40 protein-coding genes and 6 pseudogenes are annotated in these 50,115 nt (G+C 68.5%); 25 read left to right on the top strand and 21 right to left on the bottom strand.

Features of this window, described 5'->3' with window-relative positions:
* The 6 genes and pseudogenes from ACWCQK_RS35765 to ACWCQK_RS35740 all read left to right on the top strand — a co-directional run.
* Positions 1-94: pseudogene (locus ACWCQK_RS35765) on the top strand (transposase); the annotation flags it as partial.
* A 108-nt stretch (positions 95-202) separates the two neighbouring features.
* A pseudogene (locus tag ACWCQK_RS35760) lies at positions 203-409 on the top strand (transposase); the annotation flags it as partial.
* A 207-nt stretch (positions 410-616) separates the two neighbouring features.
* Positions 617-1,162 carry a DUF4142 domain-containing protein gene (locus ACWCQK_RS35755; RefSeq protein ID WP_451162336.1) on the top strand — a complete coding sequence of 182 codons (546 nt, stop codon included), beginning with the start codon at positions 617-619 and terminating at the stop codon, positions 1,160-1,162.
* 164 nt (positions 1,163-1,326) lie between these two features.
* Positions 1,327-1,649 (top strand): annotated as a pseudogene (locus ACWCQK_RS35750) (tetratricopeptide repeat protein); the annotation flags it as partial.
* A gap of 324 nt (positions 1,650-1,973) precedes the next feature.
* Positions 1,974-2,345 (top strand): hypothetical protein, encoded by a 372-nt coding sequence (locus ACWCQK_RS35745; RefSeq protein WP_451162334.1) that lies wholly within the window; start codon positions 1,974-1,976, stop codon positions 2,343-2,345.
* A 440-nt stretch (positions 2,346-2,785) separates the two neighbouring features.
* A complete protein-coding gene (locus tag ACWCQK_RS35740; protein ID WP_451162332.1) occupies positions 2,786-3,085 on the top strand; it encodes an STAS domain-containing protein in 300 nt (99 codons plus the stop codon).
* A gap of 164 nt (positions 3,086-3,249) precedes the next feature.
* Here the strand turns inward: ACWCQK_RS35740 and ACWCQK_RS35735 are convergent, their stop codons facing one another.
* From ACWCQK_RS35735 to ACWCQK_RS35720, 4 genes are all read right to left on the bottom strand, one after another.
* Complete coding sequence (locus ACWCQK_RS35735) at positions 3,250-3,579, bottom strand: hypothetical protein (protein ID WP_451162330.1); 330 nt, start codon at positions 3,577-3,579, stop codon at positions 3,250-3,252.
* 43 nt (positions 3,580-3,622) lie between these two features.
* Complete coding sequence (locus tag ACWCQK_RS35730; protein ID WP_451162328.1) at positions 3,623-4,075, bottom strand: TSUP family transporter; 453 nt, start codon at positions 4,073-4,075, stop codon at positions 3,623-3,625.
* 282 nt (positions 4,076-4,357) lie between these two features.
* Positions 4,358-5,827 carry an MFS transporter gene (locus ACWCQK_RS35725; RefSeq protein ID WP_451162326.1) on the bottom strand — a complete coding sequence of 490 codons (1,470 nt, stop codon included), beginning with the start codon at positions 5,825-5,827 and terminating at the stop codon, positions 4,358-4,360.
* 273 nt (positions 5,828-6,100) lie between these two features.
* Positions 6,101-6,919 (bottom strand): alpha/beta fold hydrolase, encoded by an 819-nt coding sequence (locus tag ACWCQK_RS35720; protein WP_451162324.1) that lies wholly within the window; start codon positions 6,917-6,919, stop codon positions 6,101-6,103.
* 341 nt (positions 6,920-7,260) lie between these two features.
* On the opposite strand from ACWCQK_RS35720, the gene ACWCQK_RS35715 reads away from it, so the two are divergent.
* Complete coding sequence (locus tag ACWCQK_RS35715; protein WP_451162322.1) at positions 7,261-7,776, top strand: CGNR zinc finger domain-containing protein; 516 nt, start codon at positions 7,261-7,263, stop codon at positions 7,774-7,776.
* Between the two features lie 1,086 nt (positions 7,777-8,862).
* Positions 8,863-10,200 carry an aldehyde dehydrogenase family protein gene (locus tag ACWCQK_RS35710; RefSeq protein WP_451162320.1) on the top strand — a complete coding sequence of 446 codons (1,338 nt, stop codon included), beginning with the start codon at positions 8,863-8,865 and terminating at the stop codon, positions 10,198-10,200.
* A gap of 294 nt (positions 10,201-10,494) precedes the next feature.
* Here the strand turns inward: ACWCQK_RS35710 and ACWCQK_RS35705 are convergent, their stop codons facing one another.
* Positions 10,495-10,653, bottom strand: a complete 159-nt coding sequence (locus ACWCQK_RS35705) for a hypothetical protein (protein ID WP_451162318.1) — start codon at positions 10,651-10,653, stop codon at positions 10,495-10,497.
* A gap of 223 nt (positions 10,654-10,876) precedes the next feature.
* Here ACWCQK_RS35705 and ACWCQK_RS35700 point away from each other — a divergent pair, with 223 nt between their 5' ends.
* Positions 10,877-12,676, top strand: coding sequence for a S8 family peptidase (locus tag ACWCQK_RS35700; protein ID WP_451162316.1), 1,800 nt, complete (start codon positions 10,877-10,879; stop codon positions 12,674-12,676).
* Positions 12,677-13,275: 599 nt separating this feature from the next.
* Here ACWCQK_RS35700 and ACWCQK_RS35695 read toward each other — a convergent pair.
* The 4 genes from ACWCQK_RS35695 to ACWCQK_RS35680 form a co-directional block, all read right to left on the bottom strand.
* Positions 13,276-14,016, bottom strand: a complete 741-nt coding sequence (locus ACWCQK_RS35695; protein WP_451162314.1) for a hypothetical protein — start codon at positions 14,014-14,016, stop codon at positions 13,276-13,278.
* Positions 14,017-14,190: 174 nt separating this feature from the next.
* Complete coding sequence (locus tag ACWCQK_RS35690) at positions 14,191-14,400, bottom strand: hypothetical protein (RefSeq protein WP_451162312.1); 210 nt, start codon at positions 14,398-14,400, stop codon at positions 14,191-14,193.
* Positions 14,397-15,281 (bottom strand): hypothetical protein, encoded by an 885-nt coding sequence (locus ACWCQK_RS35685; RefSeq protein WP_451162310.1) that lies wholly within the window; start codon positions 15,279-15,281, stop codon positions 14,397-14,399. The genes ACWCQK_RS35690 and ACWCQK_RS35685 overlap by 4 nt, the downstream gene beginning before the upstream one ends.
* Before the next feature lie 1,100 nt (positions 15,282-16,381).
* Positions 16,382-16,990: a TetR/AcrR family transcriptional regulator gene (locus ACWCQK_RS35680; protein ID WP_451162308.1), complete on the bottom strand. Its 609-nt coding sequence runs from the start codon at positions 16,988-16,990 to the stop codon at positions 16,382-16,384.
* A 71-nt stretch (positions 16,991-17,061) separates the two neighbouring features.
* Between ACWCQK_RS35680 and ACWCQK_RS35675 the strand changes: the two genes are divergently transcribed.
* The 3 genes from ACWCQK_RS35675 to ACWCQK_RS35665 all read left to right on the top strand — a co-directional run bounded on the left by ACWCQK_RS35675 (position 17,062) and on the right by ACWCQK_RS35665 (position 19,883).
* Positions 17,062-18,108, top strand: coding sequence for a zinc-binding dehydrogenase (locus ACWCQK_RS35675; protein WP_451162306.1), 1,047 nt, complete (start codon positions 17,062-17,064; stop codon positions 18,106-18,108).
* Positions 18,109-18,128: 20 nt separating this feature from the next.
* A complete protein-coding gene (locus ACWCQK_RS35670) occupies positions 18,129-18,731 on the top strand; it encodes an NADPH-dependent F420 reductase (RefSeq protein ID WP_451162304.1) in 603 nt (200 codons plus the stop codon).
* A gap of 63 nt (positions 18,732-18,794) precedes the next feature.
* Positions 18,795-19,883 (top strand): alkene reductase, encoded by a 1,089-nt coding sequence (locus ACWCQK_RS35665; RefSeq protein ID WP_451162302.1) that lies wholly within the window; start codon positions 18,795-18,797, stop codon positions 19,881-19,883.
* A gap of 593 nt (positions 19,884-20,476) precedes the next feature.
* Here ACWCQK_RS35665 and ACWCQK_RS35660 read toward each other — a convergent pair.
* Positions 20,477-21,115: a TetR/AcrR family transcriptional regulator gene (locus ACWCQK_RS35660; RefSeq protein ID WP_451162300.1), complete on the bottom strand. Its 639-nt coding sequence runs from the start codon at positions 21,113-21,115 to the stop codon at positions 20,477-20,479.
* Between the two features lie 73 nt (positions 21,116-21,188).
* On the opposite strand from ACWCQK_RS35660, the gene ACWCQK_RS35655 reads away from it, so the two are divergent.
* The 4 genes from ACWCQK_RS35655 (at position 21,189) to ACWCQK_RS35640 (ending at position 26,100) form a co-directional block, all read left to right on the top strand.
* Positions 21,189-21,902: a hemerythrin domain-containing protein gene (locus ACWCQK_RS35655; protein WP_451162298.1), complete on the top strand. Its 714-nt coding sequence runs from the start codon at positions 21,189-21,191 to the stop codon at positions 21,900-21,902.
* A 59-nt stretch (positions 21,903-21,961) separates the two neighbouring features.
* Entirely contained in the window at positions 21,962-22,876 is a 915-nt protein-coding gene (locus tag ACWCQK_RS35650) for a hypothetical protein (protein WP_451162296.1), read from the top strand.
* Positions 22,877-23,348: 472 nt separating this feature from the next.
* Complete coding sequence (locus ACWCQK_RS35645; RefSeq protein ID WP_451162342.1) at positions 23,349-24,215, top strand: alpha/beta fold hydrolase; 867 nt, start codon at positions 23,349-23,351, stop codon at positions 24,213-24,215.
* Between the two features lie 109 nt (positions 24,216-24,324).
* Positions 24,325-26,100 carry an MOSC domain-containing protein gene (locus tag ACWCQK_RS35640; RefSeq protein WP_451162294.1) on the top strand — a complete coding sequence of 592 codons (1,776 nt, stop codon included), beginning with the start codon at positions 24,325-24,327 and terminating at the stop codon, positions 26,098-26,100.
* A 136-nt stretch (positions 26,101-26,236) separates the two neighbouring features.
* On the opposite strand, the gene ACWCQK_RS35635 is transcribed toward ACWCQK_RS35640, so the two are convergent.
* Positions 26,237-27,355 carry a hypothetical protein gene (locus tag ACWCQK_RS35635; RefSeq protein WP_451162340.1) on the bottom strand — a complete coding sequence of 373 codons (1,119 nt, stop codon included), beginning with the start codon at positions 27,353-27,355 and terminating at the stop codon, positions 26,237-26,239.
* Between the two features lie 1,090 nt (positions 27,356-28,445).
* On the opposite strand from ACWCQK_RS35635, the gene ACWCQK_RS35630 reads away from it, so the two are divergent.
* Together ACWCQK_RS35630 and ACWCQK_RS35625 are read left to right on the top strand one after the other, a co-directional pair.
* A complete protein-coding gene (locus ACWCQK_RS35630) occupies positions 28,446-28,565 on the top strand; it encodes a JmjC domain-containing protein (protein ID WP_451162338.1) in 120 nt (39 codons plus the stop codon).
* A 376-nt stretch (positions 28,566-28,941) separates the two neighbouring features.
* On the top strand, positions 28,942-29,541 hold the full coding sequence (locus ACWCQK_RS35625) for a hypothetical protein (protein WP_451162292.1): 600 nt from the start codon (positions 28,942-28,944) through the stop codon (positions 29,539-29,541).
* Positions 29,542-29,783: 242 nt separating this feature from the next.
* On the opposite strand, the gene ACWCQK_RS35620 is transcribed toward ACWCQK_RS35625, so the two are convergent.
* Positions 29,784-30,944: a hypothetical protein gene (locus tag ACWCQK_RS35620; RefSeq protein WP_451162290.1), complete on the bottom strand. Its 1,161-nt coding sequence runs from the start codon at positions 30,942-30,944 to the stop codon at positions 29,784-29,786.
* Between the two features lie 336 nt (positions 30,945-31,280).
* Here ACWCQK_RS35620 and ACWCQK_RS35615 point away from each other — a divergent pair, with 336 nt between their 5' ends.
* The gene (locus ACWCQK_RS35615) at positions 31,281-32,090 is read left to right on the top strand and encodes a leucine-rich repeat domain-containing protein (RefSeq protein ID WP_451162288.1); all 810 of its coding nucleotides are present in this window, start codon (positions 31,281-31,283) and stop codon (positions 32,088-32,090) included.
* Here ACWCQK_RS35615 and ACWCQK_RS35610 read toward each other — a convergent pair.
* A pseudogene (locus ACWCQK_RS35610) lies at positions 32,030-33,665 on the bottom strand (TIGR02677 family protein). The gene ACWCQK_RS35615 and the pseudogene ACWCQK_RS35610 sit on opposite strands and share 61 nt — an antisense overlap.
* Before the next feature lie 1,117 nt (positions 33,666-34,782).
* Between ACWCQK_RS35610 and ACWCQK_RS35605 the strand changes: the two are divergent.
* Both ACWCQK_RS35605 and ACWCQK_RS35600 read left to right on the top strand, forming a co-directional pair.
* Positions 34,783-35,673 carry a phosphotransferase enzyme family protein gene (locus tag ACWCQK_RS35605; protein WP_451162286.1) on the top strand — a complete coding sequence of 297 codons (891 nt, stop codon included), beginning with the start codon at positions 34,783-34,785 and terminating at the stop codon, positions 35,671-35,673.
* 149 nt (positions 35,674-35,822) lie between these two features.
* Positions 35,823-37,613 (top strand): ATP-binding cassette domain-containing protein, encoded by a 1,791-nt coding sequence (locus ACWCQK_RS35600; protein ID WP_451162284.1) that lies wholly within the window; start codon positions 35,823-35,825, stop codon positions 37,611-37,613.
* Positions 37,614-37,770: 157 nt separating this feature from the next.
* Here ACWCQK_RS35600 and ACWCQK_RS35595 read toward each other — a convergent pair.
* The 4 genes and pseudogenes from ACWCQK_RS35595 to ACWCQK_RS35580 form a co-directional block, all read right to left on the bottom strand.
* Positions 37,771-38,097: pseudogene (locus tag ACWCQK_RS35595) on the bottom strand (response regulator transcription factor); the annotation flags it as partial.
* 393 nt (positions 38,098-38,490) lie between these two features.
* The gene (locus ACWCQK_RS35590; RefSeq protein ID WP_451162282.1) at positions 38,491-39,261 is read right to left on the bottom strand and encodes a crotonase/enoyl-CoA hydratase family protein; all 771 of its coding nucleotides are present in this window, start codon (positions 39,259-39,261) and stop codon (positions 38,491-38,493) included.
* A gap of 49 nt (positions 39,262-39,310) precedes the next feature.
* Positions 39,311-40,504, bottom strand: coding sequence for a cytochrome P450 family protein (locus ACWCQK_RS35585; RefSeq protein ID WP_451162280.1), 1,194 nt, complete (start codon positions 40,502-40,504; stop codon positions 39,311-39,313).
* Between the two features lie 709 nt (positions 40,505-41,213).
* A complete protein-coding gene (locus ACWCQK_RS35580) occupies positions 41,214-41,612 on the bottom strand; it encodes a hypothetical protein (protein ID WP_451162278.1) in 399 nt (132 codons plus the stop codon).
* 752 nt (positions 41,613-42,364) lie between these two features.
* On the opposite strand from ACWCQK_RS35580, the gene ACWCQK_RS35575 reads away from it, so the two are divergent.
* Positions 42,365-42,979 (top strand): hypothetical protein, encoded by a 615-nt coding sequence (locus tag ACWCQK_RS35575; RefSeq protein WP_451162276.1) that lies wholly within the window; start codon positions 42,365-42,367, stop codon positions 42,977-42,979.
* Positions 42,980-43,270: 291 nt separating this feature from the next.
* Positions 43,271-43,480: a hypothetical protein gene (locus ACWCQK_RS35570; protein ID WP_451162274.1), complete on the top strand. Its 210-nt coding sequence runs from the start codon at positions 43,271-43,273 to the stop codon at positions 43,478-43,480.
* Positions 43,481-43,483: 3 nt separating this feature from the next.
* Here the strand turns inward: ACWCQK_RS35570 and ACWCQK_RS35565 are convergent, their stop codons facing one another.
* A complete protein-coding gene (locus ACWCQK_RS35565) occupies positions 43,484-43,816 on the bottom strand; it encodes an SMI1/KNR4 family protein (protein ID WP_451162272.1) in 333 nt (110 codons plus the stop codon).
* A 151-nt stretch (positions 43,817-43,967) separates the two neighbouring features.
* Here ACWCQK_RS35565 and ACWCQK_RS35560 point away from each other — a divergent pair, with 151 nt between their 5' ends.
* Both ACWCQK_RS35560 and ACWCQK_RS35555 read left to right on the top strand, forming a co-directional pair.
* The gene (locus tag ACWCQK_RS35560) at positions 43,968-44,300 is read left to right on the top strand and encodes a trypco2 family protein (protein WP_451162270.1); all 333 of its coding nucleotides are present in this window, start codon (positions 43,968-43,970) and stop codon (positions 44,298-44,300) included.
* Between the two features lie 69 nt (positions 44,301-44,369).
* Positions 44,370-47,483 carry a tetratricopeptide repeat protein gene (locus ACWCQK_RS35555; protein WP_451162268.1) on the top strand — a complete coding sequence of 1,038 codons (3,114 nt, stop codon included), beginning with the start codon at positions 44,370-44,372 and terminating at the stop codon, positions 47,481-47,483.
* 283 nt (positions 47,484-47,766) lie between these two features.
* On the opposite strand, the gene ACWCQK_RS35550 is transcribed toward ACWCQK_RS35555, so the two are convergent.
* The 3 genes and pseudogenes from ACWCQK_RS35550 to ACWCQK_RS35540 form a co-directional block, all read right to left on the bottom strand.
* Positions 47,767-48,015 carry a hypothetical protein gene (locus ACWCQK_RS35550; protein WP_451162266.1) on the bottom strand — a complete coding sequence of 83 codons (249 nt, stop codon included), beginning with the start codon at positions 48,013-48,015 and terminating at the stop codon, positions 47,767-47,769.
* Between the two features lie 509 nt (positions 48,016-48,524).
* On the bottom strand, positions 48,525-49,853 hold the full coding sequence (locus tag ACWCQK_RS35545; protein ID WP_451162264.1) for a hypothetical protein: 1,329 nt from the start codon (positions 49,851-49,853) through the stop codon (positions 48,525-48,527).
* A gap of 178 nt (positions 49,854-50,031) precedes the next feature.
* Positions 50,032-50,115, bottom strand: a pseudogene (locus ACWCQK_RS35540) (transposase); the annotation flags it as partial.

Below are 50,115 nucleotides of genomic sequence, written 5' to 3'. Positions count from 1 at the left end.
CAACCGCCTCAAACGCCTTCAATACCGGCCCCACACCCTCGACGGCTTCATAGCCGGCACCGGCCTCACCCTCGACACCCCAGCCTCACCTTGAAACGCCGAAGTCAGTAACGAACGAGACCACCCCCCGTGGCGAGGGACTTACTAGCGCATCAACGGCAATCTGCCTACTTCAAACCCCCTCTGAGACCTGGGCAGCAGCCTTAACGGGCACATCAACAAGACCACGAACAGATCCACATTCCTGGAAGTCTGCCGCTACCTGCGCTCACTTCGCTCGGCAGACGTGCGCATAGCCATCACCTGCGAAGGCAACTCCCCACACCTGTCGACGAAGCGGTGCCAACGAGTCGCAAGCTGGGCGGCGGCGAACAACGTGGAGCTCGCCTACACCCTGCCCAACAGTTCATGACTCAACCGAGTCCGGCATTCCCGCGGCACGACATACGCACGTGGTCCTGCACCCTATGCCGCCGCAGGAGAAAAAGTCCCTTTTGGGTGTGTCGGAAGTTCAGGATGTGGCACCCGTATTTTTGCAGATTCGAGCAGAACGTCCACATCCTTCTATCCGAGGGCCCGTGCCCCGCGGGCCTGACGTGACCGAGGAGTTCATCTCATGCGCCGGTACACCCTCGCCACTCTTGTCGCGGCAGCGTCGCTGGCGGGCCTCTCCGCCCCTCACGCCACCGCGGCAGCCTCCCCCACGAACCAGGACCATACCTTCCTTGTGCAGGCCCACCAGGGCAATCTCGCCGAGATCGCCGCCGGGAAAGATGCCGGGAAACACGCAAAGAGCGCGTGCGTAAAGCGGGCCGGACAGACCTGGGTGATCGACCACATCAAGTTGGACGCCTCCGTACGCAAGCTGGCGGACAAGACGCACACCAAACTGCCGTCGGCACCCTCTGCGGCGCAGCAGGAGGCCCTGAAAGCGGTGCAGTCGAAGGCCGGAAGCTCCGCCTACGACCAGGCGTGGCTCAAGGCTCAGGACGGCGCTCACCGCAAGACGCTGGCCGCCATCGACCAGGAGATCAAGCATGGAACGAACACCGGTGTGGTCGCCGCAGCCCGTACTGCCCGACCCATGGTCGCCATGCACCTGGCCATGGTCCGCGACGGCGTCTGCCACCAGGCACCGCACACCTCTCACCACGCGGGCTGAAAGATAGGTGGACGCGACAGCCATCACCATCGACCCACGCCTCTGAGTCGGTGCAGCAACAGGCACACCCCGGGCACGGTGTACCACGTCGCGACCGCCTCATCGTCGCGCTGCACCGCCCTGCGAGCACGGCCACCTTGGCAGCCTGGCGCGCCCGCGCTCGCGGTCTCGGTCACGTCGACGGCCAGACCCAGGCGCTGCTGCATGTCACCCACGCCCGTGCCTACGCCGCCGTCGGCGAGAGGCCGGCAGCAGCCCGCGCCCTGCTCGCCGCCGAAGGCGCCCTGCGGCGCGATGATGGCCCCCGGCCCGCCTACTCCCGCGTCAGCGGACCGGCAGCAGGCACCGTCGCCAGCCACACCGCCCGCACATGACCGAACTGGCCGACCACGTCGGCACCGAGCGGCAGCACCGTGACGCCCTGGTCCGCTGGGACTCTCAGAAATACAAGCGGGTCCACGCCCTGACCTACGCCGATCTGGGTGACTGACACGAAGACAGCACTTCGCAGGGCGGCGTAACCCGAGCGGGTAGGGCTCGTTGGGCAGGGTAGCCTGCGAGTTCGGTGAAGCCTCCAAGGGCCGGTTGGTCTTGGAGGCTTCGCCGTTTCCGCTCTCAGTCGTGCCCGCGCAGCGCAGGGCTGAGGTGAGCCGGTGGGCTCGGTGAGGCTGCGGGGCTTTTCCGCGTGATGGACAGCCGTCACGCAGCGGGAAAGTCCGGGAACGGTTTCCTCACGTCGTCATCGTCGTTGGCCAGGAGACGAAAGTTCCGTCTCCTGCGGTCCGTCGACCGCACCAATGAGGAGGATGCCGTGGGTCGGGAGAAGGCCAACAAGCCTCGCAAGCCGCAGAAGGAGACGCCGCGCATCGTCGACATGCCGAGCATCTCCGTGGGGGCGAAGAAGAACCTGGTGCTCAGCCACATCATGTCTTCAGAGGAGTCAACCTGGCGGACGATCGAGGCCCTGACCAAGCAGAAGCACGGGGACTTCACTGTCGCTGAGCGCGACTTGCTCGACCTTCCCGCGCAGGCGCGTGCCGAGGCGCTCAACGACCTGGAGTACTACGCGGCTGCCCGGGTTCCCCCGCAGGCTTCCATGAGAGCACAGGAAGCAGCCGCCCGGACGGCGGCGAACTGCCGTCAGGCTCTGGCCCGGCTCCGCCCGCTCGTTGAAAGCGAGTAGAACCCAGGCGGTACAGGTAGCCGCGGAAGATCCGAAGTAGGGGGTGCTCACGGCGTTACCCGCTCAAGGTTCGATGACACAGAACCCCGTGGGTGGTGACGCCAGAAGAACGTGCCTTTGCCTCGAAAATCGCACATGCGATCTAATCTTGGGCATGAACGCCTCCTCCTTCCCCCACGATCTCGTCCAGGCCCAGAGACTGTCTGGTACACCACGTACCGGGCCCTCGCCCACACCCCGGCCGCCCACGGCACCGCTGTGCAGCCGCGGCGTCTGCAGGAACTGTCCCAGGTGATCTCCGGACACCCGTACCGCCGTCTACGCTCTGCTTGCGGTCACCGCACCGGTCTTCCGTTGCCCCCCCACGTTGATCAGCGGTGGCCGCACCCCACACCAGCCCGACCGCAGACCTGTGCCGGTCCGAGCGCATCCAGCGTCGCGTGACCGATCCTCGCGCGGCTGTGCCGCTCGTGGGTCAGGACGCTTTGAACAACGCCCTGCTCTCCCGGGACACCGCGACAGCACCACTGCGGATCGTGGTCGACCTCAGCGGCGTGACGTTCATCGACTCCGGCGGCCTCAACACCCTCATCACCGCCCACCACCAAGCCAGCAATGAACAGGGATGGCTGCGCCTCGCCGCCGCCCCCAAGCCCGTCCTGCACCTGCTCGAGGTCACCGGCATCGACACCCTCATCGCCTGCAGCCCCACCACCGAACACGCCCTGACCACACCCTGACCACCGCCTGCAACTCGCGGTCGGCCCCGAGCCCATGGCCGAGCTTGCGGCCCCCTGGTGGGGATTCGCCCTCGGACTCACGGCCGGCCGGCCTGCCGTGACCGTGGTCGGGCCGGTGGCCGGGCCTCGGATGAGGCACTGGAGAGGCTGCACCGCGTGGCTCTTTAGCCGCGGCGGGCCAGTTTGACCGCGGAGACGAGCAGGATCACGGCCGGCACGGGAATGAGGACCAGGTCCGGGAACACCCCGAGAAGCAGCCCGTCCAGCAGGGCGCCGCCGGCCGAACCGGCAGCCATGACCATCGTGAAGCGGAGGTGCACACCGAGAACGGCGAAGCTGCCATCACGGCTGTAGCGGGCGAAGGCCACCAGCAGCGTCGGCAGCGACACCAGCGGGGACAGGCTCCCGGCGGTCTTGATGTCCTCCGCGAACAGCAGCACGATCGTCGGGATCAGCAGTTCTCCCCCGGTCACACCCATGATCGCCGCGACCACCCCGATACCGAACCCCGGGCACGACCCCGCACGGCACCCGGGCTCACAGCGGCAACGCGAGCGTGGCCAGCGTCGTGGTGTGCATGACGAGCAACGCGGCAGCCATGAACACCATCAGGACAGCAAGCAACCTGTGGAGGATCATACTGTGCATGCGCACCGCCCAGGACGCCCCTGCCCAAGCCCCGAGCAGGCTGCCGGCCAGCAGGTTGACGGCGGCCGGCCAGCGCGCGGCGGCCTCCGCGGCCGGGACCTCGGCCAGCCGGGCAGGCAGCGCGACCAGGACCACGCCCAGACTCATCGCCTTGTCCAGGATCACGGCCGACAGCGCGGCGAACCCGATCAGGCTGATCAGCAACGGCAGACGGAACTCCGCACCACCCAGCCCGAGCATCCCGCCCAAAGCTCCAATCGCCGCACCCGCGCTGAAGACGACAGGGGCCGAGTGCGTCGCCCGGAGGAGCACGAGGCTCTGATCGGTGGTCGTGACGGGCATCCTCGCTGGTAGCCGCTTTGTCTGCTGCCGGCCGGCTTCACCTTCGGGGAAAGGCACTGGACGGTCGCGCGGAATTTCGTCCGGACTTCCACGACCGGCATCGACAGCAGCGCCGTTCAGGCGCGGCGCTTCGATGGAGGGGTGGCCCGGCAAGGCCGCCCCCGACGCACCATCAGCCAACTACGCTCCGACGATGCCTCTGACCAGGCCAGTTAGCGGAACGCTGCTGGAGCATGAGGCGGTCGGGCATCCCAGCAGTTCGGCGACCGCCTTCGTGCCCCGTCAGAGGGTCAGCGTTCGGCCGTCTTCGAGACCCTTCACGTCCGTTGATTCTCCGCCCTGTGCGGGGAGAGCCAGCTCGTCACGGTGCCGTCGCGGAACAACGACTGCGAAGACTGTGGCGGCCGCGCAGATCACGACTCCCAGAACGGCGGCGACCCCGTAGCCGTCCGGGTTCGGCAGTGCGGACCCGGCCGCGGTGTGGGATTCGAGCACCACGGCGCTCAGTGCGCTTCCCGTGGTGAACCCGACGTAGCGGAGCACCTGGTTGAAGCCGATGGCGCTCCCGATCTCGCGGGCCGGCACCGCGCTGACGACCAGCGTGGGTACGAGAGCGAACACGCTGCCGACGCCCAGACCGGCGATGCCCATCACGACGAACAGTTCCCACAGGGTGGTGCGGGCCAGAGCGAACACGAGCAGGGCCCCCAGGACAAGAACGCAGGACAGCGGAAGCGTCAGGCGCCAGGAAACGCGGTGCGCCACCGACGGGATGACCTTGCTCGTCAGGAGACTGGCAACCGAGAAGGGAAGCAGGATCAGCCCGCTGACGACGATCGACACTCCGAATCCGTGACCCGGGCCCGTAGGCGTCTGGGCCAGCCGCGTGACCAGCGACACCAGCAGGAACATGCCCAGGCCCGCGACGAGCCCCACCACAGCCGCGGTCAGCACGACGCGATGGCGCAGCTGGCGCAGATCCACCAGCGGCGCGTTGGTCCGCAGCTCGAACACGATCCAGATCGCCAGGCACACCAGCGAGACGGCGCCCAGAGCGAGCAGCACCGGCGACGTCCAGCCCCACGACTCTCCCTCGCACAAGACGAGCAGGAGTCCGGCCAGGACTGCGCCGAACAGAACCGCGCCCACCAGGTCCAGCCGGTGCCGGCTCAGGTGCCGCGTGCCCGGCAGGACCAGCACGGCCACGACGAGGCCCACGCCGCTGACCGCCGCGCCGAACCAGAAACTGGCACGGAACCCGAGGTGCTCGGCGATCAGGCCGACCAACGGATACCCCAGACCTACGCCGCTGACGACGGTGACCGAGAGCAGCGCGATGGCCGAGCGGGAGCGGCTCGCCGGCAGGTTGTCGCGGGCGGTCGCGATGGCCAGCGGTATCAGGCCGAGCCCCACGCCCTGCAGGGCTCTGCCCACGAGGAGCCAGCCGAAGCCGAAGGGGAGGGCGGCCAGGGCGCTTCCCGCCAGCACGACCGACAGCGCGGTCAGGATCGTCGTGTGACGCAGCGGTCCATCACCGAGGCGTCCCATCGCGGGGGTGGCGACTGCTCCGACCAGCAGAGTGATCGTGAGAGACCACTGGGCCTGGGAGAGCGACACGTGGTCGGCCGCGGCGATGGTCGGCGTCAGCGGCGCACCGAGGCTGCTGATCACCGCCACCACCGAACTCAGGTAGACGAGTACCGGTACCAGTGCCCGTCCACGCCAGGTGGCGGACGATCCCGCTGTCGCCATGATGTCTCTCCGTCCTTCTTTTCCTCGCCCGTGGTGGGCGAGCTTGCGTTCGTGGGCCCTCGTGTGGAGGCTGCGGCGGTCGGCCGACCGTTCGACCGTCGGCCCAGAACCGGGCACGCGCGGTGCATCGTGATCGTCGCTGCGGTCGAAGTGCAGCGTGCGGTCATCAGCGGCACAGCGACCGGTGACCGGCCACTTCGTTCTGGCGGTCGTCCCTCTCCCTCGCGCGCACGAACAGCTGGCGGCGGGCGGGGCGGTACGTCCGGCGGGCGGTCAGTTCTTCTGCCACCAGTCGACGACGGTCCTGGCGTAGTCGTCTGCGGCTTCCTCCCAGATGAAGTGGCCCGCGTCGATGATGTCGAGCTTGCTGTTGGGCAGGCACTCGTGCAGGTACTCGGCGTTGGCCACCGGCACCACCGGGTCGTTGCGGCCGTTGATGATCTGCACCGGCGTGTCGATGGTGGGCAGCAGGTCGCCCAGGACCGGCAGCTCGGTGCGATAGGCGCGGACGTAGGGCATCTGGTCGACGAACCGCTGGCCGACGTAGGACGCGAGGTAGTCCTCACGCACGACCTCCGGCAGTTCGTAGCCCGCGATGTTGTCGACCGCGACGGTCACGATGGCCTTGGGGTCTATGGCCCGGTACGGGGCCAGGTCCTCGGCGTGCACCCACTCGTGCAGAGGACTGCCCAGTTGCAGCGGGACTGCCGCCCCGCCGGTGCCCACGACCGCACTGCGGAATCGGCCCGGGTGCCGGGCCAAGGCGAACAGCACCGCACTGGTACCGATGTCCGGGCCGACGACGTGGGGCTGCGCCAGCCCGAACGCGTCAGCGATCCGCACGATGAAGTCGCTCATCGCCTTGGGCGAGAGCAGGTCCTCCCGGAGCTGGGAGTGCCCGAACCCCGGCAGGTCCACCGCGATCAGGCGGGCCCGCCGGGCCAGCCGGGACCAGGTCGCGTCGTAGGCGTACAGGCTTTCCGGCCACGGGCTCAGCAGCAGCGCTTCGCGGCCACTGCGGGGGGTGTCGCTCTCGGCGTACCGAATGGACAGCCCATCGATCGTGCGGAACCGGGTCTTGATCACGCTCATCTTCATTTCCTTTCCAGGAACCCGCCTGAGGCGGGACGACCATTCGTGTCATCGAGCGCCGCGTACGGCTTCGCCGGGGAAGCCGCCGTGTCCGCGGACCGTCCTCCGGACTGCGGATCGTTTGAGCAGGGGTGCCACGAGGCGCGTGCCGGGACAGGTCCGCTGGCCACGAAGACCGCACCAGACGTAACGTTCTTTTCTCATTAGACCATTACTTCGCGACACACGCCACCGCACGATGTAAGTTTCTTTTACGACTAGGCAATGTCCGTTAGGGTGAGTGAATGGCCAGAGATGAAGCATCGGAGCCTGCACGGCGGATCCCGGCGACCGCTGCGGCGATGGTGGACCTGCTCAACTCCCGGCCGCACGCAGCAACCGACTCCCTCGACACGCTTCACGCCGATCAGGCGGCACACGCCCTCCTTCGGCCATTCGGCCACCCCGAAGCGGCCGCGCCGCCATCGCCGGAGCGCCTCGCCGACATCCGCGCCCTACGCGCGACCCTCATGACCATCGTCGCCGCACCGGACAGCGCCGCAGCGGCGCCCGGCTGGGCGGAACTCACCGAACGCGCCTCCTCCGTCACGCTCCGGCATACATTCTCGGCACCCGGGACGGGGCTGCAGCAGGTGGACGGCGACCCCGTGGTCGGCGGCATCACCCTCGCGGTGGCACAACTCGTGACCGAAGGCACCTGGCCCCGCATCCGCGCCTGCGCCAACGAGCGCTGCGAGCACGTCTTCTACGACACCACGCGCAGCCGCACACAGCGCTGGCACTCATACGAAATGTGCGGCAACAAGAACAACGTGGCCGCATACCGAGCCCGAAAAAAGACCCGCGCCGACGACTGACGGCAGCATCCGCCCGACGGCACCCTCACCAACCGGCCCGGGCACCTCGGTCGCCTCCTTGCATCAGCCGGAGACGCAAAGGGCCTTCCTCCGCCGGGCGGCAGGTCATGGGCCTCACGTGGCCGTCCTGTCGACAGTCCCTTTCGGCCGAGGAATCGATCCCATAGCCCAGTTCAGGTGCCCACGAGGGCCGCACTCGACAAGCCTGGTGACAGTGCCGGGCTCGGTCGAGGATGTGCCGATCGCCGTTCCCAGCCCGGATCCGATCTCGCGCATCGCCGGCGCACAGCCCGGTCGGGTGACCGCCTCGGCGACATACCGGACGATGGCCGGCTGGCGGCCGGCCACCTCTCGCGGGTGCTGGTGGCCGATGAGGCGCAGCGCCTGCCTGTACCTGGAGTAGCCGCCAAGCCTGTGAAACCACCGCGAAGCGCGGATCACCCTGGCGCCGTGCGGGGCGAGCACCGAGCTGGCCATGTCCCTGCTGCCGCAGCCGGCATCACGAACCGGCGCTTGGCGGGAGGTTACGCGCCGGCCGCAGCGGAAGCGGGGACCGTGGTGACCGGTTCTCATCCGCTGTCGCGCACTGTCCCGGCCGCGGACCTGACGTGGATCGACCGGTCGTGCGCCCACGGCATGTTCCGCAATCCGGGCGGCTTTGACAGCACACCAGCGGAGCGCGTTGCGCAGCACTCCTGACGCGACGGTCGACCGGGCATAGCCGGGGCGGCTGGTCGGGAGGTCACGCCGCCGCTGTTGACCGACCGCCCCTCTGCACGAGGCAGGAGGGCGAACGCATGCGCCCGGCACCGGCACAGGACGTCCTACCGCGCGAGGGGTCCGAGGGCGTCTGGTCGCCGTGCGGCCGGGAGTTGAGCAGTCCCGAGATCGCTGCCGCACCAGGCCAGAGCCCTCATCTCCGGCCGCCCGGCCACGCTCAATGCACATGCTCTATTCGCGAAAGGGGATTACATGCGGTGCCGTGCGTGCTAGCGTAAGCATCTAAGGACGCATGACCATTACGTCCTTCTGTTGCCCCTGACGGCCCTTCGGCCGGGCCACTTCCCCCAGAACGGAACATCCCCTATGACCATCTCCTGGACCGACTTCACCGAGACCGACGCCGCCGCCCTCGTCACGCGGCTGCGAAAGGCCCATCGCAGCGGCCGCACCAAGCCGCTCGCCTGGCGCCGCGCGCAGCTCACCCAGCTGCGCGCACTGCTGACCGACAACCGCAAGGACATCGCCGACGCCCTCTGGGCCGACCTGCACAAGAACCCCGACGAGGTCGACATCGCGGAGATCGGCCTCACCATCCTCGAGATCGACGACTACCTGGAGCACCTCGAGGAGTGGCTCGCCCCGCAGCCCGCAGAGGTTGCCGTCCCCCACCTGCCGGAGGGGACCACGGCCCGCACCGAATTCGACCCCCTCGGTGTCGCCTTGGTCCTCTCGGCCTGGAACTACCCGATCTACCTGCTGCTGACCCCCGTCGCCGGCGCCCTGGCAGCCGGCAACGCGGTGGTCATCAAGCCGTCCGAGCTCGCCGAGCAGACCTCCGCGCTGCTGGCCCGCCTCGTCCCGGCCTATCTCGACACCGACGCCGTCGCCGTGGTCGAAGGCGGCGTCGCACCGACCACGTCGCTGCTGGCCCAGAACTTCGACCACATCTTCTACACCGGCAACGGCACCGTCGGCCGGATCGTGATGCGCGCGGCCGCCGAACACCTGACCCCCGTCACCCTCGAACTCGGCGGCAAATCGCCGGTCTTCGTCGACCGCGACACCGACATCGCCACCGTCGCCGAACGCATCGCGTCCACCAAGTTCAGCAACGCAGGGCAGATCTGCGTGGCCCCCGACTACGTCCTGACCGACCCCGAGACCGCCCAGGCGCTGACGACCGCCCTCGCCCAGGCGGTCCAGGAACTGTACGGCGACGACCCCCAGACCTCCGGCACCTACGGGCGCATCATCAACGAGCGGCACTTCGACCGCCTGAAGAGGCTGCTCGGCTCCGGCCGCATCGCGCTCGGCGGCCAGAGCGACCGCACCGAGAAGTACATCGCCCCCACCGTGCTGCTGGACGTGGAGTTGGACGCACCGGTGATGCAGGAGGAAATCTTCGGCCCGATCCTGCCGATCCTCACCGTCGCCAACCTCACCGAGGCCATCGCCTTCATCAACGACCGCGACAAGCCGCTGGCGGTCTACGCCTTCACCGACAACGACACCACCCGCACCCGGCTCATCACCGAGACCTCGTCCGGCGCCGTCAACTTCGGCCTGCCGGTCTTCCACCTGACCGTACCGACCCTGCCCTTCGGCGGCGTCGGAGAGAGCGGCATGGGCAACTACCACGGCCGCTACTCCCTGGAGACCTTCAGCCACCGCAAGGCGATCTTCAACGTCCCCCTGCACTGACCCAGCCACCCGGGGCGGCAGCCGAACCGATCGTCAGGCCGGCCGGCCGCCGCCCGAATTCATCCGAGGAGGACCCGACGCACACACCGAGCGCCCGGCATGGCGAACACCACGCCCGGTCGGCTTCTGGCCGCTTTGTCCGGTTCACCGACCGGCAGGAACGTGCCCCACGACTTCGCCCTGTCGGCCTTGGCTTCCGGAAGGCCGCCTGCGGAGTACCAGGCGTTCGCAGACATTTGAAGATCCGAGCTCTTGAGCACGGAATGGACATCCAGGACGCCGCCGAGCGCGCTATCAGGTCACCGCACAGGCCCGACGCCGCCCGCCCTCGAAGGTGCGCCGACGGCCGGGCAGCAGCCCGGCCTGCCCGCCGGCGAGCTCGTCACCGAACTGCGGGCACACCTCACTCAGCCACCACCCCAGCAGCCGGTCCACCCCGTCGATGACCGGCACCAGGTCGGCGGCGTACGCCAGGGCGCGGTCGACGTCGCCGAGCTCCCGGTGGATCCGCCCCCCGATGCCCGGACTACGTCCTTTTCAGCCATTCCCCTCTAACGCCCGTGTACAGAAAGGTACTTCCGTACCGGAGCACACGCCTGACATCTTGCATTCACCACTCGTTTCGTACGGCCCCGCCGGTGCCCTCAGCGCGGCCGGGCCGTCTCCGGAGGACGCTTTGATACCCCACATATCGAGCCGGACCAGACGCACGCTGGTCCTGGCGGCCACGCTCGGCGCCGCCCTCGCGTTCGGCGCCCCGGGCGCCCTCGCGGGCACGCTCCCCATCGGCCCCTCCCCCGCGCCGGCCACCAAGGCCCACGCTCCGGCCGCCGTGCCGGCTTCCCAGAATGCGACCTGGGTGGCCGGCACGCGTGCCTACCTCGTGATCACCACCCCCGGTGACAGTTCGGCAGTCCGCTCCGCGATCGCGACCAACGGCGGCACCGTCTTCTCGAACTTCGACGCCATCGGCGTGATCGTCGCCCACTCGGCATCCAGCGGATTCGCCGCCACCATGCGCGGCGTCGCCGGCGTGCAGCAGGTCGGCGCCACGCGCACCTCGGACGTCCCGGCCGACGCCTACAACCCGGCGCTCCCGCCCAATCCGGCCCAGTCCTCGACCCCGGCAGGAGAGCCGGTCCGGGCCGACATGAGCCAGATCAAGGCCGACCAGGCCTGGGCCGTGAACCCGGGCACCGCCTCCGTCACCGTCGGCATCCTGGACACCGGTGTGGACGACCAACACCAGGACCTGGCGCCCAACTTCAACGCGGCCGACTCAGTCTCCTGCGCCTACGGCAAGCCCGACACCCGCGCCGGCGCCTGGCGGGACGTCGACACACACGGCACCCACGTAGCGGGCACCATCGCCGCGGCCAAGAACGGCAAGGGCGTCGTCGGCGTGGCCCCCGGGGTGAAGATCTCCGCGGTCCGGGTCGCTGAGCCGGGCAACTCCTTCTTCTTCGCCGAGAACACCATCTGCGGCTTCGTCTGGGCCGGTGACCACGGCTTCAAGGTCACCAATAACAGCTACTACACGGACCCGTGGCAGTTCAACTGCCCCGACAACATCGACCAGGCCGCCATCATCGAGGGCGTCAAACGCGCCCAGGAGTACGCCGAGGGCAAGGGCTCCCTCCAGATCGCCGCCGCGGGCAACGAGAACTACGACCTCGCCCACAAGACGACCGACTCCGCGAGCCCGAACGACTCGACGCCGGTCACCCGCACGATCACCAACGCCTGCCTCGACATCCCGACCGAGCTGCCGGGCGTGGTCACGGTCGCGGCCAACGGCACGGGTGTCACCAAGGCCTCGTTCTCCAACTACGGCCAGGGCGTTATCGACGTCGCGGCGCCGGGCAGCAACGTGTACTCCACCGTCCCCGGCGGCGGCTACGGCAGCAAGAGCGGCACCTCGATGGCCACCCCGCACGTGGTCGGCGTGGCGGCACTCATCGCCAGCGCCAACCCGGGCATCACCCCAGCGCAGATCCGCGCCAAGCTGGCCGCCCAGGCCAACGACATCGCCTGCCCCTCGGACAGCCGCTGCACGGGCACGACGGCCAACAATTCGTTCTTCGGCGAAGGACAAGTCGACGCCCTCAAGGCTGTCGGGACCACCCCGCCGCCCGGTAAGTACTTCGAGAACCTCGCGGACTTCGCCATCAACGACAACGCGACCGTGGAGAGCCCCATCGCCATAACCGGCGTGACCGGCAACGCCCCGGCCACCCTCAAGGTGGGTGTGGACATCAAGCACACCTACATCGGCGATCTGAAGGTCGACCTGGTGGCGCCGGACGGCACCGTCTACACGCTGCACAACCACGCCGGCGGCAGCGCCGACAACATCGCCCAGACCTACACCGTAAACGCCTCCTCGGAGGTCGCGAACGGCACCTGGAAGCTGCGTGTCAACGACAACGCCGCCTCCGACACAGGCAAGATCGACGCCTGGAACCTGACCTTCTAAGGGCCCGGTAACGCCGGCGTACAACACGCACTGCACCGGCGACAGCTCCTTGCCCGCGGCCACCGGCAAGGCGGGCTGCAGTCTGTTCGGCCAGGGCTGCGAACTGCTGGGCGGCAGAGGGCATATGGGCCTCGGCAGCGGTGAACGCCGCGGTCGGGGCTCATATGCCGGAGCCGTCCAGGAAGGCCGCGAACGGCCTGGGGCCGGCGTCCAGCTCACCGTGCGCCTCCCTGAGGAGCTGCAGGGCCGTGTCCGCGCTGACCGTACGGGCAGCGCGGCCGAGGGTCTGGCGCCCCCGAAGGGCTGTACGGCGGCATCGAGCCGCGGCCGCCACGCTGGCTCGTCCATCCGGGGGTCGCCGAGGTCCTGGAAAGGGAACCACCCGCGCTGCACGAGAGGGTCCGCGGGCTGCCCTGGCGCGAGGATCGGGCGGAGGCGCGGCGACGTCAGAACACGCCTCCGACCATGTGAAAGCAGCGGACTGAGATCGTGTCACTTGCATGCCGCTCACCAGGCAGGATGAGTCGATGCCGGGCCTCCAAGCCGCCCTTGAACAAGGCGATTTGAGCGCGTGTCACAGGACTTCGGAACATGGATAATTAACCGCGCTTGAATTCCGCCGGGCCTGCATCCATCAGCACCGTGCCGTCGGTGTGCAGCACCGGTCGCTTCTCGGTGAACCGTTTGCTGTAGCGCTCGACATGGCTGATCGACACCCCATGCGGGTCCGTGAAGTCGACAAAAGCGATAGCCACCCAGTACGCCGTGTTGGTGTCGTCGTAGAGCGGCACTGTCACCGTCGAACCAATCCCGTCCGTGACCACAACCCGCGCACCATAACTGCGGAAGCTACCCGCACCGTTACTCACCGCGCTGTAGGCGCAAATCAGGGCGTACCCTTGCTGATCCGGCCGAACGATGCGGATCGTTTCCTCGCCCGGCTCCTTCGCATCACCGCTCAACAGCATGTATGGCGACTCGTGCAGAGAACCAAGATTCTTGTAGTAGATGGCCAAGCCCGCATCGGTACGGTGCTCCACTTCCGCCTGCAAAGCTCTGGCCTCATCTTTGTTCTTGTTGCGGAACAGGCCGCGCCGGATCTGCGGGAAGACATATCCGGGCTCGTGGTCGGCACTGCGCACTGCGACGCTGGCCGGCACGAACAATGCGTAGAGATCGAGATCCGCGCCTCTCGCGCGGCGCTCGTCACTGCCGCCATCCCATTGCAGCGATGCCGTGACGGTCACGCCACGGTCTTCCTTGTCCAGGGATATCCTCGCCTGGCCGCCCTTGCTGAGACTGACCTGCCCCAGCAGCTCCCTATCGTTACCGAAGTCCATCCCTGGATTCAATCACCGTGAACTGCAGGTGCGGTGCGGCAGCCGCAGACCGAGGTGAGACGCGCCCCCGAATCCGCCACGCTCGCCGTCCCGAAGTCGGTGACTACGGCCCCGGGACTGGTGGGCTCGTGTGTTGAAGATGTCGCGTATTCCTCGTTGAGGTTGGTTCTGGTGTCACCGTGTGTGGTCGCCGGGGGCGTATCGGCTCCAGGTTTCTCCGGCCTCGGTGACCAGGCCGGTATCCGTCTTGTCGTGGTACCCGAGTGCCTTCGCGATCACGGGGGCCGGGGCCTGGAGGACGAGTTGTCGGATCGCGGAGGTCCTGCCGCGCTGCGGCGGGACGCCAATCTCCCGCAGGTGGACTTGGAGGCTGACCGGATTCATCGGCTGTCCGGGCTGGCGGCCGGGGAAGAACCACTGTGAGCTTCTGCTGCTGGCGTAGGACAGGTGCTGGCGGCATTGGATGTAGGCCCGCATGAGGTCAGCGACGGGATCCAGCAGCGGGGACGGCGGATCTCCCAGCCGGACGGCGACGGTGGGGTGGCTTCGTCGTCGAGGATGTCGCCGACCGTGAGGCGGACGGTGCAGGTGACGGGTTGGGCGTAGAGGAGGACGAGTGCGGCGGCGACTCGGGCCCGCAGGGGCAGGGAGTCGTCGTTGAAGGTCCGCCGGAGAATGGCGAGTCGGCGGTGCTGGTGCAGCGGTGCTTGGCCCTGGTTGATGACCTGGGGTGGCAGGGTGAGTCGGGGCATCCGGCTCGCCTTCATGCACCAGCACAGGAACGTCTGGGCCGGGCGCCGGGGGCTCAGCTTCTCGATGTGCCAGGCGTCGAGGTCTGCCTGCCGACGGTATTCGATGGTGCGGCCTCGGTCGGCAAGCCAGGTGAGGAAGCTGTCGGCCTGGGTGATCTCGTGTTTCGCCTGCTTGGTCTGGGAGCGTCCCAACGGCCTCCTCTCCGTCTTGCTCCGCAGGCGCCGCATCTGGTGCCAGGTGGCGAAGTGCTGAAGATGTCGGCGGTGTTCGGGGTCCTTGATGACGGCGGGCCGTTCGGTCGGCCAACGCTGATAGAGCATCAGCTGTCGTTCGACGCGTGGCAGGGCGCCGCTGTCCACCAGCAGGTCACGCGGGTGGGCGACGGTTCGCCAGGGTGCTTCCTGGTGCAGCCCGTCGTGAGTGAGAGGGATGGTGCCATTGGCCGGACCCCGGAGGAGACGGACGACGTTGGGATTACGGAGCCAGATCAGGCGGCTCTTGGGTCGGTCCATCTCCAGCAGGGCTAACCAGTGGCCGCAGTGCAGGAGCGACACGGCCGGTGCCGTCGTCGGTGAGTCGGTCGAGGGTGTCGGCGCGCGGGCAGCGTTCACAGAGACGCCCACCGAGGAGCAACCCCTCGAAGCCGCAGCAGTCGCAGAAGAAGTCGCGGGTGATGCCCGCGCAGTCACGGCAGACCGGCGCGTCGACGGCGTCCCGAGCCGGCAACAGCCGGTCGGCTCGGCAGCTAGGACAGCAGCCGCGGACGCGCATCGCGCGTTCGTAGCAGGTCCGGCAGATCGGGCCGTCCGACCACTCGGCGGACTTCGAGGCCCGACGGCCGCAGCGTGCGCAATCGCGGATGTGGTTCCGTTCGCACTCTTCCGGAGTCACTGCTCATCCCTCGGGCGTCAGCCGGACGCGCTTGGACCTGCGAGCGGCCAGGTTGATCGGAACTCAATGAAGAACGGGACCCCCGTGTCGTTGATTGCGCCACGGCCAGACCGAGCCCGATGAGGAACTGGCGGCACTCGCCGATGACCTCGAGCACCTGCTCCTGGCCCTGTCCCAGGCGGTCCTACCGGATCGACGCCTGCAGCAGCACAGCGGCCTACCTTCAGTTGCTCGCCGACCGCGCGATGAAGCTCGCCGATGCCGCACCGGAAGAAGATGCTCTGTCTGACGGCCAGACCCGTACCGTCGCCGCCGCGTGGGCCCTGTCCATCGACCCTGCTGACATGCTGCGCCCCGCCGCGCCAGCTGGGCCCCTGCTCCAGCTCGCCGCGTTCCTTGCCCCCACGGCATCCCCGGCACCGTCCTGGCAAGCCCACCCGGCGGTGCGTTCCTGGCCGACCGCCTCGCCCGCCACACCGGCTCTCGTCCCGCACGAGTACACGCCTGGTGGCCCGGACGACGGAGCAAGCCTCCGTCGCCGGTCACCGTGCAGTAAACGACCGGCGCGCTGCGTACACGGAACACCTACATCCATCCGCAAGTGCGCTGAGTCGTCACTCGGGTCAGCCGGGCTGATGATGTCCGCGACCCACAGTGTCCGACGTCTCGGCGTCCGGCTCGTACCACCCGGTCCGGTCGACCGCAGCGGCCCTGGGTCACCTCAGGCGAGGGCGTGACTGCGGCCGGTCTGCAGGATCTCGTCGGAGAGCTCGGGCTCGACGTGGCGTACGGCGCGGGCGAGCATCAGCGCGCCGACCATTTCGCTGAGCAGGCGGATGGCCCTGTGGCGGGCCTCGGCCGGGTTGAGCTCTTGGCCCTTCTCCTCAGCTTCGCGCAGGAACTCGGCGCTGAAGCCGGTGAGGTAGCCCTCGACGCCTTCGGCGTACGCGCTCTGCACGGCTTCGCTGTGCCGTCCGGCGTCGGTGACCAGGGAGGCGGAGGGGCAGCCGCCGTCCGGGGCGTCGCGGTGCGCGGTGGACAGATACCCGGCCACGAGCTGCTCCAGCGGGGAGCCGGCCTGGCCCGGACCGTCCTCGATCATCCGGGCCAGGACCCCGAGCGAGGTGGCGTAGGAGTCGCTGTACACCTCCACGGCCAGGTCGTTCTTGGAGGCGAAGTGGTTGTAGAAGCCGCCGTGGGTGAGTCCGGCTTCCTTCATCAGCTCGGCGATACCGACCGCGTCGATGCCCTGCGAGCGAAACATGCGGCTCGCCGCTTCGAGGATGTTCTGCCGGTTGCGGGCTTTGTCCTCTTTGGTGATCCGCGGCATGGCCGTCCTCTCGCGTCGCTGTCGGTTTGACTTTTTTAATGACGTCTCTCATCATAGCAGGAGTTCCAATGATGACCATCATCAATAGTTCGTGGAAGGGAAGCGCCATGCGCGCCATCACCTACGACCGGCACGGAGAAGCCGGGCAGGTACTACGCCTGAGCGAGCAGCCGGTCCCTGCTGCACCCGCAGCCGGACAGGTGCAGGTGCGGGTGCTGACCCGGCCGATCCACCCCGGCGACCTGGCGGGAGTGGAGGGCCTTCCGGATGGGCCGCGGCAGCAATTCGCCACGCCACGGATTCCCGGCGTGGAGGGAATGGGCGTCATCGAGACCGTCGGCGCGGGTGTGCGGGACCTGCGGCCCGGACAGCGGGTGGCGTTCTTCCCGGTGCCGGGCGCGTGGAGCGAACTCGTCACGGCACCGGCCGATCTTGTGGTGCCGGTGCCCGAGGACCTCAAGGACGAGACTGCGGCTGTGATGCTGGTCAACCCGCTGACCCTGCTCTCCTTGCTGCGGGCGGTCGAGGACGCCCAGCACGGCCAGGCCGGTCCGGTGGTGCAGACGGCCGCCGGTTCGTCGGTGGGCAAGCTGGTCAGCGCCGCAGCACTCAAGCACGGCATCTCACTGGTCAACCTGGTACGCAGCGCCACGGGGGCGCAGGCCTTGCGGCAGCGCTTCCCCGGACTGCCGGCCATCTCGACGGCCGACGCGGACTGGCGCACTCAGGTCCAGGACGCGACCGGCGGCCGGGGTGCCCAGGTCGTACTGGACGCGGTGGGCGGATCCCTGACCGGTGAGCTGGCCGGGCTGCTCGCCGACGGCGGCACGCTGATCACCTACGGACAGCTCGGTTCCGGCAGCACACCGCTGGAGTCGCTCGCGCTGACCCCGCGGGCCCTGACCGTGCGGGGCACGTCCGTCTTCCAGTGGATGACCGCCCGCACGCCCGAGGAACGCGCCGAGGACGTCGCCTTCGCCGCCCGTCTGGCCGCGACCGCCCCGGAACTCTTCGAGGTCGCCGCCGGCTACGACCTCGCCGACTTCGCGAAGGCCATCGACCATGTCCGCCGCCCCGGCAGGAGCGGAACCGTCCTGCTCACCAGCCCCGCACCCTGAACCCCACGAAGGGCACCGCCATGAAGATCGGAACCCTCGGCGCCGGAACCGTCGCCCAGGCCATCGCCGGCCACGCCGTGGCCCACGGCCACCAGGTCGTACTGAGCAACAGCCGCGGCCCCGCCTCCCTGGCCGGCCTCGCCGACGAACTCGGACCGTTCGCCCACGCCGGCACCCCGGAGGAAGCCGCCGCGTCGGAACTCGTCGTGCTCGCGGTCGGCTGGCCCCAGATCCCGGACGCGGTAGCCGGCCTGCCGCCCTTCGACGGGCGCATCGTCATCGACGCCACCAACCAGTTCACCTCCCCTCCCCCGCACACGAAGATCGCCGACCTGGGCGAGCTGACCGGCAGCGAACACGTCGCCTCACTGCTGCCCGGAGCCCGCGTCGTCAAGGCGTTCAACACCCTCTACGGCCAGTACATCGCCGCCGACCCGCGCCACCAGGCCGGACGCCAGGTGCTGTTCCTCGCCGGTGACGACGCCGACGCCAAGACCACCGTCAAGGACCTCACCGCCGCCTTCGGCTTCGCCCCCGTCGACCTCGGCTCCTTGCGCGAGGGCGGACGCCTCATGCAGCTCGGCGGCCCACTCTCCGGCCTCCACGCCCTCAAACAGGACTGAGCCGGGCCCTCACCCGTTCCTCACGCTCCTCCTCATCCACCCCCCAGCACAAGGAAGTTGCTCATGACCACCCCCCAGCCCCTGCTGCAGCCCGTCCGCCTCGGCGCGCTGAACCTCCCCAACAGCGTCGTCATGGCACCCATGACCCGCGCCCGCGCTCAGAACGCCGAGCTGGCCCCCACCGACCTCCACGCGACCTACTACGCCCAGCGCGCCGGCGCCGGCCTGATCGTCACCGAGGGAACCTGGGTCAACACCGACGCAATCGGCTTCATCCACGCGCCCGGCATCTACACCGACACGCAGACCGCCGGCTGGGCGAAGGTCACCGAAGCCGTCCACGAGGCCGGCGGCCGGATCGTCTCCCAGCTCGGCCACCTCGGCACGGCCTCCCACCCCGACCACCTCGGCGGCCGCCTGCCCGCCGGACCCTCGGCCATCAACCCCGGCGAGAAGTCCTTCACCCCCTCCGGCCCGAAGGACACCGTCACCCCACGCGCCTACACCGCCGCCGAGATCGCCGCCACCATCGCCGACTACCGCCATGCGGCCGAGAACGCCCGCCGCGCCGGCTTCGACGGCGTGGAAATCCACGCCCAGCAGTCCCACTTGATCCCGCAGTTCCTCAACCCACGCCTCAACCAGCGCACCGACGCCTACGGAGGCAGCAGCGAGAAGCGGGCCCAGTTCCTCCTCGACATCCTCGACGCCGTCAGTGATGTGTGGGGCAGCGACCGCGTCAGCGTGAAGATGTCCCCGGGCTGGGCCAACGGAACCGCGTTCACCGCGGACGAGGAGACACTCGCCGACTACGACCAGCTGCTCAAGAAGCTCAACGACAGCAACCTGGCCTACCTGCAGCTCCTGGGCACCCCCGGCACCATCGAGGAGCGCATCGCCCTCTTCTCCCGCTACCGCACCCACTACCAGGGCAACATCGTCGCCAACCTCGGCTTCACCCAGGCCCTCGGCAACGAGATCCTCGACCACGGGACCGTCAACGCGGTCTCCTTCGCAGAGCCCTTCATCGCCAACCCCGACCTGGTCGAACGCTTCGCACAGGGCCACCCGCTGGCCGACGCCGACCGGGACACCTACTACGCCGGTCACGCCGAGGGTTACACCGACTACCCCGCCTTCACCGCCAGCTGAGCAAGGAAGATCTCCGTGAGCAGCAACATCCGAGCAATGATCGCAAAAGTCAAAGTAGAGAACCTCGAAGACGAGTCCCTCTCTACCAGGACCTCTCGCGTCGTCCCCGCGCATGCAGGGGTAGCTCGCTGTCTGCGGTGACGGTGCTGGTCGTCCCCGCGTAGGCGGGGATAGCTCGGGCTACGTGTACCTGGTGGTCGCCGGAGTCGAGTCGTCCCCGCGCATGCGGAGGGGCTCGCCCGGCAGGCCGGCCGGTACGCCCAACCGCAAGTCGTCCTCGCGCCCGTGGGGGTAGCTCGGACCAAAAAGCCGCCGGCGCCGCCGTTAGGACTCGGTCAGGTTCGTATCGCTGTGGGTGTGTTGCGGTGGCAGGCGGGGCAGGCGCGGGTCCAGATGGCGAGGAGGGTCTGCGGCTCGCGGACGACCTGGTAGCGGCTCAGTCCTTCACCCAGCTCAAAGACTTCATCGTCTACGCGGCGAGAGCATGTGGAATGCGGGGCGTGAGTCACGCGTCCCTGCCACCCCATAGGGGTGTCCGGACGGAGGAGTCCATCCCAGTAGCCAACTGGGGCACTACCTCCAAGCCCGGTCCTTTACTTTGGGGTCGGGTCAAGTTGACGAAGAAGTGCGTGGCAGGCCGCACGGGAGATCCAGGCCTGCGCACGCGCGAACGGCCATGAGCGTTCGCCCACCAGCGTGATCCAGGCGTGCGGCCCCAGGTGGAACCAGAGGAGGTCTATCGCATCCGCACGGTCCACCTCGGCGCGGAGTGCGTCGAGGGCGACGAGACGGTCAGCGACCAGTGTCAGGGCTTGGACGTAGTCATCCGCCCCCTTGTCCAGAACCGCCTTGACGGCGGGCTCGCCCGGCGGATTCCGGTAGAAGAGCTCGTACACGAGGTCCCAATGGCGCTCGTGCGTGCGCCGGGTGCCTGCGGCCGTCAGGTCGATGACGGTGCGCGGATCATCAGCGGCCTCGACTGCCGCGAGGGTCGAGGCGATGGCCGGGTCCGTGAGGGCCGGCTCCAGGAGAGCGGTCAGGATGCCGGGCTTGTTGCCCACGCTGCTGTACACGGTCGGGACGGCGACCTTTGCAGCCTCCGCGATCTCCGCGACGGTCACCCCGGCATACCCACGCTCGAGGAACAACGCATGCGCACCGCTCAGGATGGCCTCGCGAGTGGCGGCCGCCGAGTTGACGCGTCGAGTCGAGGTGTACTTCCGGGTCGTCACGGACACAGTGTACCGCGTGCACCATAGGTGACCATATTGACAATAGCAACTTATAATGAATACGTTCCACTACATGACTCTGACTCCCCCCACGGACGTGACCGCGGTCATCGAGACCCGGCTGGCCCACGAGGTCCACCGAGTGGCCACCACCCTGTTGGCCGAAGCAGCCCGCAACGCCTCGGTCCCCCTCGACGCGACGGCGCAGCTGCGCGACTTCCTCGTCGCCAACCTCCGCCACCACCACCAGACCGAAGACGAGGACCTGTGGCCTCGGATCACCGCGAACGCACCGGCCGCGACAGTGGATCTGGACTCACTCACCGATGAGCACGACCAACTCGATACAGCGCTCGACCGGCTCGCCGGCGTCGCCGTCCCCGCCGCCGAAGCCGTCCGGGGTGATGCGCTCGCGACGTCCGGTCCCGACGACGGCGACAGCCCAGCCGCCCCGGGTGAGGCAACGGTTCGCGTCGCGTTGTACGACGCCGCGGTGACCGTGCGAGACGTCGTCCACGCTCATCTGGCCCACGAAGAGCCCGTCCTCTTCCCGGCACTGCGCGAGCACGTCAGCCCTGCGGAGTGGCAGGACTTCGCGCAGCGCGTGATCGCGACCACGCCTCCGGTGGCCGGCCATCTCATGATCGGATTCCTGGACGAGGTGGGCACGCCCGCGGAGGTCGAGCTGGTGCTTTCGGGCCTGCCGGAGCCGGTACGACCGCTCCTCCCCGCGATGCGTCTCCAGGCCGAGGCCGACCTCGGCATCCTCCGCGGGAACGGCGCATGACCTCCGCGCCGCTCAGATGGCCTGACTCCGCGGACCCTGTGATCAGAGGCGACCTCACCGTGGCGGTCGCCTACGTCACACCGGCCGGCGGCGCCGTCGTCACCAGCGTCTCACCGTTGGGACTCGGAAACCGGGACACCGGACAGGTCGGATTCACCACCTCACTCGGCTTCCCGAAGAAACTCGAACGCATCCTGCGCGACCCCAACGTGGCCATTGCCTATCACACGCGCGACCACGGCTTCGCTTCGAGCGACTCCCACGTGCTTGCCCAAGGCGTCGCGTCCGTGGACTTGCGTCCGTCGTCGGAACGTCTGGCAGAGCTGATGCGGGCCTCCGAGCCGTTCCTCGGCGAAGTCAGACGCGGGCCGTTATGGGACTGGCTCCTGCGCGAATACCACCAGGAACGCGTCTTCGTGGACATCGCGCTCAAGCGCGTCACCGCGTGGGACAACCTCGAAGCCCGAGGGCAACGTACCGTCACGGGCGCTGCCTGGCCTCAGCATCCGGCGGAACAAAAGGCACCGAAGAACGGCACCGGCCCGCGCGTCGACCTTTCTGCGGTCGCACGCCACATCCATCGGTTGCCACATCGGCTCCTGGCCTACCGCGGTGCGGACGGTCTGCCCGTCATCGTCCCCGTGAAAGTCATCGGCCACGACGATGCAGGGCTGCACCTGGACCTCCCCACAGGACTCCATGCACCGGGGAGCCGCAGGGCCGGCCTCCTTGCCCACGCCTTCCAACCACAGTGCGTCGGACTGGGAATGCGGACCCTCACGGGCTGGCTCACGGTCACCGAAAAGGACGCCATCTACGCACCGCACACGTCCAAGGGCCTGACCGCGCCCCCGTACAGGACACTGCTGACCGTCTCCAACGGGCTACTGGCCAAGTACGGGCTGTGGCGCGCACAGCGCGACGGCACCTCGGCCCGCCTCCAAGCCCTCGCCGCCCAAGGTCAGACAGAGTGACTCATCCGTAAGACGCACCTCGCCCGCGGAGGGTCACTGTTGGTGTCGGCCGGGCGGGTCTGGGCCTCCTGGGCAGGCGCGTCCTCCTGACCGCGTGACCTCGGACCGCCACCGACACCGACAGTGACCCTCCGTCAGTCCAGACCAAAAGTCAGGCAGAACCACGATTCACCCGACGCCGACAGATGCACGCTGTTACGCGGACGCCGTGCTCCATGCACATGCGGGCGGTCGACTCTTCGCACATCGTGCCCACCATCCCGGCGACGGCGATGTACTCGCGTTGTCCTTCTTGCTGGCCAGGACTAGCGTGGTAGGTGGTATCACACGTCATGTGCCGTGGGGCCAGGGCACCACGCTGGGGAAAGTAACCCGCGGCTCCGCGACGGTCACCCTCGGCTGAACGCACCAGATGAGCTGCCACGTGGGTGGATCTGACGCATTTCAGCGCCGGAAGGTGCAGGAGGTTGATGTGCTTCCCACGCGACACAAGTCAGCGACCATCAAGGGGCAAAAAGTCTTCTACCGAGAAGCAGGCCCCAGCGACGCGCCGGTCGTGCTGCTGCTCCACGGATTCCCGAGCAGCTCACACATGTTCCGCCATCTCGTCCCCGCACTGGCCGATGACTACCATGTGATCGCCACCGACCACATCGGCTACGGCCACTCGGCTATGCCCAAGGTGGACGAGTTCGATTACACCTTCGACAACCTGGCAGCAGTCACCGCCGGGCTGCTGGATCATCTGGGCATTCAACGCTTCGCCATCTACGTGCACGACTACGGAGCGCCGATCGGCTGGCGCCTGGCGCTCGACCCTGCCTTCGACGTCAGCGCAATCATCTCGCAGAGCGGGAACGCGTACATGGAGGGTTTCGCCAAGCCCTTCTGGGACGATCTGTTCGCGTACGCCACCGACCCCAGCCGAGACACAGAGCCGGGTGCGCGGGCCAAGTTCAGTCCCAGCACGACGCGTTGGCAGTACGAGAACGGCGCGTCCGACACCAGCCTCGTCAGCCCTGACACCTGGATGTTCGACCAGCTCCTGCTGGAGCGGCCCGGCAACGACGAGGTCCAGCTCGCCCTGTTCCGTGACTACCCCACGAACATCGAGGGCTACCCGAAGCTGCAGGAGTACTTCCGCGCCAGCCAGGTTCCTCTGCTCGCGGTCTGGGGCGAGCGGGACGAGATCTTCGGGCCGGACGGGGCGCGAGCGTTCTCGCGCGATCTGCCTGAGGCCGAAGTCCACCTGCTGCCCGCAGGCCACTTCGCCCTCGAGACGCACCTGGACGCTGTCAGCGGATACATCCACGGATTCCTCGGACGCGTCCTCACATGAGAGGTGGCCCGACCCGCCCGCACCGGCAGTTCGTGACAGGACGCGCCAGTTGAACACATGCGCTTCCCGATGCGGCGGCACGGGAAGCGCATCCCAGGGAGGCGGCGTGTTGGCCAGACTGACAGCGGTGAACGTCGGGATGCCGAAAGACGTGCCCTGGCACGGCAAGACCGTGTACACCGGCGTCTACAAGCAGACAGTGGCCGGGCCGCGGATGGTGCGCCGGCTGAACATCGACGGAGACGGCCAAGGAGATCTTGGCGGGCACGGCGGTGAGCAGCGCGCGGTGCTGGTCTACCAGCTCGATTCCTATCGGTACTGGGAGAAGGAACTGGGGCGCAACGACCTGACGCCGGGCCAGTTCGGAGAGAACTTCACCGTTGAGGGCCTGCCCGACGACGAGGTCTGCATCGGCGACCGCTACCGCATCGGCGCCGCCCTGTTCGAGGTCACCCAACCCCGGGTCACCTGCTACCGCGTGGGACTGCGCATGGGCGAGCCCCGGATGGCGGCCCTGCTCGTGGCCCACCACCGCCCCGGCTTCTACCTGCGCGTCATCGAGGAGGGCGAGGTCGAGGCCGGCCAGGACATCGTCAAGGAGTCCTCCGGCCCGGAGGCCATGACCGTCGAGGAACTCGACCGCGTGCTCTACCTGCCCGGCCACACCCGCGAACAGGTCGAGAGGGCCCTGCGCATCCCCGCACTCAGCCCCGGCTGGCAGCGTTCCATGAAGACCCTCCTGGAACAGGACGACAACCGGACCTCCGGGAGTTCCTCCGGCAGCGCCGGGCTCACCGCCGCAGCCACCGCTCCACCGCCCGCCTGGCCCGGCTTCCGCCCCCTGACCGTCACCCACATCCAGCCCGAGAGCCGCAGCGTCTTCTCCCTGTCTCTGGCCGCCGCCGACGGCTCCGCGCTACCGTCCGCGCTCCCCGGCCAGTTCATCACTGTCAAGGTCCGGCCCGATGGAGACGCTGCGCCCCTCATCCGCAGCTACTCGCTGTCCGGCGCGCCGGGTACCGGCAGGTACCGGATCAGTGTGAAGGTCGAACCCCACGGCGCCGCCAGCAACGAGCTGCGAGCCCACATCCGTGCCGGCGACCGTCTGGAGGCCGCAGCGCCCCGCGGCACCTTCTGCCTGGCCGAGGGAGCCAACCCGGTCGTGCTGCTCTCCGCCGGGGTCGGCGCGACCCCGGTCCTGGCCATGCTGCACACCCTCGCCCGCGCCCGCTCCACCCGTCAGGTGTGGTGGCTGCACGGAGCCCGCAACGGCAGCGAGCACCCCTTCGCCCAGGAGACTCGGGACCTGATAGCGGCACTGCCCGACGCACGGTCGGCCGTCTATTACAGCAAACCCGCCAGCGCCGACCGGCTGGGCGTCGACTACGCCGCAGCCGGTCACCTGTCAGCCGAACTCGTCCGCGAGCTGGGCCTGCCGACCGACGCGGACGCGTACCTGTGCGGGCCGGCCACCTTCATGGACACCGTCGCCGCCGAACTCGTCGACTACGGCCTCTCCGCCTCCCACGTCCACACCGAGATCTTCGGCTCAGGCGCTGCCATCACCCCCGGTATCAAAGGAGCGGCAACGGCACCGGCGCCGCACCAGCCCCCAGGTCCCGCGGGCGCCGGCCCACAGGTGTCCTTCGCACGCAGCGGCCTCAACGTCCCCTGGAACGACGCCCAGGAATCGTTGCTGGAACTCGCCGAGGCCTGCGACGTACCGGTCCAGTGGTCCTGTCGCACCGGCGTCTGCCACACCTGCGAACTGGCCCTCATGTCCGGCACAGTCGCATACTCGCCCGACCCGGTCGAGCCCCCAGGCGAGGGCAACATCCTGATCTGCTGCTCCAGACCCACCGGAGAAGTCGTACTGGACCTGTGAGTCGCGTCGCTTCGCCAGCCCATGTGACACCGCGAGCTCGGGCCACCGCGGTTCCCTCGCCGGAACGCACCACCTGTCCTGGCCCGCAATGGTTCACGCAACTGCGGCCGGAGCCCGCTTTCGGAGACCGACGGCCTCAGGCCGTTTCCGCGTAGCGCTCTCCGGCGTACGCCCGGATGACCGGGACGACAGCTTCCGGGCCTCCCGGCAGGCGGTCCAGCCGCAGGGCGTAAGCCTGATGGCCGTCCATCAGGTAGCTGTACGGAAGGTCTGTGGCGGTGCCCGGCACGGGCCACACCACGATCCAAGGCCGCGTGTCCTTGCTGCCCGTGTGCCGGGGGCCGACCGTGACGGCCGCGATCTGTGCCCAGTGGAAGTACTGCTCGTCCTCGGTGACTTGGCGCATGCCGATCCCGGAGTGGCCGATCCGCAGCCGCAGCGGCCGGTGCCATCGGAAGAAGGACCGGCCGGCGAGGGGCAAGCAGGCCACGGCGCCACCCAGTGAACAGAGCGCGATGAGGGTTGCGAGGCCCGTGCCGGGTTTGTGGATCAGCTCCCAGAACGAGTACATGAGGACGACGGCCGCCCCGGCCCAGACGACAGTCCAGGTGCCGGCCCGACGCTCGTCGACGAAGACCTGTTCGCCGCCCGGCATTTCCCGTCCGGGCCTCGGCTCCGGCACGGTCGCCGGGACAGGCGGGCGCACAGAGCGCGGGGCCGTCTCGAAACGGGCGCCGGCGTACGTGGAGAGTGCGGTGGCCAGTTCGGTGACGCTCTGGTCCAGGTCCCGGCAGTGCACGAGAGTGAAGCGGGTCCGGCCGTCGCCGTAGGTGCGATCCGCCTTGCGGAAGAGTGTCACTCCCGGCGCAGTCCACAGGGTCAGCCGCCGCTTGGGCGGTGCGACGATGTGCTCATCAATGGGCGCGCTGGTGTCGGGGTCGTGCCAGAGGGAGACGGCGTCGATCTGCTCCCAAACGAGTTCGGCGTCGTCCAGCGTGATACCGGCCTCGTCTATCCGCAGCCGGAACGGCCGTTTCGCCTTGCGCAGGTCGTGCCACCCCCGGAGGGCCGCCACCGCAGACAGGAAGAGGACGAACAGTGCGGTCGTCGTGTCCCCGGTGTCGTTGACGGACGGCACCCTGCCGTTCGGCACAAGGTAGGCCAGCCACACCAGGGCACCCGCCGTCACGATGGTCCCCCCGACGAAGAACTGTCGGCCACGCCGTCTCAGCGTCCGCTCGACCGTGAATTCCATTGCCACGTCCGCTCTCTCATCAATCCCGCCGGCACCCATGGTGCGGCCCCGCCCACCCTGCTTCCGGGCCCGCCGACCGGTGGTTGCCCAACCGTGACGTCCACGAGACAACGCCGCCAAGCGGTCGCTCCGGCGGCCCCGGCCGTTCATCCCCGCGCCGCCGCCGGGTGGGTTGGGACCGACAGTGCCGCTGTCGGACGTGGGCCGCGAGGACCGTCCCGCGCCCGCGCCCCGCCGGGGCGGCTCCCCTCGCGGTCCGACCCGATCAGTAACGCCCCTGGCCGCCTGGTGCGGTCATCGTGCATCGGCCGGTGCCCAACGAAGGGTCATGTCGGGCAGAGAAACGTCGGTCGGAGCGAGGCACCCGCTCCCTGCACATCACCTGCGCCTTTCAGACCCGCACGGCGACGGACCTGACGGCGTGGGCATACTGCAGGCCGCGACGACCCCGCTCTGTACCCGCGTGTACGTGATGACCATCGCGGTGCTGGTGCGCGGGGTGGGGTGCACAGCCTGCTTCGGCTTCCCCGTGGCCGGATGGGCGCGTGCCGAGGTGGGCGCGAGTGCCGCCCGCCTGGGTACGGGATTCGGAATGCTTGTCCACCCCCGGCCCATAGTGACTTCCATCCGGACGGTCAGGGGTGACGGCTATGCAGAAGAGGTCGCCGACGAGGTCCTGTTGACCATGGCGATGTACGCGGCTGCGCTCTTCCCACTCACATCTGATCGGGCGAGCGATAAGGACCAAGAGCCCCGTCGCGCCGCCTTTACCGGCTCTCCACCTACGACGGCCTGCCCCGTACCGTTCGCATGTCGGCGGCCGCTGCGCAGGCCCTGATGACGGCTCGGATGCTGAGCCGTAGCGTTTCGCTGCGGCTGCGCCGGGGTTCCCTGAACTGGCCACGGCAGGTCAGCATGCTGTTCGCCTGCCTTCACCGACCGGACCACCGAGTAGTTGGGACGACCACGACACCGTGGTCGTACAGCTGGACGGCGCGAAACGCTGGCGGATCTACGGCACCACCCGATCGTTCCCGCCCTACCGTGACATCGACGATCCTGGCGAGGCACCCAGCAAGCGGTCGCCGACCTGGTCCTGGGGCCGGGCGACATCCTGTACGTGCCGCCCGAGGTATGGCATGCGGTCTCAGCCTGCCTGGCGGTGGCCCGTGTGACCAACAGCCGCCACCATCGCAGGGCAATCACCTGATATCGGCGCTGGAACTGCTCACGCAAACCAACCGGCCGTTATGAAACTTCACGTGTTGACACATTCACGTCGAAAAAAGCAATACCGGCAAACCGATACAGTTTAACAGGTCTGTGGGGGCGGGTGACCTGAACGAACGGGCGGGCCGGAAGCCCATGATGTCCGGACGCGACGCCGCCGCCTTCGCTTTTCCCATGAAAATTTGCCGCCCGGGTCCCGTGTCTGGGATCTTGTCCCGGGAGGCTATCTCAAGCACGCGCTCAGCCGTCGGCACCACTCGCCTCGGCCTCAATCTGAGCCTGCTGGTGGAGCCGTGACCCAGCCGCGAGCAGCGGATCTTCGGACTGTCCGTGGCCATACGAAGAAGGAGAATAGCGTGAACACCGAAAAGGTAATGGCTCGACGTCTTACGGCCGAGGAGGTTTCAGAACTGGGCCCCCAGGAGGGGATTTTCGTCTCGGCAGAGCTGGACGATCTTTCTCTCGACTGCTTCGCTCCGGCTTTCCTTACAAAGCAGGGAAAATATTTCGATGGAGGATCCTTCATCGCAAGGACAATTTTCGGCAAGGAAGTTCATGTTCTTCCGGACAATGCCGAAGAGCGCGGGATCTGGGTTGCCGACGAGTCCGGGGAAGAAATCGAGGTTCTCCAGAGTGCCGGCGTCCTCCTGAACCTCGCTCTCTTCGTGCCCGACGGGACCAAGGAATCTCTGGAGTCGCTCTACACCGCCGCAAGAGAAGCGTTCGGCGCGGGCATCGTTCAGCGCTGGAACGAGGAAGTCGTTGCGGTGCCGGACGTCAAGGTCGACCTGTTCGAAGAGCTGGCCCGCGGGCGAAAGGGCACGAGCGGCCAGAACCGGGACCGCCGCGCCTTGGACATCTACCCCACCCGTGTGCGGTTCATGGAGCCCAGCGCCGGCTGGAAGTTCATCGTCGAACCGCACAAGGAGACCATCGACGACACGCCGACGATCTGAGCTGACAGCAGCGCGGAAAGGCACGCCACCGACGACTGCGATCTCTCACGGGCCTGTTCAGCACGCAGTATGAGCCGATCGGCTCGGGGCGGGGCGTTGGGGACGGCGCCCTGCCCCGCGTGACCCACTGTGAGGTCTTCTCAGCAAGCTGACGATCGCAGTGCGCGATGTCGGTGTACGGGTCACCGTGCACCGCTGTGTGGATGAACGTGCGCCCCGCGCACCCGCTTCGCCTACCAGGGTCAATGAACTGGCGATGGCCACCCAGTACGCCGGAGGATCTCTGCGGCGATCTCGTCTGCGGGCCGGTCGTCGGTGACCACTCCCAGATCGCCAAGCCCGTCCAGGGCGCCGAGGGCCCGTGCCGCCTGGTCAGCGATCTCGCGTAGTCGAGCCTGCGGTTGCCCGATCAGTTGGTCGCCGGCGAGACCCCGGGCCGGAGTGATGCCTCGGCCCCGGCGCACGACCCGGTCGGCCAGTGTCCGTCGGCTGGCGTGCAACTGGCACAGCGTGATCGTGGCGGCAGGCAGCGCTGCGGCGTAGGCCCCCATGTCCTCGGGCCGGTCGAGTGGGCCGACAGCGATCAGACATCCCGCTCCGTTGGCCCGAAACGCCCGCCAGACCGCGGCCAGGTTCGCCGCCTTGAGCCGGTGGTTGCCCGGGTCGCCGGCCGGGGTGGGGCGGTGGAAGCCGATCTGGTCGAGGTCCACGAACGCGGCGTGCACACCGGCCCGCCGGACCTGCTGGTACACCTGCCAGCCGACGGTGGACTTGCCGACGGCGGCCGGCCCGCACAGCCAGAGGATCTCGCCCGGCGTGCGGTCCGGTTCCCGTCCCATCATGCTCGGGTCTTCCATCCGTGCCCACAGATCGGGCCACCCGGTGCGCGCCCGGACCCGGTCGGCGACCTCGGTGACGGTCAGCCCGGTCGTGTCGATGCAGAGATCGGTCGGGAAGGCGCGGTCGAGGGCGTCGGCGTACGCGAGTTGCTCCGCGAGGTCTTCGTCCGGGCGACCGCGGGCAGCCAGTCGTCGGCCCAGCTCCGCCGGCTCGGCCCGCAGCCGACAGGCAGTCACCGTGGCGTGCGGCACGAGGTCGGCGTCCACCCCGCGATCCGGATCGGTGACGCCCGGAACGACCAGAAACCGGGCACCGGCATCCCGGAAGTTGGCCACCACCCCGTCGAGAGCACGTGCCTTGAGCCGATGGCGGCCCGGATCTGTGTCCGGCTCGGGCGCCCAGTGCCGTGGCGTCGGCGGCGCGTAGCACATCCCGAGCTGGTCGATGTCCACATATCCGGTGGGCATGCCCGCCTCGGCGAGCTGGACGAACACCTCCCAGGCCACGGTGGTCTTCCCGACCCCTGACGCCCCGTACAGCCACAGCACCGGTAGTGCGATCACGCTAGCGAGTATCGGGACCGGCGAGCGCCCGGTCGAGCGATTTTCGTCGCTCGGCAGCGGAGACCACGTCACGTCACCTTCAAGGCCCTGTGCAGGGTCAGCCTCGCCCCTGCTGCCATCACCCGGATTCGCCCGCGCCGCCCTCGTCCTGCGCCAGCTCGAACACGGACGCACCACCTGAAAGAACGTCACAGTGCGCTTGTGGAACTTCCCGTAATTCCCCATCAGCAGCGTCAGGTTCCCCAGCCAAACGTTCGACCACGGCGATGGGTGTCGTCTGTGCTCCCGCCCGGATAATCCTGAGACGGATTGCAGCAACCTCCGTATCTTGGCGCCATGACGGACGAGGCAGAGCCGGGGCTCAATCTGAACCGCTGGGGCGACACATCGGACCCGGCCCCGGAGCGACGGGGTCCCCGCCAGGACCCGTGCTCGTGCTTTGATCAGTCCAGGCCGCATCCGCGAGCCCGAGTCGGATTCCACGCCGAGCGGCAGGACACCTCAGCTCCGGGCTGGCAACATCTGCTGGACCTGGTCGATGAGGCTGTCGCTGACGGGCGCGAAGAGTTCCGTCCTCTGACTGAGCTGAGCCCGGAAGAGCGGCGGCAGATCATCACCCTGCCACCGAGCATCGCCCAACTGACGGCGGTCAAGCACTTCTTGCTCTACGGCAGCAACCTGGTCCGGATCCCGCCCGAGATCGGGGCCATGACCAGCCTGGAGGAGTTCACCCCCTACACCTCCTACCGGCTGCACTGGTTCCCCTACGAGATCACCCGCTGCCGGAAGCTGACCCGCAGCTCGGTGAGCACGCGCGCCTTGTTCGGCAACTTCAAGTTGCGACCGCCCTTCCCGAAGCTCCAGCCCTCTCTGGGCTCTGCTGTCGACATCGATCTTGGCAACATGGATCCTCGGCGCTGGGGCGCCACCGTCACCCACAGCTGCAGTGTCTGCGACCGCCCGATCGAACAGAGCGGACTCCATCAGGTGTGGATCTCACTGCGCGTGGCCACTGACGTACTGCCCCTGCTGGTCAGCGCCTGCTCGGCGACGTGTGTTGACGCCCTGCCCGGCGGTGCTCGCGACTACATCCCCGCACCCCACAAGGGCGGCCGAGTCGACCAGCCGACATCCGGCTGGGACTGACCACCTGAACCTCGCCTCACCATGCGATCGGTCGAGAACGACCACGATGGTGTGACGACAGATCGACCGTGAAGGCGGGGAAGCTGACGCTCGCGATGGGGAAATACATGACCGTCGACACGCTGCCGAGAAGGCTTCGGTGAGCGAGCGTGCGGTGAAGCAATGGTGTCGCAACGGGCGTGAACGAGTGCCGGCCACCTCACGCGAGGTCGGACAGCAAGAGGTCCAGCTCCCTCTCCTCCTCGATGCGTACGCCGAGTTCCGCGACGGCAGCCGCGAGCGCGGGTTCCCAGGGGGTCTCGGTCGGGGTGCCGATGAGCAGGCCGAAGGAGGCCGGGCCGAGCTCGCCGAGTTCGGACAGACGTGTGACGCCGTCGGTGACGAGCCCGGACGCGGGCGGCGGCAGTCTCAGCAGCCTGCTTGGAAGCCGCCTCGGCAAGAACGCGCCGCCTGGCGTCACGGTCCTCGACCTTGCGTGGTTTGCCACGCCGCTCGCAACTCCCGGTGCGGCGCAGTTGGGGGCTGATCCGCAACGGCTCCGCTCCAGCCCAGGGTGTGGCTGCCGGCACAGGCTTCGCCGCCCGGGCGGCGAGGGTGTCGGCATCGACGGTGAGGTGCCGGGCCGGGTAGAGACCGAAAGCCGTTCGCCACAGCCGGTGCCGAGCGTCATCGTCGGGTGCCTCGGCGAACCAGCGGGCCAGAGTCCGGAAGTCGGCGGATCGGTCCGAACGCCCTGCCCTGCGCTCGTTCAGCGCACGTACGACCGCCAGGAGCTGCGGAATCGCCCCCAGTGCCCGACCGCGCAGGAGCCGGGCCTGGGACTCACGTCCGTCCCTGCTGATGAACCATGCCCCGAGCTCCTCCCAGCGCGGCCCACCGCTCGTACACTTCCCGCTCGGCATCGGCGGCCTCCTCCGGCGAGGCGTCGGCGGCCTCGCGCCCGGCGGCGGCCCTCAGCAGTGGATCCACCCTGGCGCCCTCCTCCAGTTCCAGGATCAGCCGGGCGATCCGCCCGCCCAGCGTGATCAGGTCCTGGATGAACCGCTCGAGATACTGGATGAGCCGGTCCTTGTAGGCGAGGAACACCTCTTCCTCGACGTCGTGCAGGTCGATGGTCCTCTGGAGCGAGCCCATGAAGGCCCGGGCGTTGTCGGCGAGCGCGGCGAAGCGGCTGGCCAAGGCGTCGAGCGTCAGGTGTGTCTTGGCCGGGTCGGGCTCATCCTCAGCGGCCAGGATGAGGAGCGCGCGCAGCTGGGTGACGATGTCGTGCAGCGCGACTGCCTGAAGAGCGCCACGACGGCCGAGCGCCTCGTCGTAGGCGGACAGTGCCGTCTCGGCGGCCTCCCCCGCGCGCGTGAGCTGGTAGATGAACCGCTTCCGGTAGAAGTCCTCGACGGCTGTGACCCGCGCGGTGTCCGGATCGGCCCGCAGATTGCCCCAGACTACGAGCTTGTCGAGCGCGGCGACGACCGCTTCCGGCTCGGCAGGGCGGATGTCCGCCGGAAGGGCGGCATGCACCTCCTCGGGGCGCAGATGGACCGCGAACCGCTCCTTGGCCAGGAGGAACACCCGCATCACCTGGCGGTAGAGCAGGGTATTCGGCACGGTGAGGTGGGCGAAGGGGCCGAATCCCTGCGGCTCGAAAGCCGAATCGGCCGGGGTGGCGACGGTCATCGCCCCCATTGTCACGCACCCGGGGCAGCCGCCGGCAGAGACGAACACACCTGTCCGATTCCTGCGGTAGTGACCGGATCCATGCGGTTCTGTCGACGCGGTCTCATCATCCACGTCTCGGCCTTGCCACCGCAGCCGTGATCTTTCCGGCACACGAGCCGGGTCGCCTCTCCAACGGCTGCGCGGGAGGACCAGGACGACTCGGTCCGTGCACCGGCAAGCAGCAGGCGCTCGGCGATGCCGTGGCCTCAGTCGGTAGCCGCAGGCGGGAGCGTTGAACGGTCGGCGCATCTCGGGGTGCGGTATGCAGTGCGTGGGCGCCACCAGCTGGCCCCAGCCGCAAGGGTGCTGATGTTAGCCGCAGGTGGGCGCGTTCACCGGTGCGCCGCTCTGCTCGGCTCCCCGTCAGGCGGCGCTTCAAGCCACATTGGCGGGCGTGCAATTCCGGGCTGTGCTGCGAGAGTTCGAGAATCCTTTCTTCCGGCTTCGCCCCAGGTCATCGGGCTGCACCCGCATGGCCGGCCGGGGCCGCGCCGCCGGCTCGGATTGTCCGGATCCCTGCGTAGTCCCCCGCTGATTGTCAGTGGCGTGGGCGAGGGTTCCGTCCGCCGTACATCCATGCCCCGCCGAAGGAGACCAGTGCCGTCGCCGCCGTCGCGCAATCCCCCGTTCGGGCTCCGTCCGTACCGCTGTCGCCTTGAGGGTGAATCGAACGGTCCCTTGCCGCGCGCTCAGGCCGTCAGCACTTGCCCACTGCGCCCGGCATCGAACTTTCACTCGACAAGTCGCCCGAGGCTACCCGTATCGCCCCTGTGATCAGGGGTGTTGTCCGGGTGTTCTGCCCACTACCCCGCTACCGAGGAGAATCCGTGAATCCCGTCCGCGTGCTTACCGCCCTTCACCCCGTGTTCGAGAATCCTCCCGCTCAGGCGGTTGAGGCCACCGCGTTCCGGCGTCCGGTCGACGTGCGCCGCGCCCTGTTCGCTTCCGCATCACGACCGTCATCGGGGTGGGGGGCATGACCCACCCGAAAACCCCCTCCCCCGCTCTGCTCGCGTGGGCCGGCAGGACACTCGGCGCCCGTCCGGCCGTCGAGGACGCCTCACACCCGCGGGAGAACTCCCGCGTCTGGCAGCTCTCCCTGCCCGGCGAGGTCCGCTTCTACCTCAAAGTGTCCCCGCGCCCGCTGATGTACGAGCGCGAGACCCTCGCCCTGCGCCACGCCGTACCAGCCCTCGGCCCCGGCCGCGCCCCGCAACTGCGCGCCTCGAGCGCGCACCACCTGGCCCTGCTCCTCACCTCGGTCCCGGGACGGCCGCTCAAACAGCTCACGCTGACACCCACCGAAGAAGTCCGAGCACACAGGCAAGGCGGCATCCTGCTGGCCCGCCTCCACGCGGCCGGTGACCTGTCCGGCCCCCGGCGTGCGGAGGCCGAACAGGCCCTGCACGCCGCCGCGGACAGTGCCGAAACCCACCTGCGGGAGGCCGGGGACCGGGTGACAGCGGCCGAGCAGACGCTGGTGCGCGACCTGGCCGACCAACTGCGCAACCTTCCGCCGCTACCGCTCGCCTTCATCCACGGCGACGCCTGGGAGCGCAACCTCCTGTGGTCGAAAGACCTGGGACAAGCCGCATGGGTCGACTTCGAACGGGCCCGGTTCGCGGCCGCGGTGCAGGACTTCGTTGCGATGGCCTGCGGGACCTGGCCGCACCGGCCCGACCTTCGGGCCGCGTGCCTCCAGGGCTACGGCCGGGACCTCACACCCGAAGAACAGCACGCGCTGAAATGCCTGGCCGCGCTGGACGCGGTGAGCTGCCTGGTCTGGGGGCCGAAGCTCGACGACCCCCATGTCACCGCGCGCGGCAGGCGCACCCTGGACCTGCTCGTCGAGGGGGTGTTCGCGTGACGGCACCACACGAGAAAGCGGCCACGACCAAGACAGGCGAGGCGAGCACGTCCGATGCGGCGGCGTCCGTACCCGCAGCCCGCACAGGGGCTCCGCAGCCGTCCGCGCCGCCGGAGCTCGACTACAACGGGCGCAGGCACCGGCGTGCGATGGACGACGCCACCTTGTGGGACATGGCCCGCCGCATCCCGGCCGCACTCATCCAGACAGCCCGCCTGGCCTGGAGGGTCGACCGGCGCATGGTCCTCACGATCGTCGTGTGCCAACTGCTGTCCGGCATCGGCACGGCCGTGATGCTCAGCGCCGTCGCCCAAGCCCTGCCGCAGCTCATGGTCGCCGATCCCCGTGCGGGCCTTGCCCGCGCCTGGCCGGCGCTGGCCGTCGCCGTCGCGGCGATGGCCGCCGGCTCGGCCATGTGGATCCTCGCGGACTGGGCGACCCGGCGCCTGAATCCGAAGATCGCCTCAGCCGCGGACCTGGAACTCGTCGATCTCCACATGCGGGCCGAACTTGCCGCCTACGACGCGGAGGGCTTCAGCGACCGCAGCCAGGCGGCGGAGATCGGCGCGCTGCGCGCCGTCGACCTCGCCGACGACGCCAAAACCCTTACCAACGGGCTCATCCAGCTCGCCTCGGCCGCCGCGGTACTGACCTCCCTGCACCCCCTTCTGCTCGGTGTGCTGCTGCTGTCCGTCGTCCCCCGCGGTCTGGGCGGAGTGATCGCCGCGCGAGTCGACTACCGCGTCCACGACCGGACCATCTCCGCCCGCACTGTCCGCGGGATGATGCGCTGGTGGCTGACGACGGCCGAACTCGCCGACGAGCTCAGGGCCAACACGATGCGCGGCTACCTGCACTACTGGTACCGCGCCATGTGCGACCGCGTCGAAGGCCGTGAACTGGAGGGGGCGAAACCCTACCTGCGGATCACACTGCTTGCCGCCTCACTCGGCGGCCTGTTCACCCTCGGCATGTGGGCCTCGCTCGCCGGGCTGGTCCTCGCGGGCTCCATGTCAACGGCGATCGCCGGCACCGCCGTCGTCGCCTCCCAGACCGCCGGCCGCGCCCTCAACTCGATCATCAGATACAGCACGGTCATGTTCCACCACGGCCTCTACCTCTCCGACTACTACGACTTCATCGACGAGGTCCGCGCCATGACCACAGTCCGCGGCACCACGCAGGCCGAAGCCCCACGCCAGATCCGGCTGGAAGGCGCCTCCTACACCTACCCGGGCAAGGAGACCGCGGCCGTCCAGCCGATCACCCTCACGCTGAACCGCGGCGAGGTCATCGCCCTGGTCGGAGAGAACGGCGCCGGCAAGTCGACACTGATCCGGATGCTCACCGGCCTGACCGTGCCCACCATCGGCAAGGTGCTGTGGGACGACACCGATCTGGCCAGTGCCGACGCAGAGACGGTGTGGCGGCACGTGGGCCTGGTCCCGCAGAAGAACGGGCACTGGCCGCTCGCCGCCCGCGAGAACATCACCTTGGGACAGCCCCTGGAGCACGGCGACGAACGGATCTGGGATGCGGCGGAACGGGTAGGCATGACCAAAACACTGCGCGAGCTGCCCGACCAGCTGGAGACGCTGCTCGCCCGGTCGGTGTGGGGCGGCCACGAACTGTCCGGCGGCCAGTGGCAGCGACTGGCGTGCGCGAGGGCGATGTACCGGCAGCCGGCCGTGCTCGTCCTGGACGAGCCGACCAGCGAGATGGACGCCCGCGGAGAACACACCATCTTCCGCGAGCTTCGGGCCATGGCCCCGGATCGGATCACCGTGGTCGTCACACACCGGTTGGACAACGTACGGATGGCCGACCGGGTCATCGTCCTTGACCAGGGCACCGTCCGCGAACAAGGCTCCTTCGACGATCTCGTCGCGACCGAGGGAAGTCTGCTCGGCGAGCTGTACGCCCTCGCCCAGGACCGCTGACCGGCAGCCCCACAGAGGTCGACGCCGGGCCGCGCAATCCGGCGCGGCCCCGCCGCTGCCCGACACCGACGACCAGCCGACCTCGTCAGTAGCTCGATTGGCGTTCGCCCCGAGGAGCAGGACGAGCACCATACCGACACCGGTCGCAGCCCGGTCCTCAGCCCGGGGAGACGAAGCCGGACTCGTACGCCGCGATGACCGCCTGGGTGCGGTCTCGTGCGCCAAGTCTCGCCAGTACGGAGCTGACGTGCGACTTCACGGTCTCGGTCCCTACCACCAGCCGCGCGGCAATCTCCGCGTTCGACAGGCCTTGCGCCACGAGACGCAGCACCTCCCCCTCGCGCTCGGTCAGTGCGGCACGCTCCATGACGGTCCGGGCGGCGATATTGCCGTGGTCCCGGTCGTACGAGGAAGCCAGCTGCCGCACCGCCACCGGGAACAGCAGGGAGTCGCCCTCGGCCACCAGCCGTACGGCGTGCACGCTCGTTGGTGTCTTCGACCGTGGCGAAGTCGGTCTCGTCAAGGTCCAGGTGCTCATAGTCGTCCGTGACCGGGGCAACGTGAGCAGCTGTCGGCAGGACACGGTCGGCCATGGCGGGACGATGTCTGTAGCCGACCGATGAGGCGGCCGGGGCCATCGCCGAAGAGCGTGTTCGTGAAGGGGCTGACCCCCTATGTCATCTCACTCGATCTGGTCGCCGGAGCATGGATGTCGGGGAGTCTCTCTGTCATGGGCCGCTTCTTTCGGGTTGGCCCGTCGGCAGAAGACCGGGGTCGGGATAGGGGGCGTTGGGCCCCGGAACGTTGCCGCTTCGGGGCCGGGAGTGTGTCTCTCTGTCACCTGCCAGGTCTCTCTGTCACCCGCCAGGCGGTGGTCTTACCGGTGCCAGGCCGGTGGGCGTTTCTGGGTGAATGCGTGTGCGCCTTCGGTGGCGGCGGCGGTGGTGAAAACAGGGGTACTGAGGGGGTCCTGGACGGTGTAGGCAGTGTGGTCGTCGAGGCCGCGGGTGTCCTGGACGATCTGCTTCGTGACGAGGACGGCGTCGCGGGAGTGGGTCTGGACACGGTCGGCCAGGTCGAGGGCCGCTTGAAGGGCTTCGCCTTCGTGGGTGAGCCGGTTGACGAGTCCGTACCGGGCCGCGTCCGGGGCCGGCAGCGGAGTCGCGGTCAGAAGCATCTCCATGGCCACGTGGTAGGGGAGACGGCCGGGGAGACGGATGGCTCCGCCTTCGGCCGCGACGAGTGCGCGGGCGACTTCGGGCAGGGCGAAGAACGCGGTGTCGGCGGCGGTGATGAGGTCGCAGGCGAGGGCGAGTTCGAAGCCGCCGGCGACGGCCGCGCCCTCGACGGCCGCGATGAGCGGCTTGCGGAGGCGAGCGCGGGTGAGTCCTGCGAGCCCGCGATCGGCGACAACGGGGACGCCGTCGGTGGGAAAGGCTTTGAGGTCCATGCCCGAGCAGAAGTGGCCGCCCGCGCCGGCAAGGATGCCGACGGCCAGGGCGGGGTCGGTCTCCAGTCGGGTGAGAGCCATGTCCATGGCCTTGGCCAGACACTGGTCGATGGCGTTGCGGACATGCGGCCTGTTGAGGGTGATGAGCAGGACGCCGGGGCGTGGCTCGGTCACCGCGACGGGATCTTGGCTGTTCATCTGGTGTGCTCCTGGTGGGTGGCTGTTCCGGCGGGGTGGTCGGAGGTGGTCAGTTCCGTACGACGGGCAGTGCGGCCAGGCCGCGCATCACCCGGGCCGGCCGCCAGGGGAGCTCGTCGGCCGGTTTGGCCAGTTGCACGGGGCCCAGGCGCCTGAGCAGCAGGGGAAAGGCAACGGCGCCTTCGAGGCGGGCAAGGGCGGCGCCGATGCAGAAGTGGGGCCCGTAGCCGAAGGCGAGGTGGTCGTTGGGCGATCGGCCTACATCGAGCCGGTCCGCGTCCGGGAAGCGGGCTTCGTCCCGGTTGGCGGAACCGATCAGGAGGCTGACGATGTCTCCCTCGCCGATCAGCTGCCCGTGGAGGCTGATCGGTTCTGCGGCGCACCGGAACGTCGCGTCCCGCACTGGGGAGTCGTAGCGCAGCAGTTCTTCGACGGCGGTGCTGACCTGGCTCGCTCCGGCTTGCGCTCCGGTGAGCCGGGCGGCCTGGCCTGGGTTGCGGAGCAGGGCGAGCATGCCGTTGCCGATGAGGTTCATGGTGGTGTCGTGTCCGACGAGCAGCAGAAGGTAGGCGGTGGAGCGTAGTTCCTCCTCGCTCATCGCCCCGCTGTCGTCGCTGGCCTGTACCAGAGCGCCCAGCAGGTCTACTTTGCTGTGCTCGCCACCTGCGTGTTTGTCGGCAATCAGGACGTCCAGCAGAGCGTGCAGATCGCCTTCCACCCGGGCAGGGTCCACGCCCGGGGCGGGGGCGATGGTGGCCATCAGGGTGTCCCGGGTCGCCGCGTTGTCCAGTTCCTGCGGGACGCCGAGGATCGCGCAGATCATCCGGAAGGTCAGCGGCGCGGCGAACGCGGCGATCACATCCACGTGTGTGTGCTGCTCGATCCGGTCCAGCAGCCGGTTCGCGGTGTCCGCGATGAAGGATTCCAGTTGCGCGATACGGCGGGGTACGAACGCCGCGTTCACCAGGGCCCGCAGCCGGGTGTGGTCCGGGGGATCGGCGTGGACCAGATGCCGGTTCAGCCCGGCCGGCCCCGGAACGTAACCGGGCACCCGGCCGGGGTTCTTGCTCAGCCGCCCGTCGGTCAGCAGTGCGCGGACATCTTCGTAGCGGGAGATCTGCCACACGGTGGGGCGCCCGTCTCTGCGGTCCGGGTGGGCAGGTGCATGCCGCCGCAGCCACGCGAAGTACGGGTACGGGTCCTGTACCCGTACGGCCAGCAGGTCGGAAGGCGGGGACGGCACAGCAAAAGCGGACACTGGAGCTCCGGAATCGAAAACCGGCACGGACACCGCATCAACGACCAGTGACAACCGAAAGATGCGGAATCTCTGGTTCCAACCCGGCGGGATCGGCAAACCGGCCCCGACGGACCAGGTCATCCGAGACAAAGAGCCAGTCGCGCCGTGTCATTTGAGACCAGGAGACCAGACCACATGCGACGGAACACTCACCCCTGCGGAGCCGCCCGAGCATTCACCGGCATCCGAAGCACGAGAAGGATCAGAAACGGCGCGCTTTCCCGCCAAGATCCCCTACACCACATGGCGGCACATGGCGGGACACCATCATCGATCGTTTGGTCGTCGCAGGTAGGAGCCCGGCACCCGAAGCGGCTGGCCAGATCACATCCCCATCTGTCGAACCGCGGCTCGGTGCAGGTCGGGCCGTCCCTCCAAAGGAGCCGCACCCATCTGCGTTTCCGGGGGAAGCCCAGTTCACGTCCGCAGGAGGGCTTCCGCGCCGGTCTGCCGGGCGGGCGGAGCACGGTAACGCTATTGGGGCAGCAAGGAGGCTGTTGTCTTTCGTCCCGACAAGCCTTCACCTCATCCCGGAACCGTGGAAGCCGGCACCGACCTGGCGCGACAGCCGGGCCACCGGCCTGCCCCACACCATCCGAAACCGAAACGGGCCACCACCGAGGAGCTGGTGACCCGTCACGCAAGATCGTGGCTAGCAGTGGCTGCTGCTCTGCGAAGTGATCTTCGCCAGCTCGTTGTTGCTGACCTTCTTCCACAGTTCGCCCTTGCCGACCTGGTCGTAGGTGCTCCACCAGTAAGGGATGTACTGCAGGTTCTGGTTCAGGGTGTACCAGGTGACTTTGTAGCACCATCCTGCGTCGACCCGGAAGGTGTCCCAATCCCCTCTTCCAGCCGTCGACTCGTTCGGCGACAGCCATTCCGTCGCCGAACCGGAGCATGGACCGTTGTTCCCGTCGCACCAGTCGTGGGCGGCGGTAGCGCCATAGCTTGATGCGTTCCAGGTGGTTGAGCAGATCGGATAGCTGCACGAAGGCCCGGCGCTGGCCGAGCTTGGCGCGATGATCGCGCCTGCTACGAGAGCGGACATCACGAGCGCGAACCGTGCCAGAGACCTTCCACGCTTCCCCACAGTGCCCCCTTGAATGCGGGCCACCCAATGCGGCCGAGCGGAACGTACCAGGGCAAGTGGTTCCCGGCTAGAACTGGGACGTGGCCGGCTCGCCATCGCCCTGCGAGTCCCCCAAGGCCCCGGTCCCTATGCGCCCGTCCGCCGCGGCCACCCGAACCCCAGCTCAGCCAGTCCCTCCAACGGAGCCGCACCCATAGCCATTCGCCGAGTGCTGCGATCAGCACGGTCGCCTCATGGGGCACCCGCGCACTACGACAAACGCGGCTGCGTCCTTCCTCGGCACCGCCACTGTCGCCGCCATCGTCACCTGACTGCGTACCTGAGTACCCATGAAGACCTATTGGCCTATCAACTCCGCCAGTAGATCGGGGTCGCCTACCAGCAGCGCAAGCAGGCTCTCCACATAGCTACGGCGGGTTGCCGGTTCCATGGCCGCGACGGCTTCAGCGTGGTCCCGCAGGTGTCGTCGAATCCTGTCCAAGACCTCCTCGTGCCCTCTCGCGTCCCGCCAAGACTCCTACCTCGCGGCCTGTTGGGGTTCAACCGCCATCAACGCCTCAAGCATCGCGTTCTGTGCGGCCGCGAGATGAGAGCTGCCGAAGAAGACGTCGTCGGGACCGTCGAACTTCCGGTTCATCAACATGCGATGAAGGACTTTCAGATGCCACAACGAGCTGAGTCACCGAGATGGAATCATCTGCCACACCGAGATCATGACGCGCCAGACAGGGCAGACGCCGCAGAACCAGGAGAATGAGGGATTGATGAAGAACATGAAGCGCATCACCCCCTGGTGGGACCGTCGGGTCATGGGTGGTCTCCTCGTCGCGGTCGTCCCCGTGTCGATGATCGTCGCATTTGCTCAGCCGAGGCCCGAAGTGAGCGTGTCGGGGAGCTTGCTGCTTGCCGCTCTGATGTGCGTGCTCATCTGGGCTGCACGCTTGCAGGTCGTGCCGTCCGTATCCGTCAGCGCCACCACCCTGGTGATTCACAATGTGTACAGCCGGTACCAGATCCCCTGGCGGATGGTGTCAGGCGTCGACTGGGAACCCCAGGGCGAGCTCTATCTCAACGTGGCGAACGGCCTGCGGGTGCGCGTCGAGGCGTTCAGCCGCTGGCCGTCGTTCGGCCGTCACCGGAAGGTGATCGAGAATCTGGAGGAGGGCCGTCGCTTGGCGGCGGCCGGGAGTGAGATCGGTGCGGGGCCTGCAGCGGAAGAGGTGCGCGTCACCGAGACCTCGGGAATCACCGAATTCGTCTTGGCGCTCGCCATCGGGCTCCTCCTGCTGGCGATAGTGGTCAAGAGCGTCATCGCGCTCGTGAACTGATGCAGGGTTGCCCTGACGGGCCTGCGCGGCGGTTCCGGCCGGTGTGGCCGCCGGCGGCGGACCGGCTGGCGGCTTCGAGGTCTCTCCGAGAGCCCCGCGGAGCTGGCGGTCACCGCGACATCTCCCGGGAAAGGTCGCCGCATCACCGTCAGCCTGGGGCATCGACCGTCTCCGTTCCCGGAGTCCGTCGCCGACCTGACGCGGGCTTATGTCCGCTGCCGCCAGGCCCTGCCCTACGCCGGCTCCAGAAGCTCCCGATGGTTCTTCCCCGGCCGCCATTCGGGGCAGCCGATGAACCCGGGCAGCCTCCAGGCCCACCTACGCGAGATCGGTGTCCCGCCACAGCGCGGCAGGACCTCCGCGACCCGCCAACTTGTCCTCCAGGCCCCAGCCCCCGCCATCGCGAAGGCACTCGGTTACCACGACAAGACAGCCACCCGCCTGGTCACCGAAGCCGGCAAAACCTGGAGCCGATACGCCCCCGGCGACCGCAGCCGGTGATCGCTATAGATCTCCGGTCTCGCCCGATTCCACGAAACGGACGACGTAGCGGCGGACTTGATCAAGGAACTGCGGCAGATTGTCGGCGACCCTGTCGAACTCTGCACTGTCCAGGGACGCGGTCCGGGACCGGTGGATCGCGCCGCCCCGGTCTGCGACATAGACGATGCCCCCACCATTCGTAGCGATCACCACCCCGTGAGGATCGTCCGCTTCCGGGAGGGAGACTGGCCCTTCCTCCGCGAGCCGGTGCAGAACGTCGCACGCCGAGTGGACGAAGAAGCCGTTGCCCACGTCTGGCAGCACGACCTCCCCGATCGACTCGTAGAACGTCAACAGATCCTCGAATCCCTCAAGCTCCCGGCCATCGTCATGGACAGCCCGAACATCCTCTGCTCGTGGCTGCCCATTTCGTCTGTGCAAAGGGCGCAAGGGCTCTACGGTGAGGTCGGCGAAGTACGGGGCGGGACGAGAGGAACGGGGTTCGGTGGACATTCCCTTGGTGCAGGCGGTCGCCGCGGTACGTGACGAGTTGATCGAGGCGGCGGGGGTGGGCGGCAACCACCCCGACCTCGTTTTCGCGGTCGGGCCCGTGGAGATGGAGTTCGAGGTGGAGATCCGGGCGGACGCGAAGGCGAAGGTGGGCTTCCGGCTCTGGGCGGTCGGAGCGGAAACCGAGGCGGGTGTCTCCCGCGGCCGCACCCATCGTGTGTCGTTCACGCTCACGCCGCGCAAGGCCACCGGCGGTGACCTGCTCGTCAGCGGCGGCGCCGAGTGGCCTGCCGGCCCCGGGAACACGACGGACCGCATCCCGGACTGATCCGGAGATCAGGGGCCGGGTGAGGAGCCGGCCTCGCACCGCTTCCCGAAGCGTCCGTGAGGGGGACCGATGCACCGTCAGCGAGTGGTGGCAGTGGAGGGCTCGGGCAAACGGGGCTCGGGGTACGTGATCGCGGCCCGACTGGTGCTGGCGTCGGCGCACGTCGTCCAGGCCGCTGTGCAGACCGAGGTGTTCAGGCCGGGCGACGGAACAACGTGCCGGGCCACCGTGGTCTGGCGCGGCACCTCGGGCGGCCGGGACGATGCGGCCCTGCTGTCTGTCACCGATCCGTCCTGGGTGCCGCCGGAGGGCGGTACGCCCGGCTGGGGGCGGCTGGTGACCGATCGGCCCGGCACGCCCTGCGAGCTCGCCGGGACGCCCGAGGCCATCCAGCGTCCTGACGCTCCCCGCGAGATGTGGCAAGCGACCGGCACCCTCAATCCCCTGACTGGCCGGGCTGACAACCGGCATGTTGTCACCTTGCGCGAGGTCCCCGCGCCGACGGCCGACGGCACGTCGCCCTGGGGCGGCCTGTCTGGGGCCGCGGTCTTCAGCGGCGGCCTGCTCACCGGAGTTGTCGCCGCCGACCTCGCCGGATTCGGACACGCTGGCCTCGGCGTCGTACCCGCCTACGTCCTCCACCACGACCCGGCCTTCCGGGCGGCCTTGGCGAAGTACGGAGCGGCGCCGGGCGGCGGGGAACCGCTGGAACCGGTGGAGTGGCGGCATCTGGCCGACACCAACGACACCCGCCCCACAACGGAACTCCTGGCCTCCCCAGCCGTGCTGCTACGGGCTCGGCGCGCAGTGGTGCCGTTCCGGGGCCGGGACGACTTGCTGAGACGGATGCGCGCCTGGTGCGACACGCCTGGATTCGGCGCCTGGCTCGTGCACGGTCCGGCCGGACAAGGCAAGACCCGTCTCGCCCATCAACTCGCCACCGACCTCGAAAAGGGTGCACCCCGGTGGGCCACGCTGTGGCTGCGCACCGACGCCCCAGCCGCAGACTTGGTCGTCCTCGCGTCGGCCGCGGTCCCCACACTGGTCGTCGTCGACTACGCCGAGACACGCCCCGAGCAACTGGCCGCTCTGCTGGCGCTGTTGGCCAGGACCAACGGGGCGGTCCGCATCAAGCTCATCCTGCTGGCCCGGACCTCAGAAGACTGGTGGGACGACCTGCGCGCCGACACCTTCGAGGCTGAGGATCTTCTCGACGGGGCGTCGGTGACTGCACTGAAGCCGCTTGAGCCCGAATCCGGCAACCGGGAGGCGGCCTACCGCGAGGCGGCCAACGGATTCGCAGCCCAGTTGCGGAGTGTGCAGCACTGGCAGGAACATCCCTGGTCCGCACTGGCCGCCAGCATGTCCGTGCCGGCCCTCACGGGGCCCGGCCTTGCCGGCGCCCTCACCCTGCACATGACTGTGCTGGCGGACCTCCTCGACGCCGCCACCAAAACAAGCCCCGCCGAGCCGGACACCGACGCCTCCGCGGACACGCCGGTCCCCGACGGCACCGTCACCGTCGAGGACCGGTTACTGGTCCACGAACGCCGCTACTGGAAGGCCGCCGCGACCGCCCGCCACCTCCATCCGCAGCTCTCCATGACCACCCTCGTCGACGCTCTGGCCGCCGCATTCCTGTACGGGGCTGACGACGAGGACGAGGCGGACACGCTCCTGGCAAAGGTGCCGAACCTGTCCGACCAGCCCCTCGACCGCCGCAGCGCTGTTCGCGCCTGGATCCGCGCCCTATACCCGCCGAACGACGCCCGCGTGTGGGACGGTCTCCAGCCCGACCGGCTCGCCGAGCGCTTCCTCGGCCGCCACTTGCACCGCCATCCGCGCCTGTCAGAAACACTGCTGCCCGGCTCCAGCACGCCCCAGGCCAAACGGCTGCTCACCGTCCTTACCCGGGCGACCTCCCAGCCCGACCTCCGCCACCGGCTCGGCCCCGACCTGACCGCGCTGTGCGCCACGCACCCCGACCTGCTCGCCGCACCAGCCGTCGAGGTCGTCACCCGCACCGAGAATCCAGAGCCGCTGGTCGAGGCCCTACGGCGCATCTCCGACGACCCAGCCACCCCCCGCGCCCTCCTAGAGGACCTGGCCGACCGTCTGCCGCCGCACAGCCACAACCTCGCCGGCGTCGCCGCCCAACTGCTGCTACGGCTGGTACAGCACCACCGCGACCACGCCGACGGCCGCGACCAGCCGGCCTCCTACGCACTTGCCCTGGACCGCGCTTCATACCGGCTCGGGGCGCTGCGCCGGTACAAGGAGGGACTGGACGCAAGCCGAGAGGCAGTGGCCATCTGGCGCGAGCTGTGCGCGCAGGGGGCGCCGCCCACGCTCGAGGACCGGGCGCACCTTGCGGAGAGCGTCAACGGACTGAGCCTGCGTCTGGCCGCGCTGGGACAAAAGGAGGAGTCGCTGACCGCAATCCAGGAAGCCGTGGAGATCCGCGGTGAACTGGCCGCTGAACGGCCCGACCTCTACCGCAACGATCTCGCCAAGAGCCTCAACAACCTCTCGCTCCGACTGGGAGAGCTCGACCGGACGGCGAACGCACTGGAGGCGATGCGTGAGGCGGTCACGATCCGCCGCGAGCTGGTCGCCTTCCAGCCGGAGCAGCACTGGTTCGCCCTCTCCGTCAACCTCACCAATCTGTCGACGCGTCTGGTGGCCGCGGACCGCCACGAGGAGGCATTGGCCGCCTCGGAGGAGGCCGTGGAGATCCGCCGCCGGCTCGCCGACAGCGTTCCGGACGCCACTCTCCCCGCCCTGGCCTTCAGCCTCAACAACCTGGCCGTTCGCCGGGGCAAAATGGACCACCGTGAAGAGGCCCTCGCAGCGATCAACGAGGCGGTGGCGATCCGACGCCGCCTGACCGACGTCAGGCCCGCAGTCCACGAGCCCCACCTCGCCACCTGCCTGAGCAACCTCTCGACCCGGCTGTCCGCTCTCGGCCGCCATGAGGAAGCAGCGACGGCCGTCACTGAAGCCGTCACCATCAGGCGCCGTCTGGCCGCCGACCAGCCCGGTACCTACATCCCCGTCCTCGCCAAGGCTTTGCGCAAGCAGGCGCGCCACCTGGCCGCGCTCGGACGTCACGACGAGGCAAGGGCGGCGGCGGCCGAGGCCACCGCACTCGGGGAACGCGACGGCCTACACAGCGGGACGTAGCCGCGGCTCCCTTCGAAGCGGTAGCGGGAGCGCACGACTCGGGCGGCGACACCCTCTGGCCGGGACCCCGTCTTCCTGGGAGGAACGCGATGATGTCCCGCACCGGCCTGTCGGGCCCGTCAGCCGCTGCCCACGTCAAGGTTCTGTCGGACGAGGCCAGAGGGAAAGTCGGAGTATTTGTGTCAGACAGCAAGAGCCGGCGGACCGAGTTCCCTGCCGTGTTCGTCGCGCAGTCGGTGAACCACGTGATCCACGGCCTGCAGGCCTTGCCGTATCAGCGCGGTCAGTCGAACGACACCACAAAGGTGAAGATCCGGTTGGCACCCTCAACGACAAAGCTGTGATCGGTGATCCGCCCGAGCCGGCCGTTGCTCGTCAGGGCTGTTCGCAGTTCCGGGGAGACCCTGCCCAGATTCTCGGCGGTCAGGTCAAAGTAGCCGACGTGTCCGTAGTCGAGGTCGTTCCAGCGATTGCCCGGCAACTCCCAGCGGTCGCCGGACAGTCCCGCGTTCCACCTGACGATTCGTTGCACATGACCTCCTCGTAAGACCTGCGCGGTTCGTGCCGGACCTCTGGGATGCTATGTCGGACATCACGAATAAGGCCCGGGATAGGGCCAGTTGTTGCGGTGAAGATGTCTGCTGATCGATGGCGTGCCCGGCGAGCGGTGGGCAACAGGGCTGTCACCGCTTCTGCCGGCGGCCACCTGTTCAGCGCTTTCGCCGGCCGCCGCCGCGACCGGCGGGCTTGCTGTGCGGCGGCGGCGGCTTGGCGGCCGTGGGCCTACGCCACCTGGCCGACCTCTCGCTCTACCCCACCGAACTGGCCGACCACCCCCACGTCACCTCCGTCGAACTCCCGGCAACCCGACGAACGAGCGGTGGCCTCCCTGACGCTAAAGCTGAACGGATACGCGGCACCGGAGGCAATACTGCTGACACCACGGCTGACGAGGCAGGCGAGCACACGCGGCACGGACGACCGCACGAGAAGGGGCCCGTCAAAGGTAGGTACTGGCCCCGCCAGGCCATCGGTGATGGGTCACCGCCCTTCGCAGGGCGCAGCCAGGTCGGCGACGTGACTGCCGCCATATCCGAACTCGCTACCGAGCGCCGTATAGCGGCTGTATTGCTCCTCGGTGACCGGCACGGAGTACCCCTTGACGAAGGAGAGCAGCAGGCGGAACCCGAGGTCGGGATCGACCTCGGTGACGACCTGTTCCAACACGGGGACCACCATGCCGGAGAATGAGAACCACGGACTGTCGTCGACACCGAACCAGGGGCTGTCGTGGACCGCCCGGGTCAGCGACGGAGCGATCTCCCGCAACTCCCGCAGCACCGGGTTCAGTCGCTCCGAGGCGATCGGTGCTGGGGCGCCGATCATGAACCCGGAGTCCACTTCCCGTAGCCGTTCGGCGCACACCTCCGAGACCCGGGCAAGCCACTGCCGCGGCCCAGCGCCCTCGCCCCTCGGATCGTAGCCAAAGACCGTAGCCCCCTGCCAAAGCACGGTCAGGGCGTCATCTGACATCGATGACCGGGACAGCCGGAGCGTGTCCTCCAGCAGCGTGTACGCCGCGGTACCCGGCACGAGACCCGCATAGTCGGCGGCCGCCCCGCGGATGCCTTCGTCGACCGTGTGGGAGTGCTGCCACAGATCGCCGTGGAACCGCCCGGCGAGGGAGGAGAACCCGAAGTCCCACGCGAAGCGTCGCCGCAGCGACACGTCATCGAAACGGGGCCAGCACACATCGAGTCCGTCGTACACCAGCCTGCCCGGGTATCCGAACTTCTCACCGATCGCCTCATACCGGTCGCACTGCTCCAGGGCGATGCGAACTGCCGTCGCTTTCACGACGCGCAGGAACAGCCGGAACCCGAGATCGGCGTCCACCTCGACGGCGACTCGTTCCAGCGCGGACACGACATCCGGCCCCGTCAACTGCGCACCCAAAGCACGAACTTCGGCGCATACGGCGTTACGCATCGCTCCTTCGTCCACCGCCACCGTGGCCGCCGTGGTGGCGGGGAGCGGGTCGCAGGCCCGGCACTCGATGGCTTCGCGTGAGATCCGGTCCTCGCATAATTCGACGATCCGGCGGAGCAGGTCGCGGATGTCCGACCCAGGATCCTCACGGCCTGCCGTCGCGGCGAGCCACACCGTGTGAAGGACCTCGGCCGGAAGGCATGAGTCCAGCAGCAGGCAGGCGTCGTCCCGGAGGGCACGGGCGTCGTCAGCGTCGCCGCCCGCCACCTCCGATGCCGGATCCACCCCGGGCGTCACGATCAGGAGACTGATCCCGAAATCCTCCTCGAACCTCCAAAAGCGCACTTCCCTTAGCTCAGCCACATGTTCATGGTGGGGCAATGGGGCGGCCGTGCACAAAGCGGCACTGGCGCACAACGGTAACCAAGTCAGAGGCCTGGAAGTTGGTCAACATCGAGGAAGACCCCTCACACCAAGGAGCGCTGGGTGATGACCTTGGAACGCGCAGGCGAGCCGAGTAGGACAACTCCCCGATCGTCCCGACACGTCTAGTGCCGCATCAGGCAACGTTCGCCCTGTCGACGACGGCGCGTAGGTGCCGGTCGTCGGCATGGCGGTTTCGCCAGATGATGTAGCGGCGGAT

Source organism: Streptomyces sp. NPDC002306 (assembly GCF_053593435.1).
The sequence above is the reverse complement of the archived record's forward strand: the minus strand, read 5'-3'. Positions and strand labels throughout refer to the sequence as shown.

Coding starts and splice junctions, on each gene's coding strand:
- ACWCQK_RS35590 (WP_451162282.1), bottom strand. CDS start 39,261: ATGAACAGCCAAGATCCCGTCGCGGTGACCGAGCCACGCCCCGGCGTC.
- ACWCQK_RS35725 (WP_451162326.1), bottom strand. CDS start 5,827: ATGGCGACAGCGGGATCGTCCGCCACCTGGCGTGGACGGGCACTGGTA.
- ACWCQK_RS35675 (WP_451162306.1), top strand. CDS start 17,062: ATGACCATCATCAATAGTTCGTGGAAGGGAAGCGCCATGCGCGCCATC.
- ACWCQK_RS35605 (WP_451162286.1), top strand. CDS start 34,783: ATGACCCACCCGAAAACCCCCTCCCCCGCTCTGCTCGCGTGGGCCGGC.
- ACWCQK_RS35635 (WP_451162340.1), bottom strand. CDS start 27,355: ATGGAATTCACGGTCGAGCGGACGCTGAGACGGCGTGGCCGACAGTTC.
- ACWCQK_RS35730 (WP_451162328.1), bottom strand. CDS start 4,075: ATGCCCGTCACGACCACCGATCAGAGCCTCGTGCTCCTCCGGGCGACG.
- ACWCQK_RS35555 (WP_451162268.1), top strand. CDS start 44,370: ATGCACCGTCAGCGAGTGGTGGCAGTGGAGGGCTCGGGCAAACGGGGC.
- ACWCQK_RS35680 (WP_451162308.1), bottom strand. CDS start 16,990: ATGCCGCGGATCACCAAAGAGGACAAAGCCCGCAACCGGCAGAACATC.
- ACWCQK_RS35755 (WP_451162336.1), top strand. CDS start 617: ATGCGCCGGTACACCCTCGCCACTCTTGTCGCGGCAGCGTCGCTGGCG.
- ACWCQK_RS35665 (WP_451162302.1), top strand. CDS start 18,795: ATGACCACCCCCCAGCCCCTGCTGCAGCCCGTCCGCCTCGGCGCGCTG.
- ACWCQK_RS35655 (WP_451162298.1), top strand. CDS start 21,189: ATGACTCTGACTCCCCCCACGGACGTGACCGCGGTCATCGAGACCCGG.
- ACWCQK_RS35685 (WP_451162310.1), bottom strand. CDS start 15,281: ATGGACCGACCCAAGAGCCGCCTGATCTGGCTCCGTAATCCCAACGTC.
- ACWCQK_RS35695 (WP_451162314.1), bottom strand. CDS start 14,016: ATGGACTTCGGTAACGATAGGGAGCTGCTGGGGCAGGTCAGTCTCAGC.
- ACWCQK_RS35575 (WP_451162276.1), top strand. CDS start 42,365: ATGACGCGCCAGACAGGGCAGACGCCGCAGAACCAGGAGAATGAGGGA.
- ACWCQK_RS35710 (WP_451162320.1), top strand. CDS start 8,863: ATGACCATCTCCTGGACCGACTTCACCGAGACCGACGCCGCCGCCCTC.
- ACWCQK_RS35670 (WP_451162304.1), top strand. CDS start 18,129: ATGAAGATCGGAACCCTCGGCGCCGGAACCGTCGCCCAGGCCATCGCC.
- ACWCQK_RS35690 (WP_451162312.1), bottom strand. CDS start 14,400: ATGAATCCGGTCAGCCTCCAAGTCCACCTGCGGGAGATTGGCGTCCCG.
- ACWCQK_RS35570 (WP_451162274.1), top strand. CDS start 43,271: ATGAACCCGGGCAGCCTCCAGGCCCACCTACGCGAGATCGGTGTCCCG.
- ACWCQK_RS35715 (WP_451162322.1), top strand. CDS start 7,261: ATGGTGGACCTGCTCAACTCCCGGCCGCACGCAGCAACCGACTCCCTC.
- ACWCQK_RS35615 (WP_451162288.1), top strand. CDS start 31,281: ATGACGGACGAGGCAGAGCCGGGGCTCAATCTGAACCGCTGGGGCGAC.
- ACWCQK_RS35720 (WP_451162324.1), bottom strand. CDS start 6,919: ATGAGCGTGATCAAGACCCGGTTCCGCACGATCGATGGGCTGTCCATT.
- ACWCQK_RS35600 (WP_451162284.1), top strand. CDS start 35,823: ATGGACGACGCCACCTTGTGGGACATGGCCCGCCGCATCCCGGCCGCA.